The 52,445-nt window shown below is 36.6% G+C and carries 45 protein-coding genes and 1 pseudogene; 16 read left to right on the top strand and 30 right to left on the bottom strand.

Features of this window, described 5'->3' with window-relative positions; genetic code table 11:
* Positions 1-155: 155 nt before the first annotated feature.
* Positions 156-3,293, bottom strand: a complete 3,138-nt coding sequence (locus tag CD118_RS08330; protein WP_103356560.1) for a DEAD/DEAH box helicase — start codon at positions 3,291-3,293, stop codon at positions 156-158.
* A 369-nt stretch (positions 3,294-3,662) separates the two neighbouring features.
* Here CD118_RS08330 and CD118_RS08325 point away from each other — a divergent pair, with 369 nt between their 5' ends.
* From CD118_RS08325 to CD118_RS08310, 4 genes are read left to right on the top strand one after another with little or no spacing between them, the layout of a single operon-like run.
* Complete coding sequence (locus tag CD118_RS08325; RefSeq protein ID WP_060829198.1) at positions 3,663-4,529, top strand: ABC transporter ATP-binding protein; 867 nt, start codon at positions 3,663-3,665, stop codon at positions 4,527-4,529.
* Positions 4,526-5,263, top strand: coding sequence for an ABC transporter permease (locus tag CD118_RS08320; protein ID WP_103356559.1), 738 nt, complete (start codon positions 4,526-4,528; stop codon positions 5,261-5,263). Before CD118_RS08325 ends, CD118_RS08320 begins: the two co-directional genes overlap by 4 nt.
* Positions 5,260-6,360, top strand: a complete 1,101-nt coding sequence (locus CD118_RS08315; protein WP_060829197.1) for a sensor histidine kinase — start codon at positions 5,260-5,262, stop codon at positions 6,358-6,360. Before CD118_RS08320 ends, CD118_RS08315 begins: the two co-directional genes overlap by 4 nt.
* Positions 6,357-6,959: a response regulator transcription factor gene (locus tag CD118_RS08310; RefSeq protein ID WP_060829196.1), complete on the top strand. Its 603-nt coding sequence runs from the start codon at positions 6,357-6,359 to the stop codon at positions 6,957-6,959. Before CD118_RS08315 ends, CD118_RS08310 begins: the two co-directional genes overlap by 4 nt.
* 73 nt (positions 6,960-7,032) lie before the next feature.
* Here the strand turns inward: CD118_RS08310 and CD118_RS08305 are convergent, their stop codons facing one another.
* Positions 7,033-7,518 carry a peptide-methionine (S)-S-oxide reductase gene (locus tag CD118_RS08305; RefSeq protein ID WP_060829195.1) on the bottom strand — a complete coding sequence of 162 codons (486 nt, stop codon included), beginning with the start codon at positions 7,516-7,518 and terminating at the stop codon, positions 7,033-7,035.
* Between the two features lie 209 nt (positions 7,519-7,727).
* Between CD118_RS08305 and CD118_RS08300 the strand changes: the two genes are divergently transcribed.
* The 4 genes from CD118_RS08300 (at position 7,728) to CD118_RS08285 (ending at position 10,485) form a co-directional block, all read left to right on the top strand.
* Complete coding sequence (locus CD118_RS08300; protein WP_060829194.1) at positions 7,728-8,906, top strand: PrsW family intramembrane metalloprotease; 1,179 nt, start codon at positions 7,728-7,730, stop codon at positions 8,904-8,906.
* Between the two features lie 294 nt (positions 8,907-9,200).
* A complete protein-coding gene (locus CD118_RS08295) occupies positions 9,201-9,563 on the top strand; it encodes a DUF3147 family protein (protein WP_060829193.1) in 363 nt (120 codons plus the stop codon).
* Positions 9,564-9,578: 15 nt separating this feature from the next.
* Positions 9,579-9,974 carry a DUF3147 family protein gene (locus tag CD118_RS08290; protein WP_050329680.1) on the top strand — a complete coding sequence of 132 codons (396 nt, stop codon included), beginning with the start codon at positions 9,579-9,581 and terminating at the stop codon, positions 9,972-9,974.
* A complete protein-coding gene (locus tag CD118_RS08285) occupies positions 9,943-10,485 on the top strand; it encodes a TetR/AcrR family transcriptional regulator (RefSeq protein ID WP_060829192.1) in 543 nt (180 codons plus the stop codon). The genes CD118_RS08290 and CD118_RS08285 overlap by 32 nt, the downstream gene beginning before the upstream one ends.
* 380 nt (positions 10,486-10,865) lie before the next feature.
* Here the strand turns inward: CD118_RS08285 and CD118_RS08280 are convergent, their stop codons facing one another.
* Entirely contained in the window at positions 10,866-11,738 is an 873-nt protein-coding gene (locus CD118_RS08280) for an alpha/beta hydrolase (RefSeq protein ID WP_060829191.1), read from the bottom strand.
* A gap of 213 nt (positions 11,739-11,951) precedes the next feature.
* On the opposite strand from CD118_RS08280, the gene CD118_RS08275 reads away from it, so the two are divergent.
* Entirely contained in the window at positions 11,952-12,686 is a 735-nt protein-coding gene (locus CD118_RS08275; protein ID WP_060829190.1) for an NAD-dependent protein deacylase, read from the top strand.
* Positions 12,687-12,809: 123 nt separating this feature from the next.
* Here CD118_RS08275 and CD118_RS08270 read toward each other — a convergent pair whose 3' ends face one another.
* From CD118_RS08270 to sbnA, 15 genes are all read right to left on the bottom strand, one after another.
* Positions 12,810-14,384, bottom strand: coding sequence for a YfcC family protein (locus CD118_RS08270; protein ID WP_060830484.1), 1,575 nt, complete (start codon positions 14,382-14,384; stop codon positions 12,810-12,812).
* A 548-nt stretch (positions 14,385-14,932) separates the two neighbouring features.
* The gene (arcC, locus tag CD118_RS08265) at positions 14,933-15,865 is read right to left on the bottom strand and encodes a carbamate kinase (RefSeq protein ID WP_060829189.1); all 933 of its coding nucleotides are present in this window, start codon (positions 15,863-15,865) and stop codon (positions 14,933-14,935) included.
* A gap of 15 nt (positions 15,866-15,880) precedes the next feature.
* Complete coding sequence (argF, locus tag CD118_RS08260; RefSeq protein ID WP_050329675.1) at positions 15,881-16,885, bottom strand: ornithine carbamoyltransferase; 1,005 nt, start codon at positions 16,883-16,885, stop codon at positions 15,881-15,883.
* A gap of 241 nt (positions 16,886-17,126) precedes the next feature.
* Positions 17,127-17,531 (bottom strand): D-ribose pyranase, encoded by a 405-nt coding sequence (gene rbsD / locus CD118_RS08255; RefSeq protein WP_060829188.1) that lies wholly within the window; start codon positions 17,529-17,531, stop codon positions 17,127-17,129.
* Between the two features lie 18 nt (positions 17,532-17,549).
* Positions 17,550-18,431, bottom strand: a complete 882-nt coding sequence (gene rbsU, locus CD118_RS08250; RefSeq protein ID WP_060829187.1) for a ribose/proton symporter RbsU — start codon at positions 18,429-18,431, stop codon at positions 17,550-17,552.
* Between the two features lie 295 nt (positions 18,432-18,726).
* Complete coding sequence (gene yidC, locus CD118_RS08245; protein WP_060830483.1) at positions 18,727-19,584, bottom strand: membrane protein insertase YidC; 858 nt, start codon at positions 19,582-19,584, stop codon at positions 18,727-18,729.
* A gap of 255 nt (positions 19,585-19,839) precedes the next feature.
* Complete coding sequence (sbnI, locus tag CD118_RS08240) at positions 19,840-20,604, bottom strand: bifunctional transcriptional regulator/O-phospho-L-serine synthase SbnI (protein ID WP_060829186.1); 765 nt, start codon at positions 20,602-20,604, stop codon at positions 19,840-19,842.
* Positions 20,605-20,617: 13 nt separating this feature from the next.
* Complete coding sequence (locus tag CD118_RS08235) at positions 20,618-21,805, bottom strand: type III PLP-dependent enzyme (protein WP_060829185.1); 1,188 nt, start codon at positions 21,803-21,805, stop codon at positions 20,618-20,620.
* On the bottom strand, positions 21,792-22,574 hold the full coding sequence (locus CD118_RS08230) for an HpcH/HpaI aldolase family protein (protein ID WP_060829184.1): 783 nt from the start codon (positions 22,572-22,574) through the stop codon (positions 21,792-21,794). The genes CD118_RS08235 and CD118_RS08230 overlap by 14 nt, the downstream gene beginning before the upstream one ends.
* 1 nt (position 22,575) lies before the next feature.
* The gene (sbnF, locus tag CD118_RS08225) at positions 22,576-24,318 is read right to left on the bottom strand and encodes a staphyloferrin B biosynthesis protein SbnF (RefSeq protein ID WP_103356558.1); all 1,743 of its coding nucleotides are present in this window, start codon (positions 24,316-24,318) and stop codon (positions 22,576-22,578) included.
* Positions 24,311-26,017 carry an IucA/IucC family protein gene (locus CD118_RS08220; RefSeq protein WP_060829183.1) on the bottom strand — a complete coding sequence of 569 codons (1,707 nt, stop codon included), beginning with the start codon at positions 26,015-26,017 and terminating at the stop codon, positions 24,311-24,313. Before CD118_RS08220 ends, sbnF begins: the two co-directional genes overlap by 8 nt.
* The gene (locus tag CD118_RS08215; protein WP_103356557.1) at positions 26,004-27,263 is read right to left on the bottom strand and encodes an MFS transporter; all 1,260 of its coding nucleotides are present in this window, start codon (positions 27,261-27,263) and stop codon (positions 26,004-26,006) included. Before CD118_RS08215 ends, CD118_RS08220 begins: the two co-directional genes overlap by 14 nt.
* A complete protein-coding gene (gene sbnC / locus CD118_RS08210) occupies positions 27,256-29,007 on the bottom strand; it encodes a staphyloferrin B biosynthesis protein SbnC (RefSeq protein WP_240621923.1) in 1,752 nt (583 codons plus the stop codon). Before sbnC ends, CD118_RS08215 begins: the two co-directional genes overlap by 8 nt.
* Positions 29,008-29,035: 28 nt before the next feature.
* Complete coding sequence (gene sbnB / locus CD118_RS08205; RefSeq protein WP_060829180.1) at positions 29,036-30,046, bottom strand: 2,3-diaminopropionate biosynthesis protein SbnB; 1,011 nt, start codon at positions 30,044-30,046, stop codon at positions 29,036-29,038.
* Entirely contained in the window at positions 30,039-31,028 is a 990-nt protein-coding gene (gene sbnA / locus CD118_RS08200; RefSeq protein WP_037559398.1) for a 2,3-diaminopropionate biosynthesis protein SbnA, read from the bottom strand. Before sbnA ends, sbnB begins: the two co-directional genes overlap by 8 nt.
* A 207-nt stretch (positions 31,029-31,235) precedes the next feature.
* On the opposite strand from sbnA, the gene CD118_RS08195 reads away from it, so the two are divergent.
* The 4 genes from CD118_RS08195 to CD118_RS08180 all read left to right on the top strand — a co-directional run bounded on the left by CD118_RS08195 (position 31,236) and on the right by CD118_RS08180 (position 36,445).
* Positions 31,236-32,216: an ABC transporter substrate-binding protein gene (locus tag CD118_RS08195; RefSeq protein WP_060829179.1), complete on the top strand. Its 981-nt coding sequence runs from the start codon at positions 31,236-31,238 to the stop codon at positions 32,214-32,216.
* Positions 32,217-32,240: 24 nt separating this feature from the next.
* Complete coding sequence (locus CD118_RS08190) at positions 32,241-33,236, top strand: FecCD family ABC transporter permease (protein ID WP_050344960.1); 996 nt, start codon at positions 32,241-32,243, stop codon at positions 33,234-33,236.
* Positions 33,233-34,231: a FecCD family ABC transporter permease gene (locus CD118_RS08185; protein WP_060829178.1), complete on the top strand. Its 999-nt coding sequence runs from the start codon at positions 33,233-33,235 to the stop codon at positions 34,229-34,231. The genes CD118_RS08190 and CD118_RS08185 overlap by 4 nt, the downstream gene beginning before the upstream one ends.
* A 222-nt stretch (positions 34,232-34,453) precedes the next feature.
* Complete coding sequence (locus CD118_RS08180) at positions 34,454-36,445, top strand: catalase (RefSeq protein ID WP_060829177.1); 1,992 nt, start codon at positions 34,454-34,456, stop codon at positions 36,443-36,445.
* A 237-nt stretch (positions 36,446-36,682) separates the two neighbouring features.
* On the opposite strand, the gene CD118_RS08175 is transcribed toward CD118_RS08180, so the two are convergent.
* On the bottom strand, positions 36,683-37,348 hold the full coding sequence (locus tag CD118_RS08175) for a hypothetical protein (RefSeq protein WP_060829176.1): 666 nt from the start codon (positions 37,346-37,348) through the stop codon (positions 36,683-36,685).
* Between the two features lie 82 nt (positions 37,349-37,430).
* Positions 37,431-39,206 carry a purple acid phosphatase family protein gene (locus CD118_RS08170; protein WP_060829175.1) on the bottom strand — a complete coding sequence of 592 codons (1,776 nt, stop codon included), beginning with the start codon at positions 39,204-39,206 and terminating at the stop codon, positions 37,431-37,433.
* Between the two features lie 85 nt (positions 39,207-39,291).
* Between CD118_RS08170 and CD118_RS12340 the strand changes: the two genes are divergently transcribed.
* On the top strand, positions 39,292-39,465 hold the full coding sequence (locus CD118_RS12340) for an FtsX-like permease family protein (RefSeq protein WP_342587135.1): 174 nt from the start codon (positions 39,292-39,294) through the stop codon (positions 39,463-39,465).
* Between the two features lie 231 nt (positions 39,466-39,696).
* On the opposite strand, the gene CD118_RS08160 is transcribed toward CD118_RS12340, so the two are convergent.
* From CD118_RS08160 to CD118_RS12230, 6 genes and pseudogenes are all read right to left on the bottom strand, one after another.
* Positions 39,697-40,035 carry a DUF1722 domain-containing protein gene (locus tag CD118_RS08160; protein ID WP_082704433.1) on the bottom strand — a complete coding sequence of 113 codons (339 nt, stop codon included), beginning with the start codon at positions 40,033-40,035 and terminating at the stop codon, positions 39,697-39,699.
* A gap of 282 nt (positions 40,036-40,317) precedes the next feature.
* Entirely contained in the window at positions 40,318-40,686 is a 369-nt protein-coding gene (gene dhaM, locus CD118_RS08155) for a dihydroxyacetone kinase phosphoryl donor subunit DhaM (RefSeq protein WP_016425786.1), read from the bottom strand.
* The gene (gene dhaL, locus CD118_RS08150; protein ID WP_060829163.1) at positions 40,683-41,264 is read right to left on the bottom strand and encodes a dihydroxyacetone kinase subunit DhaL; all 582 of its coding nucleotides are present in this window, start codon (positions 41,262-41,264) and stop codon (positions 40,683-40,685) included. The genes dhaM and dhaL overlap by 4 nt, the downstream gene beginning before the upstream one ends.
* Before the next feature lie 38 nt (positions 41,265-41,302).
* Entirely contained in the window at positions 41,303-42,265 is a 963-nt protein-coding gene (gene dhaK, locus CD118_RS08145; RefSeq protein ID WP_060829162.1) for a dihydroxyacetone kinase subunit DhaK, read from the bottom strand.
* 7 nt (positions 42,266-42,272) lie between these two features.
* Positions 42,273-43,385 (bottom strand): glycerol dehydrogenase, encoded by a 1,113-nt coding sequence (locus tag CD118_RS08140; protein ID WP_060829161.1) that lies wholly within the window; start codon positions 43,383-43,385, stop codon positions 42,273-42,275.
* Between the two features lie 609 nt (positions 43,386-43,994).
* Positions 43,995-44,171: pseudogene (locus CD118_RS12230) on the bottom strand (elongation factor G-binding protein); the annotation flags it as partial.
* A gap of 134 nt (positions 44,172-44,305) precedes the next feature.
* Here CD118_RS12230 and CD118_RS08130 point away from each other — a divergent pair.
* Positions 44,306-46,261: an acyltransferase family protein gene (locus CD118_RS08130; protein WP_060829160.1), complete on the top strand. Its 1,956-nt coding sequence runs from the start codon at positions 44,306-44,308 to the stop codon at positions 46,259-46,261.
* A 633-nt stretch (positions 46,262-46,894) separates the two neighbouring features.
* Positions 46,895-47,479 carry an NUDIX hydrolase gene (locus tag CD118_RS08125; RefSeq protein WP_060829159.1) on the top strand — a complete coding sequence of 195 codons (585 nt, stop codon included), beginning with the start codon at positions 46,895-46,897 and terminating at the stop codon, positions 47,477-47,479.
* 110 nt (positions 47,480-47,589) lie between these two features.
* Here CD118_RS08125 and CD118_RS08120 read toward each other — a convergent pair whose 3' ends face one another.
* From CD118_RS08120 to CD118_RS08105, 4 genes are all read right to left on the bottom strand, one after another.
* Positions 47,590-48,975, bottom strand: a complete 1,386-nt coding sequence (locus CD118_RS08120) for a cryptochrome/photolyase family protein (RefSeq protein ID WP_103356555.1) — start codon at positions 48,973-48,975, stop codon at positions 47,590-47,592.
* A 406-nt stretch (positions 48,976-49,381) separates the two neighbouring features.
* The gene (locus CD118_RS08115) at positions 49,382-50,272 is read right to left on the bottom strand and encodes a 3-hydroxyacyl-CoA dehydrogenase (protein ID WP_103356554.1); all 891 of its coding nucleotides are present in this window, start codon (positions 50,270-50,272) and stop codon (positions 49,382-49,384) included.
* Positions 50,273-50,411: 139 nt separating this feature from the next.
* Positions 50,412-51,098, bottom strand: a complete 687-nt coding sequence (locus tag CD118_RS08110; protein WP_103356553.1) for an ABC transporter ATP-binding protein — start codon at positions 51,096-51,098, stop codon at positions 50,412-50,414.
* A 15-nt stretch (positions 51,099-51,113) separates the two neighbouring features.
* On the bottom strand, positions 51,114-52,163 hold the full coding sequence (locus CD118_RS08105; protein WP_103356552.1) for an ABC transporter permease: 1,050 nt from the start codon (positions 52,161-52,163) through the stop codon (positions 51,114-51,116).
* Positions 52,164-52,445: the final 282 nt, after the last annotated feature.

Genomic DNA, 52,445 nt, shown 5'->3' with positions numbered 1-52,445 from the left:
TGTGAGAAAGAACGCCCATAAACTCCTCCTTTAATCATTACTATTATTTTAGATACAATAGATTTTTATAAACATCTAGAAATAAATAACGATTACTTTTTCACTTCATTTCAACTATTTGTTCTCCAGTTGTTTTTTTGGAATTATTACACAAATCATATATTTATTTCTTTATCTATCGCTTGATAATATCTACATTGACTAATACGTTTCTTATCACCAACAACAATAAATTCTTTTTTAGCTCTTGTTACAGCAACATTAATTAGATTAGGCTTCTGACATGACCATTGAATAGCAGTATTTTGCGTATCATCCGTACCAGTGACAAAATAAACTTTATCTGCTTCTTTCCCTTGGAATGTATGAACTGTACCTATAGATTCATGTAACCACTTTCTAACATTTATGTTTTGGTTAACTAATGGTTTCAACTCTTTTTTGGCAAAAGCAATAATTTCACTCTTGACTCTAGAAAACGGCGTGATAATAAACACATTTGGCTCCTGTTTGCCACTTTTCAAAGCTTTAACCCAGTCTTTTTTCAGTTCTTCTACTACGACTATACCTTGTTCTTTCACAAATTGTTTTGGATTAGCTTTTCCTTTAACATCTATCCATGAAACCCTGCCAACTTTTCCTTCTAACTCGTTACTTTTAATATATTCTGGTAACACCATCTTTTGTTCGTATGCAATTTTATTGCTAATAGTAAACATTGGATTTAGACATCTTCTATGCACCCAAAGAGGTACACCAATCCACTGCTTTTCACCCTCTTCACCTTTCCAATAACCGTAGATATTTGCTCCATCACTTAGTGTTTGAACTGAAGATTCAATGCTCACCAATCGCTCAGGCACATTAAATGCTTTCCTTACAGAGTCAATCAAATTACGATCTATAGTTACCACTGGTTCAATTTGGACGGGATCTCCAACTGCCACCAGGTGTTGCGCACGTTGTATCGCTCCTACTGCAGCTTGAGGAATAGCTTGCCCTGCTTCATCAATATATAAGTAGTCTATAAAATCTTTAGGCATTGTTTGATACATTGACCTAAAGCTTGCAAAAGTAGTGCTAATGACGGGAAAAACAAGGTGAATTACGTTCCATGCATTTTCTACTTTCTCAGGTGCTGCATCTAAATATTCAAAACGTCGCTGAAAATCATATAACCCTGATTGAATAGATTTAGCATTCCCTATTAAAATCAATTTGTGCAATACTATCGCCTTTAAAAATAATAATCCTCTTTCAAATTGTAATTCATCTGAAGTCCACAATACTTTCTCTTGACGCATATTATATGCTTCATTTCCACTTCTCCAAAATTCACTATCCGGCACCACGACATCTGGATGATCTTTTATAAAATTTAAATAGCCCTGTTGATTTTTGCGAAGCAGCATTAAATTTTGTTCTATCCGCTTGATGTGACTTTCTCTTTCATTTATTTCATTCACTGCCATAGTTATCTCAGTATCTATTCTTATTTTATCTTCATTAAATTGAATCTTTCTTCTCAGTAAATCTGCATGTCTTTGCTCATATTCTGTGTCTTTATCATCACTAGAATTGCTTCCTAAAAATTGTTTTAACTTATCTTTGAATGAATTTTTACTTTTTGTCAATTGAATATATTCTTTTAAATCGTTAATTTGTATATCAACGTTTATTATTTGGTTTTCTAAATTCTTTTTCCGTTGTTTTAAGGAATCAATATTATTATTTTTGTTTTTATCATTCAGTTCTACTAATTCTTGTTGATACTTTATAAACTGTTCTTCGCTTTTTCTAAAATCATCAAAGTGTTTTATACCTTGGTTAATTTCTTTTTTTAACACTTTAACTTTACTTAAAGTTTTTTGAAATGATTGTTTAGCATCTTTCCACTCTTTATTAATATCTATAGAATTATACGCATCAATTAAAACTTTATTTAACGTTTTTGATTCACAGCTAGTAAGAACTTGCGTCATTACACTATCAATATTTGCTTTCCTGCCAAAAACGCCTGAGAATAACCCCCATGCTTTTTCACCAATTAACTTTTCAGCAATTTCACTAAATATATCAAGTTCTTTCGCAACATTTTGATAAGCCTCTTCATACTTTGGAAAGTTTGAAGAAATATCACTTCTAACCACTTCAGATATTTTAGGCAAATCTTTGGATATATTTTCAACAGCACCATTATTACTTGATGCAACTACCATTTTATAGTGTGTATGGACATCGTTTAGAAAAGCAGTTGAGAATTGGTCTGTTTCGTGAATCTTCTGGAATTTAAAAGCTTGACTCGGTTTATTAAGTTTAGCAAAAGTCTTGGCCCTTTCAACTATGTTATGCGCAAATATATCTTTCAATAACGTTGTCTTACCCGTACCTGGAGGACCGTTTACAGAACTTATTTTCATTTGATCATGTGTTATTTGATTTACAGCAACTTGTTGCATCAATGATAAACGGTGTTCTACTAGAGAAGGCCAACGTCCATCAGGATAAAATTCTGGTTTTAGATAATGCTCTATATATTCTTTATTCTCATCAATGACTTTCTTATCTTTATCATTAACGCCATGAATGTATTGGCTCAATGTTTTATTAGGATCCTTTTTTGCAAATTCCATATCACTAATATAAAAACTATTAAGTTCATTGCTCTGTTCATTTGAAGTGACATATTTTATACCTATCGCTTGCTTAAAAAAACCTTGATAATTGGTTTCAAACAAAGCAAAATATTTAGAATATAATTGATCAAGCTTATGTAGTTTTTCTTTAGTTAACTTATTATTCCCTATAATTTCTTCACACTTATGCTTAAATTTTTCAAAATGATCTTGGTAGGTCTCTTCAATTAGGATATTTTTGTCATTTTTAAGAAACTTTAATGCACTCATTAACATTGGAACATGGAGCGTATCCATTAAAACGTATCCTTCATTATCAATCATGAAAGTATATCCATAACAGTTCCTATTATCTGGATTATAAATCTCTTCATCATTAAAAATACTTCGAATATATTGTTCTATTTCTCCAAACTTAAAGCAATGTCTATAAAGTTGAAATTGTATTTCACCTTTACTGCTACTTAACTGGTTAAGCTGAAAACGTTCGTCTTCCCATATAGGATAAAAAGACTCAAAATCATGTACTGCCTTTTGCTGTTCATTTAACAAAAAAAGATCTTTATTTAAATATGACTTTATATCCTCTAACTCGCCAGGTTGTAGCGTCTTTATTAGTATCCAAGCAGACAATGTATTATTAACTAATCTATCCATTAGCGCATCCCCCAAGAATCTATATATTTATAGTCATTTTAACAATAATTATCAGAATTTTACATGTAATTTTATTGTCTAATTAAGCAGCTCGCTACAAATAAATTTCATATCTACATTAGACTTTTAATTGCCTGTTCCCTTTATAGCCACCTATAAATGTATTTACATTCAAAAAAAGAATAAACTAACTCAACCCGAGGTATTTCCATGCCTCGGGTTTTCTTTTATACAAATATACATCTTCACATTATCCTTCCCAATATAAATGATGACAAATGTCATGGTGCAATTATGACAATCCTCACTAATAATAGCTCCCTTACTTTTTTACAATTAAATTAACTTATTCAAAGGATGTGCAGGGTTATGATTCATATCGAACATATCACGAAACAATATCAGCAACAAAAAGCGGTCAACGATGTTTCCTTTACGATAACAGAAGGCATTTGTACTGCATTAATTGGTCCGAATGGCTCAGGTAAATCCACACTGATTGATTTATTGATTGGTGATCGACACGCCGATAGTGGCATCATTAAAGATCCTTCACGATTATTACATCCCGAACGGTTAGGCGTGCTTTTTCAACGTACAACCTTCCCTGAACGTATGAAAGTCATAGAGCTTTATCAATTGTTTTCAAAATTATATCCTCAGTCGCTTTCTTTGGCAAAATTCCAAGACATCACGCGTTTTAACGATGCAGAGTTACAAAAATTTGCGACTGAACTATCAGGTGGACAACAACGTATTCTAGATTTCGCTTTAACTATGATAAGCAAACCACGCTGCCTTATTCTTGATGAGCCTACAAGTGCGATGGATGTCCAAATGAGACAACATTTTTGGAAAGTCATTTCGCAATTAAAAGCAGAAGGACTGACGCTCTTTTACACATCTCACTATATCGAAGAGGTAGAAAGAATGGCCGATCAAGTGATTGTACTCAACAAAGGCCAAATTGTATTCAATGATTCCCCGGAAAATATTAAACAGCAACAACATTTTTCGATGATTGATATTCCAGTACCCCAAACACCACTTGAACAGCAATTTCCATACGAAACAATCACGCGTACGCAACAACGCCTACATATTAAGACAAATCATGTCCAACAAGTTCTTGAAAAGTTACTTGCTTTAAATGTGAACCTTGATGATATCGAAATTCGTAAAAATTCATTGCTTGAGATTATTTTCAATGAGGACAAACAAGGAGAGGATCAATGATGCGTTTTGCATATTTATTATCAGAATTACGTTTACTATTCCGTTTTAAAACAAGATTGATACTATCGATTTTTATACCTTTAGCATTTTACTTATTATTTACATCGATCATCCAAGCACCTGAAGCTGAGATGGCTGAAATTAATAAAAATGCTATGTATAGCATGACGACATTCAGTTTAACGAGTTTCTGCTTATTCTCATTTCCGCTTGAACTCATCGATGAACGCAAAAAAGGTTGGTATAAAAACCTCATGACTACGCCACTCAAACCCTTTGACTATTTCAGCGTAAAAATTATTAAAACAATGTTTCAGTTTGTTTTAGCCATTTTTATTATATTCGGGACTGCTGCCTTTTATAAAGGCGTTCATTTATCCCTCAGTCAATGGATTTTATCAGGCGTCGTTCTATGGATTGGCGCAAGTTTGTTTCTATCACTTGGCGTGCTATTAGCACAAATCAACGATACCCAGAAAGCGAGTGGAATCGGTAATATTCTATATTTAGGTTTAGCTGTCTTAGGTGGTCTCTGGTTTCCGATTGACACCTTCCCATCTTTTATGAAACCGATTGCTCACCTAACACCTACATATCATTTAAAAAAATTAGCAACCGATTTAGGACAAAACGATTCTTTTGCGATTAGCGCTTTCATTATATTACTTCTATATAGTATGATTTTCTTAAGTATCGCTTTATATATTCAAAAAAGAAGAGATGTGTCTCAATGAAAAAACTAGATTTAGACGCGGGTCATTTATCCAGCTTAATCTATTTGTTATTTCCATTTCTTGCCTTATTTTTAAATCGTAATCAAGGGAATACCGTGTTCCTAATTGTTGTTTTCATCATCTTTAGTATTGTTTATACGACGTTGATTATCGGTCATCGCGCTTTAAAACCATGGATGTCTTATTTTTTACTTGTCCTACATTATTTAGGGATTATTTATTTTGTTTATGCAATTAATCCCACGTCGTCCTTATTCTTATTTTATAGTGTTTTTGCGCTTCCTTTAACTTTTCGCGTCAAGTTATGGTCTAAAGAATATTTCACCTTTTTAGCAACCATGCTCCTCTGTCTTATCGTGACGTTTCTCTATTATTCGGAGCCATTTTATATTGTGATGTTAATCATTTATTATTTTGTCATGAATTTAATTATGTTCTCAAATTTTAAACGTGTGACAGAGCAAGCGTACCAATCAGAGATTAACGCACAAAATGAGCATATCAACGTATTAATCGCTGATCAAGAGCGTAACCGTATTGGCCAAGATTTGCACGATACATTAGGTCATGTCTTTGCGAGTTTAAGCTTAAAATCAGAGCTCGCGCTTAAATTAATCGACCATGATATTAAAAAAGCAAAAACTGAAGTGGAAGCAATCAATCAAATTTCAAAAGAGGCATTAACTCAAATTAGAGCCATTATTAACGATTTAAAGTTGTTGTCATTTGAAGAAGAAGTCGCTTCGCTAGAGCAACTCTTAAAAAATGCAAATTTGACATTTCATTTTGAGAATGCGGCATATTCTCATGCTTTATCGCCAACGAAACAAGCCTTGTTGTCCATGATTTTGCGAGAAGCCATTAACAACGTCATCAAACATGCAGAAGCAACAGAAGTTTCCGCTTCACTATCGCATCATGCAGAAGGAATCATCTTGACAATTTGTGACAATGGAAAAGGACTTAACGATGCAGACGTTCATTTACAAAGTATTGAAGATCGCATCGCTTTATTAAGAGGAACTCTAAAAATTGAAAATCATTCAGGTTTGCAGTTGACCATTTTTGTACCAAATGGAGGAGGAATCCAAGTATGATTAACGTGATTATCGCAGAAGATCAAACAATGTTAAGACAAGCCATGGTTCAACTCATCGAAATGCATAACAACATTCATGTCGTTGCTGATGTCGGAGATGGACAAAGTGTCCTCAAAATGGCTCAAGAAACGGAGGCAGATGTTCTGATTTTAGATGTTGAAATGCCAAAGTTGACAGGCTTGGAAGTTTTACAACAAATCCGAGAAGATAAAGTCGATATTAAAGTGATTATCGTGACCACGTTCAAACGGCCGGGCTACTTTGAAAAAGCGGTCGCCCTTGATGTTGACGCTTATGTGTTAAAAGAGCGTTCTATCGATGAGCTAGTTGATACGATTCATCGTGTGATGTCGGGTCAAAAAGAATATAGCGAAGCTTTAATGACTTCGATTTTTACAGAACGCAATCCCCTTACGCCCAAAGAACAACTCGTACTCAAAGAAATTGGCAAAGGCCTTTCAAGTCGTGAGATTGCAAATACTTTATTTCTATCAGATGGCACAATCCGTAATTATACGTCGACGGTTATCGATAAGCTTGAAGCTGACAATCGCTTCGATGCTTGGAAAAAAGCGCATGATAAAGGATGGTTATAAGGATGACTTACATATAATGCTTGTGACATTTTATCTTTTTGATACAAAGTCATCTTTACAGCCATCCCTTCACTTATTTCAAATCTTTATTTTGATACTTCGTCATTAATCCATATGGAATATGACAATAATCTTGCGGATACTTGTCTAGATGATCTTGATGAATCTCAGCACTGGCAATATAGTTTGACAATGACTTTACCTCTACTGCTATACGCGCACGGTCTGAACGACGAGCGATAAATTGACGTGCCCGTTCTAAATGTTTTTCTTCCTCACTATATACACCCGTCCGATATTTGGGTCCCGTATCTTCACCTTGATGATTAATGCTATATGGGTCTATGATTTCAAATAAATATGTCATCAACTGCGTGACATCGACCTTATCAGGATTAAAGGTCGTTTTCACACACTCAGCATAACCATCGTACGGACCATCAAGTGTTTGCGTCGTCCCATTTGCACGCCCAGCTTCCGTTGCCACAACGCCGGGTAATGTTTTAATAAAAGCTTGGACGCCCCATAAACAGCCTCCTGCTAAATATATCGTTTCCATTGTACCCCTCTACATCCTCACTATATATTCTATAACATACGCCACTCATCTCGTGAGTGCCTAGATTTTAATGATTTCTAAAATTTTTATATTAAAGTAAATCTCTATTTGAATACTGTCATATTTAATAATCTATTAATAGACTCTCTTTTAAATTTCACATATAATGCTTGTGATATAATAAATTTATTTGAAAGGAGTCGATACTTTTGAAAGATCATCCTGAAAATCAAGAGGTTCACGCACAAAAAGACGCAAGTCAACAAAGTGAACAACCACTTGATGCGCCTCAATCGCATACCAAAGAACAACACCATCAAGATACAGAAACCATTGAACAAAAAACGATTGATAATATTAGCTTAACACAAGAATTCAAAAATTTATTTAATAACACAACGCGCTCTATCGGTAAACTTGCGGGAAATGATGAAGTTTTAAAAATCAACCTCGCCGATATGTTTTCAGAAGTATTCAAACCCCACACAAAACAAGAAATGGACGAGGTTTTCATTGCGGGTACTGAATATACGACACCACAACTCGATGAAGTATCAAAAGAATGGGCGAAACCTTTCCTGTTTTCAAGAATATTTCTTGGCCTTGCCACTGTTTTTGCATTGTTATGGATAATGGTCGCTTTTTTTGGAAATCCTAACGGCATAGGTGGTTTAATTTTTATCGGTGCACTTACTGTGCCTCTTCCTGTATTAATTTTCTTTTTTGAATCTAATGCATTTAAAAATATCAGTATCGCCATTGTCTTTAAAATCTTTTTCATTGGTGGCGTATTGTCACTTATCAGCACTTTAACGTTATACGAATTTGTGCCAGTTTCTGATGATATTACTATTTTTAGTGCCATTCTTATCGGTATTGTCGAAGAGATGGGTAAAGCGATCGTGACGATTTATTTCATTCAACGCATGAATACATACAAAATTTTAAATGGGTTATTAATTGGTGCTGCTGTTGGAACAGGATTTGAAGTATTTGAATCAGCGGGTTACATTTTTAGATTCATTCCTGAAGGATTTGACGTCATGACTCAAGTGATTTGGTTACGCGCTTGGACAGGTATTGGTTCACACAATGTTTGGACCGCTATTGTTGGCGCTGCCGTCGTCATTACGAAAGGGAGTCAAAAATTCAATTGGGCACATCTCGCAGATAAACGCTTCCTCTTTTTCTTTGGCGCAGCTGTGACCTTGCATGCAGTATGGGACATGCCTATTGCGGAAGACGGTATCCTCAAGTCAATCTTACTCATTACATTAGGTTGGTTACTGACTTTTATCTTAATGAAAGCCGGTCTAAGCCAAGTGACCCAACTTCAAATGGAAGCCATGAAAATGAACGAAGCCCATCAGACACAAGCGCAAGAATAATTTGGGTCACACAACAATAAAAATGAGCGATACCGTTAACTTTCATAATAAGCTCTTTTCATAGCAAGTAAAAAAGACTGAAGTATACGTTTTCAGTCTTTTTTTATTTGCCCGCTTCATTTTGACAAAAGCTTTTTCTAAATTTGAAACAAGCCCTAAGAATGGATTACGAAATCAAATATGCCTATTCCGTGTCACTTCTCTTAAACCCTTTACATTAAAAATAATGCGCGTTACGATATTATTAAACGAAACGTTTCGTTTAATAATGACGTCTTAAGGAGGCGCACGTTCATGTTTGGGATTTCTTTAACAAGTGTCCTACTACGCTTTTTAATTGGGGGCTTTGCTGTTGCTTCAGCCTCCATTATTGCTGGAAAAGCAGGTGGAAAAATTGGTGGTGTCATTGCGACAATGCCAGCCGTCTTTTTAGCTGCAATCATTGCGCTAGCGATTGATCATCGTGGTGAAACACTAGTGCAAATGTCGATTCATCTAAGTACCGGAGCCATTTTAGGTATTTTATCTTGTATCGTAACTGTTGGCCTCACTGCCCTTTATATTCATAAGCATGGCTTTCAAAAAGGCACTGTTTTTTCAGTTTTGTGTTGGCTCGTCATCTCTTGTGCATTGTTCGGTCTACAACATCTCATTTAAGGAGCGCGAAGAATAGTGAAATCGGCATTAATTAAGTTTATCGTAGGTGGCTTTACAGTCGTATTAAGTTATATCGTTTCACAAGTCTTACCTTGGAAAGAGTTTGGTGGCATTTTTGCTACATTCCCAGCCGTTTTTCTTGTATCTATGTATTTATCTGGAATGGAATTTGGCGACACTGTTGCCGTACATGTCAGTCGGGGTGCAATTTTTGGTATGATGGGCGTCCTGGTTGATATTGTTGTAACTTGGGAAATGTTAAAAGTGACACATCTCTGGTTGATAAGTATCGCAGTAGGATTTGTTGCGTGGTTTATCAGTGCAATGATAATATTAGAAATTGTAGAATGGATAGGACATAGAAGCAGAGGAGGTCATTATGGCCGGAAGACCCAAAGATCCCACGGTTAATCAAAAAATTTATGCAGAAATTGAACGGTTACTCGTCGACTATAATTTAAACCAAATCACAGTCGATCAAATAGCAGAAAATACAGGCGTCTCCAAAGCAACGATTTACCGTCGTTGGTCTGACAAATCATTTATCATTATGGATTTATTTTTAGAACGTGCTGAAACATTTCATCCAGCGTATTTAAATTTATATGATGATTTGTATCGCTTTCTCGTGACAATGATGAACATATATAAGACACCTATTGGCACTGCTGTAATTGAAATTTTAGTCAGTCATCACGATACAGATGCGAAAGCGCGCTTTATGGAAGAATATTTTTTGAAAAAGCGTGCCATCTTAAAATCAATCATTGAACCACACATTCATAGTGAAGATGAAGATATGTTAATTGACCTTATTTTCTCACCCATTTACTTTAACATTCTAATTAAGCCAGATGTACTTAACGAATCGTACATCGAAACGATACTTACGAAAGTATTGCAAGCCTATGATTTAATATAAAACGGAGCTAGGACATCCGGTTTTAGTTTTTAAAGAAAAGCATCCCAAAAATCTTTAGAACAGATTTTGGAGTGCTTTTCTTGTTTTTGAACGGGATACGTCTCAGCTACTATATGTTTTAATTGTTTAAGAATAAGTGACCGATCATTAATTGAAAGTATATTACGTATGATTGCCACAATGAACGAGACGCTTGAGGGGATGAGTGAAAAAACCAAAATTTGGCTTCTGCAGGCTTCTGTATCAATTAAGCCAAATTTAGTTGAGACTTTAGCCCCTAAGCAAGCGAGTTCATGGAGGCAAGTTCATCAATGATTTTTATATGATACCTCTTTTAGAACGCTATCTCATTTCATTATTCGTTGAGAGCAAATGACATACTACACTTCACCCCATAAAAATTGGATGATTTGATCGGCAACATCACTATTTTCATGTAATTCACTGTGCTCTGCTTCTTTCCCTTTGAATTGTAGCTCTTTGTATGTTTTCGGGCTATCGCCTAATAGGTATTTTAAAGATTTTGCAGAGCTTACAGACACACTGCCGTCAGAGTGCGTGCCGTCTTCCAAGTCACCATAAATATTTAATACACCAATATCTTTGCCTTTATAAATCGATTTCAATTTAAGTAACTTTTGATAAGGTGGATTCATTCGACTTGGTTTACCATCTTTGTCTACACTAATTTCATTAATCTTCTCGTTGATATTAATGATGCCATTAAATGTTCCAGCTATGTTGACTTGTTTATTCAATTGCGGTAACGATTGGTCCTCACTATATAACAACATATAATGCGCAAACGACATATTCGCCATTGAATGACCTACAAAGTTGAATTTTTTAATATGATATTCACCTTGTAGCTTTTCTAGCACATTTTTAAACCATTTTGCATTTTGTTCAGGATTTTCATTTTTATTATCAGCAAATTCAACTTGTACAATGGGGTTTATTGCGTCTTTTGACCATTTCCCTTTTAACAAGACATCACCTTTGGTAGAGACCTGTGCTGTAATCACATCATCTGTGACGCCTTGATTTTTTGCCTCTTTAACCATAAATTTTTCAGAATTCACGCTACCGCCATAGCCATGTAAAAATAATGTGGGTGTATGACTTTTTACAAGCTTCATGTTGTCGTGATTTTTAGAATTAGCTTGATGGCGATTAAAAGAAACTGCAACAAACAATCCAACAATTAAGACAACGATTAAAACAGCGGTGCCCCAGATCCATTTCTTTTTCATTGCATGACCTCTATTCTCTCTTTTTTATTAGTATAAAGGAACTGGCTCAAAAAAGCCTCAGATTGGCTTTACACCTTTTTATTCCCTTTTTAATTTCATCCTATTCTACGCTTTTCGCTTAAAAATTACATATTTGTTAAAATGAATATATTATTACCGTAATGTATTAAAAACAAATCTACGGAAGACTTTAATGAATTGGAGTGAAAAGGTATGGATGAAAATATTGCGCAATTAAAAACGATCATTAATCAGTCTCATAAAATTGTTTTTTTCACTGGGGCTGGTGTCTCTGTAGCAAGCGGTATTCCTGATTTCCGCTCTATTGGAGGTTTATATGATGAAATTTCTAAAAAAGGATATTCTCCTGAATATTTGTTGAGTGCGGATTATTTACACAGTGATCCAATTGGATTTATGGATTTCTGTCATCAATATTTATTATTTGCGGATAAAGCGCCTAATCCTGTCCATCAGTGGATTGCACAATTAGAAAAAAAGAAACGTTCACTCGGTGTGATCACTCAAAATATCGATGGATTGCATACAGATGCAGGTAGTCACCATGTAGATGAACTGCATGGGACGTTAAATCGTTTTTATACTGTAGAAGGCAATGAAACTTATACGAAAGAAGAGGTCATCGCACAAAATTTATATCGGAGTAACAGTAATGGTAGTCCGATTCGTCCTGATATCGTGCTTTATGGCGAAGCACTAGATCAGTCTACCTTATTAAATGCGATTTTTAAAATCAAAGCAGCGGACACACTCGTCGTGTTAGGGTCATCACTTGTTGTCCAACCTGCAGCAGGTTTAATTTCCGAATTTGAAGGAGAAAACCTTGTGATTATCAACAGAGATTCTACCCCTTATGACAGTCGTGCTAACTTAGTCATTCACGATGATATGGTAGGTGTCATTGAAGCGCTACAACAGTTGGACTAAGTGGCAAATAACCATTTTAGACATGGCTGCGTTATGATGATTAAAGCGATGATAACGTGTATGCCTAAAATAAATCATTAAACCGATGAAGGCACTCGATCTCGGCCTTCACCGGTTTATTTTTTATGAATAAACGAGAACTTGTGTGATTAACATCGCGCCTCCAAATACGAGTACGAATAAGACAACCGGCCAAACAAAACGTAACCAGTGTGAATATTTCATATCAAGCATTTGTAGTGTTGCCATAACCAGTCCTGTTGGTGCTAAAAACAGCATCGCATACTGACCAAACTGATACGCTGTCACCATTACAAATCGTGGTATACCGACAGTATCCGCAAGTGGCGCAAAAATTGGCATTGAAAGTACAGCAAGGCCAGATGATGACGGCACAATAAATCCTAAGAAAAAGAAGATGAATAACATAATGATAATAAATAATGGACCATTCACATGTTGCACGAGCGTCGATGAGAAATGGAGTATCGTATCTGAAATGAGTCCTTTATTCATGACTAAGTTTATCCCACGTGCGAGACCGATAATGAGTGAAACACCCACTAAGCTTGATGCCCCGTTCACAAAGGCGTCGACGGTTCCTTTTTCTCCTAATCCGTGCTTACCTGTACCCGCAATAAACATAATAATAATCGTCACTGCAAGGAACATAGAAGCCATAACAGGGAACCACCAACCTTGTGTCATGACACCCCAAACCATTAATGGGAACGGAATCACAAATAAGATTAAGATGATTTTTTTACGCCAAGTAAAATGATCAGCGTGTTCGTCTTTCCCCATAACAGACCATTGTTCATTAAACGCTTCTCGATCTTCGTATGCATAAGAAGCTTTTGGATCTTTTTTGATTTTTTTAGCATACCAATATAAATAACCGACAACAAAAATAGCCCCGACGATACAGCCAGCAACACGCCAATAGAGTCCCTCTGTAAAGGTAATCCCTGCTGCATTTGAAGCAATGACGACTGAGAATGGATTAATCGTAGAAAAGGTCGTCCCTATCGAACTGGCTAAAAAGATTGCTCCGACACTGACGATAGAGTCATAACCCATCGCAATAAATATTGGTACCAGTATTGGATAAAAAGCGACCGCCTCTTCTTCAATACCACAGAGTGTACCACCAAGTACCATCAAAATAGAAACCATGAAGATAAGTAAAAATTCATGCCCTTTTGTTTTTTTCGTTAATGCCAGCAATCCGGATTCAAAAGAGCCACTGGCACTGACAACGCCTATTAAGCCACCGAGCACAAAGATAAAGACCATAATATCGACCGCTTCAATCGTTCCTTCGACCATTGCATTTGTGATTTCACTCGGTCCTGCTGGTTTTTGTTTAAGGCGTTCATAAGTATTTGGAATGGAAACAGGTTTGTTAATCGAACCAGATTTAAACTGTTCGATTTTAATTTTTACGCCCATTTGATCTAATTGTTGTTGCGTTGCTGGCACTTTCTTAACTTCTTGATGTGGGTTTACAATTTTGAGTTCTTGTGAAGAAGGTTCATATGATAATTTTGAATAAGCCCCCGCTGGAATCATCCACGTCGCAAGTACAGCCACAACGGTTAAGATAAATAAAATCACAAATGCACCTGGCATTTTGAGTTTAAATTTCTTTTTATGTGGCGTTGCATCATGATCATGTGGTTGATTTTTGTCTTTCATGTTCACAGGTGGATTCGTATCCTCCATGATGGTCATCTCCTTTTGACAAGATGCCGCAATGCGGCGATAAAAATAGAATTCAAACACTATAAAATGATGAAGATTCTATGTTGTAGGAAGATGATAAAATAAGACAATCCGTAATGAATCGACGCTTTTGCCTATCTCAATATGAAAAATAGATACAGCAAAACGCATATACAGACCATTTCTTTATATTTACATTATGGCGCCGTTCAGAAATGGGAAGTAGACGATGCGTTGATTCGAGTCATCTTTGAACGATAGACGTGTCGGTGTGATCACCTATTCTACGCCTTTGCATATAGCGCTTGAATCATTTGACTGCATACATTTAAAGTCCTATCTACTTATACCCTAACATGTCATTTTTCAATAAATTAGATTATCCTCACGTTAGGCTTTTAAACAACTCCTATGTTTTGACACTTAAAAAAGCCTGAACACGTTGTGACAATGACGGTATTGTACAAACGGTTCAGACTTGTGCGGTTGTGCATTCCATCGCGCATCTTACGGTCACAAATTTATTTTTTTATGACTGTGCCTACTTGCCCGTTTAATGCGTCATCTAATCGTTCTAATGACGTAACAATCACTTCACCTTTAGGGTTATTTTTAATAAAAGCTAACGAAGCTTCTACTTTTGGAAGCATACTTCCTTGCGCAAAATGTCCTTCGTTAATATGATATTCCATTTCAGAAACAGTCACATTTTTCAATGCCTCTTGGTTCGCTTTGCCATAGTTCAAATAAATATAATCGACTGTCGTTAAAATGATGAGCTGATCAGATTGTAACTCGGCTCCTAATAAGGCACTTGATTTATCTTTATCAATGACAGCATCCACCCCGTGAAGTGTGCCATCTTGATCTTTTACGACAGGGATGCCCCCGCCACCACTTGAAATGACGAGATTGCCTTGATCAATTAAAGCAGCAATACTTTGTAGTTCGACAATTTCAATTGGTTCAGGTGACGGCACAACGCGACGATAGCCTCGCCCAGAATCTTCAACAAAAGTATAGTGCCGTTCTTTAGCAATGGTCTCTGCAAGGGCTTTATCATAAAACATGCCAATCGGTTTTGTTGGATGGCTGAATGCTACATCATCTTTGTTAACCAATGTCTGTGTCACCCCCGTAACGACAGGTTTGTGAATCCCCAGTTGGTGTAGTTCATTTTGAAGACTTTGTTGAAGTTGATAACCAATATAAGCTTGGCTCATAGCGCCACATTCTGGAAATGGGAAAGGGGGCCCTTGTTCATGTTCTGCTGCATAATTCAATCCGAGATTAATACTGCCTACTTGTGGTCCATTGCCATGACTAATCACAACTTCATTGCCTTTTTCAATCAAAGCAACCAATGATTTCGCAGTATTTTTGACCAATTCCAATTGTGCTGCTGGGGAGTTTCCCAAAGCGTTACCCCCTAGTGCGACTACGATTTTAGCCATACCGTTAGACCTCCCTTATCCAATATTTCCTAAAGTTGCAACCATCACTGCTTTGATCGTATGCATACGGTTTTCGGCTTGTTGGAACACAACTGAATGTTTGCTTTCAAATACTTCGTCTGTGACTTCCATTTCTTTGAGACCGTATTTTTCATAGATTTCTTTACCAATTTTCGTGTCCGTATTATGGAATGATGGCAAGCAATGTTCAAAAATGACATGTTTATTGCGCGTTTTTTCAATAAGTTGTTGGTTAACTTGGTAAGGTTGTAATAGTTCAATACGCTCTTTCCAAACTTCGTCAGGTTCACCCATAGACACCCAAACGTCTGTATAAATCACATCTGAACCTTTTACGCCTTCATCGATATCATCTGTCACTACAATTTCGCCACCATTTTCTTTAGCGAGTGCTTTACAACGATTTAATAATACATCTGTTGGATTTAATGCTTTCGGACATACTAAATGGAAACGCATGCCCATAATCGCTGCACCTGCCATTAAAGCATTGGCTACATTGTTGCGTCCGTCTCCTACATAAGTAAAATGCATGTCATGATAAGGCTTTTTCAAAACTTCTTTAGCCGTTAAAAAGTCGGCTAATACTTGTGTTGGATGATCTTCATCTGTAAGTCCATTCCAAACAGGAACACCTGATTTGTCTGCTAACGTTTCAACCGTACGTTGTGAAAATCCTCGGTATTCAATGCCATCATACATACCACCTAATACGCGTGCTGTATCCGCGACTGTTTCTTTTTTGCCCATTTGACTACCTGTAGGACCAAGATATGTGACACGTGCCCCTTGGTCATAGGCAGCTGTTTCAAATGCACAACGTGTGCGAGTTGAGTCCTTTTCAAAAATTAATGCAATATTTTTCCCTTTCAATGTTTGTTGCTCAATACCTGCGTATTTCGCTCTTTTCAAATCTTCAGAAAGGTTCAATAAAAACTCAACTTCTTCCTTTGTAAAATCAAGTAAAGTGAGAAAGCTTCTATTTCTTAAATTTTGCATTATCCATACAACTCCTTTGTGATTGATTTCACACTAATTGTAACCGCTTTCTTTCCAATTCGTCAATACATTTTACACTATTATTTTACTTATTGTAGTATTTTGTATTTTAATATCTTAAAGCTGTGGAGATTGACGCAATGCCAAAACAGCCAACAATTGGACGCTCCAAGTGAACATAAAAAAGCCCCCCCAAGGTCATTCAAAACGAATGACTTGAAAGGACTTCAAAAAGTTTTAACTAAAATGTGACATTAGATTCCAAAATAATATTCGAAAACGGGGTAATCTCACCTGTACGGATATTGCCTTTATTCAACGGATGACTCAAATACGCTTTCATTTCCGAGTGCGGAATAAACGCAATTTCTACATCTTGATCGATAAGTGCTTTAATCTGTTTCAATTGTGTAGCATTATGCGTCTTAATTTCTTCCGCCAAATAGATTTTTTGAATCTTCAATTCATCTAAAACAGCTGCCAATACATCGATAAAAGAAGGCAATCCTTTTGTTACGGCTAAATCGATTCTTCTGTCATCATTTGGAATCGGCATCCCTGCATCATTGACTGTTAATAAGTCAAAGTGCCCCATCGTTGCGATGGCTTGAGAAACATGGCTATTGAGCATAGTTGATTTTTTCATTATCCTCACCTCTGGCTATTATTTAATAAACACCGTTACCGTTGCGGCTACTAAAATTAATACTAAACCAATAATAGTGACCAACATTTCTTTTTGAGTTTTGCGTTGATTTAAGAAATAAATACCTGTTAATGTTGCTAAAACCACAGATGTTTGAGACAATACGAAACCTGTTGCTAAACCATTCATGTCCGGTTGTGCAGAGATTAAATATGTCAACGCGGCAAAAGCGAAGAAGAAACCTGAAATGATTTGTAGCCAAGTGACCTTCTTGTTGAAAGGATTATCTTTTTTCATTGTCATCAAACCATAAATGACAGCAGCAAGCACCATTCCCATTGCTTGCGGTAAAAATGCGGCTTTACCTCCAATATCTGTCGCTTGCGGTGCTGCTGAATAAAGCCAGTATCCAATTTCACCAATTAATAAGATAACCACAGCTTTTTTCAAGTCATTATTTCTTGCTTCTTTAGAGTCTTCACTCCAAACAGTCATGCGGGCACCGATTAAAATAACAACTAAAGCGGCAAACCCAATCAATTTGTTTGTCAAACCTGGCCAGTTCCCTAATGCAAATACACCCCAAAGTGAGGCACCTAACAATTGGAAAGCTGTCGTTACAGGCATTGCACGTGATGAACCCACATATTCAAATGCTTTGAATGTCATGATTTGACCGAAACACCATCCGGCACCTGAAAGTAATGCAAAAAATAAATCCATCCCAGTAGGAAAATCTCTACCTGTAAATATGAAAAAGGCACCTGCGAAAATCAGCGTTCCGACTGTAGTACCGATAATCTGATTGACTGGTTTACCTCCAAATTTTGATGCGATGGTAGGAAAAAGACCCCAACCTATGAGTGGTCCTAATCCAATCAATAATGCGACCATGTTCATTAATTACACTCCTCTATCTCTATTAAACAATTTATTTTTTCTTTAACAAGTCTATGTATTAAAATATAACACTTATATATAAATACATAAACTTTCTTTTGTCAAAATTGAAAATGATTATTTTAAAATTTAAAAAAATGAAACAAACTTGTCACAGATTTATGAGAATTTCATTTATTCTCATTTTTATATAAACGATGTCTTCTACTTACATCCCCATCACGTCACACGAATCCATTTGAAAAAAGCTTAGCAACATTTGAATCTGCTACCAAGCTTTGCTTTCATCAATTTGTTATTTTTTCTTTTTAGAAACAACCTGAGTATTTTTACCTTTTTTACCGTTACCTGATGTTTTATCCAATTTCGCTTTAATTCTTTTAACTTCTTGTTCGGCATAGGCACCATAATATCGGTTTGCCAAAAACATTTGAACAATCATAAACAAGGCTGACACAGACCAATATAAACCTAACGCTGAGGCAGAAGTTAATGAAATATAAATGATAAAAATTGGTGAGATAATCATCATCATATATCCCATTTGTCGTTGTTCTTTTGGCATATTTTCTAAACTCACGAGTGATTGTAAAAAGTAAAGAACACCGGCAATAACAGTAATTAAAATGTCAGGCTGCGTGAGATGAAACCACAAAAAGTTCGGATGTTCCGTAATACCGCCGTGTGATGGCCATTTTAAAGAAACATATAAGCCAAATAAAATCGGCATTTGAATTAAAATTGGCAAGCAACCTAACATGCTTTTAAACGGATTAAATTCATATTTCTTATAGACTTCCATCATTTCTTGGTTGGCTGCCATTTTTTCTTCTTGTGTCCGCGCTCTTTTCACTTTTTCTTGTACAGCGTTCATTTCAGGCTTTGCTATTTCCATTACTCTACGCATCATTTGACCATTTTTAGTTTGGCTTAACATAAATGGCAACATTACAAAACGAATCACAAGGACGATAATGATAATCGCAAGCCCATAGTTATGGTTGAGATGGTTACCTAACCAATGTAATAAATGATCCATCGGTTGCGCAAAAGTATTATAGAAAAAGCCCGTTCTGTTTTCACTTTTTGAGTAGTCACAACCTGCTAATAAGACTGTAGTTAAACCTAATAACAGTATGTATTTGATTTTCATCATTCAATCTGCCTTTCCTAATTTGTCGACACATAATCTGTTGTATCCACTTAGCGTCAAAGATACCGCACGATTCATTTGACAGTTTTGCTTTATTGTGTCTATCTTTTGATAGTATCATAATCCATTCGCTTGTCAAATATACGCTGAGTGAACTAAAAAAGGCAGATTTTATTATTTTCTATACGTAAAGTGCCCTACAGCTTACTCAAATTTTGACCTTCAGCTCACTGTCGTCAACTTTACTTATACAGATTAAGACTCTATCAAATAAACTTTTTCGTTATAGCAACGCATATGTGTGACTTTATCATGTAAAAACTGTTGCCACGCTTTCAGTTGTGACGCACTGTATTTTTCTTTAAGTAACTTCAAAGGGACTTGTAGATTCAAACATCGTCCCGCAATGTTAAAACGTGTGACGCCTGCAGGGACTGTTTTACCTTTACGGACAATGGCTTCAATTTCACTAAACTGTAGCGGCTGATATTTCATCAAGATTTCCCGAGGTGTGATACATGTACATGCATCCTGTAAAACACGCTCTACTTGGCATGTCGAACTATAACTCTCTACAACCTTTTCCCAGACATTCATTTTATTCGTGCTCAAATCTTCAGGATATAAGTATTGCTCGATATCTTCATAACACATAGTAATAAATGGTGTCGTATAACGAATTTCGGTTGTCCAAGGCAAATCGGATTCCGCACTTAGAATGGACGTGAGTTGATCACATGGTACTTTGTGACACCACGCTTCTATAGAATATTGAGCTTGGTGAATCACTTGAACGGGAATCACTTTACAGCCTAATGCTTTCAAACTTGTAAAGCGATGAACACCATCAATCACCATATAACGTCCTTGATTCATTGGAACGACTAAAATGGGATGACGGATAAACTGATCCGTTTCAATACTCTCTTTTGTTTTCTCTAAGCGCGAAGGTTCATACGTCTCATGAATGTCAATTTGATCGACATCTATTAATTTGAGTGATTCATGTAAGTCTTTCAATATGATCCCCCCTTTAATGTTGAGATAAATATATAAATTCAGGATGTGGATGACTCAGAAAATCATGATGTGAGATGGACCAACCATATGCGCCGGCATATTGGAAAACGACGACATCTCCAGTCGCGATTTCTGCGATGTCCACTTGTTTCGCAAAAACATCTTTAGGTGTGCACAGTTGACCGACTAATGTCGCAGCATCATTTATTAGATTCACCTTTTCAAAAGCGTAACGTTCCAATGGAGAGGTATAGACCTCAAAAGGATGGTTATGTTGCCATGAAACGGGAAGTCGAAACTGCTGTGTGCCACCTTTTAAAATGACAAACCATTCTTGATGGACCTTCTTAATATCTAAAACTTCTGTCGCATAATAACCGATATGTGCGACCAGATAGCGACCACATTCAAAATTCAATGTGACATCTTGCATCTCATAAGCTTCTATAACCGCTTTAAATCCTGCGACAAAATGAGGCCAATCGAATTGGGCGTTTAAATCCTTATAGTTGACACCAATGCCACCACCCAAGTTGAGATGTTGGAGTTCAAACTGATGTTTCTCTGCCCAAGATTTCGCTTTTTGGAAATAGAGTGCCATCACACGCAAGTGTAATTCGGCATCTAAATTATTCGAGATAGAATGAAAATGAAAGCCCTCTAAATGAATATGCGGTAAAGCGAGTGCTTTTTGGATAACCGTATCCATGTCCTCTTCTGAAATACCGAACTGTGTCGGGCGCCCAGCCATATGTAATGTCGCTTCTGGGAAAGGTCCAGACAAGTTGGCTCTTAATAGAATAGACTGTTGACGATTTTCTTCTTCTAATATGGCATTAAGTCGTTGGAGTTCATAGAGGCTCTCAACATGAATACGACGCACACCAGATTGGACAGCATACCGTAATTCGGCATCTGTTTTTCCAGGGCCACCAAAAATGATATGGTTGGATGCTACGTGAGCTTGTGCCTTTTCAATCTCACCTTGAGAAGCCACTTCAAAACCAGCAACATATTGAGACATCGCACTTAAAATCGGTGCTTCACTATTCGCTTTCATTGCATAGTACATCTCACAATTTTCAGGTAAAGACTGCACGCAAGCTTGGACATGTGCTGCTAAAGCATCCATATCATAAATATAATGACAAACCGGAGCATCCAGCTGTATCGTCGCAATCGTCTCGTTAATTTTCTCCATCTATGTTCACCTCTTTGATTTCTCCAACAGTCTGTTTAAAATGACGATAAATTTTACCGCGGTCGTCACCTAAAACAAACATTTTCACGCCTTTTTGTTGCCATTCTTTAATATGTGCTTGCGTTCTTGGCAATGCACAAAATAGCTTATCGTGGGCTTGTGTCGCTTCAAATACACGCGTAATATGATTCCGTACTGTTGGATGCGTTGTTTGCCAAGGCAATCCTACAGATTGAGATAAATCAGCAGCGCCTTCGATAATCATATCGATACCGTCGACTTGTACGATGTCTTCAATCGCTTCTACACCTTCGATATCTTCAATCATGACTATGACCATAATATGTGCATTCGCTTGCTTCATGGCTTCATCAAGTGGAATCTCGCCGAATTGTGCTATGCGCCCGCCATTCAAACTTCTCATACCTTGCGGGTAATAACGACTCAACTTCACCACTTGTTCAGCAGTTTGCTTATCTTTAACATGAGGCACAATGATACCTCTTGCGCCCATATCTAATACTTTAATAATGTCACGCTCAATCGCTTGTGTGACTCGCACAATTGGAATGATATGCGCCGCTTCAGCTGTCCGTATCAAATGCGCTAATGTCTCATCATTAATCGCGACATGTTCCGTATCAATAATGACAAAGTCAAAGCCACTCGCCGCCATGATTTCAATCATTAACGGGTCAGGAATGGAATTAAACAAGCCATACAATGCCTCTGTTTGGGCCAATCTTGTCTTCACTGATAAACGTTGCACTTTATACGCCTCCTAACGGATTATTCACGTGATGAATACGCATTTCCGAATCATCTCTCAAACGCCGTGTCGTCAATTTTTCAACTTGAATGGTCGGTTCAAACAAATCAAAATGCGCATAATTTTGAAGATTTGGAAAATGATTTTGATACGTTTTGATGACTTGTGCAATCATCTCCCATTGTTTGCGTTCCTCTAACTGATATTGGGCATTGATAAACCGTACGATTTCAGCGATATTGATAAAGAAAAAGGCATCATGCAAAAAGTCTCTGACTAATGCTTCATCTTCTGTTTCAATAAATGAATTACTATTAATCTTTTTATGCGACTCTGGCATCTCTTTTAACTTTGGATCTTGTGCAATATCACTAAGTAACGCACGTTTAAAGCGAATACCATCATGAAAGTCTTTTAATGCAATGCGTGTTGGCCATCCATCTTCATGAATAAGCATCATGTTTTGCGCATGCGATTCAAAGGCGATGCCGTGATAGTAAAGCATGTGAATCATCGGCTCAATCGCAACTTTGAAAAATTGCTCTAACCATGCTTCTAAGCCATATTGCGCAATCCAAGTTTGGATGAGCGGTTGCTGTTGTGCGTCTAAAATATAAAGCGCGTTAAAGGGTATCGCAGACTCTTTTGGTTCAAGGTAGTTGTGAATATTTTCTCTCCATATCACCCCAAGCGCGCCGTATACGTGCGCTTGCTTGGTCTCTGTTGTCTGTTTATTCAAATAGGCTTGACCCAATACTTCGCCTAAAAAGACCGTTTTTAAAGTTTCTGCTAAATAAACATCGTGCGCTTGAATTTTTTTAATCCAATCCGTAATCTGTGCTGCATTTTCAATCGTATGTGGTGCTAAGATACGTTTTGTCGATGTATTCGTCAAACTCATCGGTACTTTTAAGTAGTAACGCTCCGGTTGTTGTGGCGTTAATGTACGAATAGATTGTTGCGGCGTGTACTTTTCTTCTGACATTCCTAAGTACAACAATTCGCCTTGCCATTTCGCCTCCGCAAATTCGACTTCTATGACACGCTCAAACTGCCATGGATGAACAGGTATGATGGCGACATTGTCAACGTCTTTGCCATGAGATTGAATCGTCTCTACAAATTGCGCATAAGTGTCAGACCCCAGTTGTGTTTGCAACAGCTGGATCACTTCTATCGACTGTGAAATAGTTTCTTCTATATTATGTTTATCTACAGCCACCCAATGCAGTTGAAATGCAGGTCGAAAATCTGGGCCATATGCCGCGTTATCTTTTAAGCTAAAACCTAAACGTGATTTGTAGCTCGGATGATACATGTGTCCATCCATCGCATAAGCTTCATAGTCATCATAAGTGACGAGCTTTTCAACTGGATGTTTCATGCGATAGCGCCAAGCTTGTATGTCTTTAAGCTCTGTTTGTAGCAATTCAATGATAAAGTGCTCTAATTTTGCTTCATCTTTTTCGAATGTAAATTCAACTGTTCTTAACAGTGTCACATAATCTAGCGTTTTCGCTTGACCTTCTGCATGACGCAACCATACAGGAGAAACAACCGTTAAGCGCCCAAAACTCAATGAAGCTTGAATATCAACTTGATAGCTGACATCCGTTCCTTTAAGGGTGTAACGATCGTAGTCTTTAAACGATGCAACGTCATACTGTACGACATCTTCATAAATTAATGACGTTATCAGTTGGTTCATAATGCGTGTTCTTACTTTTTGTACGATACTATCCAACGAGGTGATCCTCCTTTTCCATAAAAATCGGATTCGGTATTTCAATGTAAATTGGATTTTCGCCACAATCTTTCAATTTACTTGTTAAGTTCGCTTTCGCTTCAAAAAATGGTGTGTCACATAAATCTTGAATACACGCTTGCATCACTTCATTACCACTAGCTTGCCACTGGACTAACTGTTGGCGTACTACAGACCAAAGTTGTGATTCATTACGGTATCCTTTTCCTATCGTTGAAATGAGATGTCCAAGCTGATTGACAATAATATAATATTTAAAGCGATGCCATGCTTCTTGATGTGGTAAGACTACTGGACTCTCTTCGTGAACAATATTAGGAATAATATTCGCTTGTTGTGCAAGTTCACGTGATACACAAATACCTTCTAAGTCTCTGACATAACACGTATGCGGACTCCCCTGTTTTAATGCAATCAGTGTATTTTGAACATGCGCTTCTAAACTAATCCCTGTTTCTGAGAACAGTTTCAGCATTGGTCGTAACGTCATATTTAAGTAATCAGCAAGCCACACTTCACTCGTAAATCCACTCTGTTTAATACGCTGACTTAATAACGATGTCGCATTATCTGGTAACGTTTCTACTAAACTCGCAAGCACATGAATATCTTGCTCGGTTTGATAACTTTCAATACCTTCTCTTACAATCATGGCGCTATTTTCTAAAAGATGACTGTCGGCTTGCGAATCTACTTTAAAAGCGCGATAACCTTCTTCAAACATAAGCTTAAAGGCTGCAGTTTCATAAGAGCGTTTAACTGTTGCGATGATTTCTGCGGCATCTAATGTACGTTCAATTTGTTCGAAGTCATTGGTTCTTACAAAATTAGTAATTTTCACTTGAATCGGTAGCTTCAAATAAAAGTTCAAATGTTTCGCAAAAACTGTGCGCACAGAGGAAGTCGGATAAACTTCATCACCACATGGTCCATAAACACGGACTAACCCTTTTGCACACCATACTTTGAACAGTCCACTTTGTTTCAAAATATCAATTTGGAAAGGGTGCACAGCAAGTAATTTGAAGTCTTTGCCGATGTCTGATTTAGGAATTTTAGACAACTGATGTAATTTCGTATCCACCCCTGACTGATGTCCTGTTACATAACGTTCAAGTAGCAATGATTGGTGGACTGCAATATAAAATAATCGGAATGACACATGACACTCTGGCGCATATGCTTGAATGTCTGCTTGTGAAAATCCTGTCGCACTTTTAGGCGTAGGATGAAAAGGATGACCTAAATAGAGCGACTGTTCTGATTGAATGTAACGCGTTTCATGATGTTGAGACTCACGAAAGGCTAAATAGCAAGCTGTCCGTTCAATACTATTATCAATATCAGTTTGCACTGCTTCCAAACGCTGTTTGATTTCACTTTGGTCTTCATCCGTCTCATCCACCATTTTTTCTAAAATAAGATGGATCCCTTCCACTGGTGTCAGTTGCGATACTGTATCACCTTCGTGTAAGGTGATGTGATTGTCATACATATGATGTCCCATCGGTGACCAGTAACTGAATTGGCCCATCAATTTACGCGCCTCATTCAGTTGAATTGTCCATTGATAAGAAGGGGCAGACTTCCGATACTGCCCATTTTCTCGAAAATAGACATTCAATATTCTTTCTAATGCAGCATGCGTTGCGATGTTTTTTGTATTATGCTTTTGCACGTTTTTCCTTTGCCTCCCATAGTTTCATTAAAGTCAAATCGACTTTCTGATTTTTAATATGTGATGAGCATAAAACTAAACTGCTCATTATAAAAACACAGCCCATGACAATAAAGGTCATACTTGGTTGCGTATAACTTGTAATCGCGGCGCCCCCTAAACTACCTAACACCTGTCCTAACACGAGCAAACTATTCGTCGAACCTACAAAAGTCCCTTTCAAACGTTGATCACTCGCATTAACGACGACAAACATTACACTTTGAATGAGTGCGCTATATGTGAGGCCCTGCAAAATACGCGTGATTCCGAGTATCCATACGTTTGGTGAAATGCCTTGTAAGACAACACTCAAACCGCATAAAACACTCGCAGTGATATAAACACTTTTGACATAGGAACGATCATTAAAATAACCCCATAACGGTGCACTCATCATTGAAGCCGTCCAAAAAGCAGACTGCAAGAAACCGACGACGGCGCGATGATCGACAGCTGTTTGATTCACTTCTGATGTTAAAGGTGCTAATGCTGTCAACATGCCGTACATCGCAAAGTTTGCTAAAATGCCTACAACGATGAAACGAGACGTCACTTTGGATGACAATAAACATTGAATGGAACGGCGTACACTCGTCTGAACCTTTTGCGCTGACGTTATAGCGATGTGTGCAGTTTCTTTGAGTAAGAAGACACCTAACACACAAATAATAAAAGTGAATATGGCGATACCTATTAATAACACTTGGAATCCGAGAAGCGTCGCAAGCACACCCCCGATGAGGGGCCCTATCAATGATCCTGCACTGACAGAGCTTTGCAATTTGCCTAACACGGCGCCCCGCTTCTCCGGTGGTGCTTCACTACTTGCGAAAGCACTTGATGCATCAACGACACCACCAAAAATGCCTTGCAACAATCTCACAATGACAAATTGTAAAGGGGTTTGACAGAATCCCATTAATAATAAGCACATACCTAAACCGAAAAGCGCACGTAAAACCATCCATTTTCGACTGATTTTGTCACCGAGCTTGCCCCATAAAGGAGAGGAAATCATTGTTGTAATGGCCGGTGCAGCAATGGCAATACCACTCCAAAACTGAATCTCTACGACACTCAAATCTTGCAGTGACGCCATATAAATAGGTAATAAAGGCACTAATACCGTTAACCCTGCTATGGAAATAAACTGGCTCATCCACAACATTCTAAAGTTGGTTTTCCAAATTTTCTCACTATTCATGTTTCATCATAGGATTCGGCACACGACCTAAACTGGAAGGCATACTCCCTCCACCCGATTCTTTTTGCAATAACAGCGGCAATATAATGCGTTTAAACGGCCATGTCTGTTGCTCGAGTAAAATAGCTTCGACTTTCTCTTTATCTTCAGGCAACCATTCTATCGTAGAAACCCAATATGTTAATTGATTGCGTAAAATAGTCATTAAGTCATGTTCTGCAATATCAAAGACTTGGACTAATGCATCAATAATGGCGTACAAATTAACACTTACCGCTAACGTTTGGAAATAAGCAAAGAAATCTTCTAGCGTTTCATTGATGAGCGTGTTCGGTGTATCTTTACGTACGGTATACTGAGGCACCTCAATGTGCTGCTGTTTTAACCATTTCGGATAGATTCGTACCGTATCGTGATCACGTAAAACGAAGCTTGAAACTTTGCCATCTTTAAATGCAATCAGTACATTTTGTCCATGAAGTTCAGGTAAGGCGCCCGACTTCATAAATGAACATGTCATCTCTAAAAATGACGACGTAATAGCTTCAAATAAATCCGTGATTTGTGCCTGTGTGAGTGACCCATGAGGCTGACTTAAAATCATGCGGTACAGTGAATCATCGTGTGATGCAAGAGCTGCCATTGAAACCAACTGTTGCCCGACATCTTTTTTAATCGCTTCAGGATATTGTCTGAATTGCATCGTCAAATGTCCTAACTGATCTTTGAAAATATCACCGTCTGCCGATAAATAGGACCACCATGCCGTCTCATCACATGGCCATACATGACCTTTGAGTCGCTCATCTTGTTGAATCAACGTGTGTAATAATTGTTCAGCTACTTCGCCATTCTTCATATAACGTGTCGGTGTTAATCGAAGTGCCCCTAAAGATTGAATGGATAGTGGCACTTTCAAATGTTCAAACGGTTGTTCCAGATTAATGAGCGTTCTCATAGAAGAAGAGGATAAATAACGTCCAAACGTATGCTTTAAGCGCACCACTTGTTGTGCTTCTATTTCAGCTTCGAATTCAACAGGAAGCACATGTTCATACTGCCATGGATGAACTGGAAAGATCATATACGCTGTCTCTAATAGACCTCTCTCTTGAAGTTCTGCTTTGCATGGGTCTAACGTTGCACCAAAATAATCCTGATAACGTTGGGCATCTGCTTTTTGACCATTTAATACGAAGTCTTTATGAACCGCTACCGTATTCAGTGCGATCGGTTGATGAAATTCTGACTGATACTTTTCATAGTCACTGACGCGAAATCCACGCTTTTCCTTCGCGATAGGATGAAACGGGCGATCTTTAAAACTCGCTAATTGCTCGGCTCTAATAAATGGATGGTCAGACAAGTTCATGCCCTTCAGTTGTCCTGTTAATTGTTGTACGGCGTCTTGTAATCCTTGTCTAAAACGTCGCCATTCCCACGCTTCTGCTTCTGATGGATTCATTTCGACGATTTGCTCCCATAATTCAACAGCATGCAATGTTTTTTCTTGACCATGCTGACAGAGTAGGACAGCACTCGGCGCATAACGAAACAAATTTAACCCACTCATATAAACAGGAATGCTTATGTACCTTTCCGTTGTGCCATAATGTAAAAACAATTGATGATCATGCATCACAACCTCACTCTTAGACGCTAATCCACCGATATCTTCGAATAAAAGCGCATCTACCAAATCTTTTAAAATCGTTTGTTGCGCAAGCGCTTCGTCATTTCGTATTTTTTGCACATTCATGAGTGAACACCCCTTAATATAAACTCAATGATGTTCCAACATTTTGTGCTTTTGCTTCTCGATAAATGAAATACGCACTTGCAATATCTTCAATCGCCATACCCATTGGATTTAATAAAATGATTTCTTCATCATTTTCTCTTCCTACAACTTCACCTGTCACAAGCTGTCCTAATTCAGCATGAAGTTTATCTTTACTAAATTTACCTTCTAAAACAAGTTGATTGATTGTTTTCTTCTCGCGATTACATTGTGACCAGTCATCGACAACGACTTTATCTGCTTTAACAAATACGTCTTTTTGTACATCCATAATCGAAATATTACTAATAAATGCACCTTTTTGAAGCCATTCATATTCAATGTAAGGTTGATCCGTCACTGTACATGGAATAATCACTTCACCTTGCATGACCGCTTCTTTAGCTGTTTCAGCTTTAATAAATGTAACATCCGGACGCAATGCTTCCCATTTCTCGATAAATTGAATCGCTGCTTTGTCAAAATGATCATAAATGTATACATTGCGAATACTTTCAAATTGTTCAAGCATCGTTTGAAGCTGCTTATCTCCAATTAAGCCACATCCAATGATTGTTAAATCTTTAAAACCAGGCTTAGCTAAATATTTTGCGGCAATAGCGGAAACGGCAGCCGTACGCATACTACTAATCAAACTTGCTTCCATCACTGCGATAGGATAGTTCGTTTCAGGGTCATTAAGAATAATAACCGCACTTGCACGTTCTTTTTGACGTTTTGACGGATTGTCATGCTTACTACCAATCCATTTAATCCCAGAAATTGAAAGGTCGCCGCCAATATGACTTGGCATCGCGATAATACGGTCAGCAATATGGCCATTCTCTGTATTTTGTCTTAAGTAAGGCTTTAAAGGCTGGACAAAATCTTCATGGGCATGCGCAGTGAGTGCTTCTGTCAATGCATCAACATAGATTTGTGAGTGGTCACCTCCTAAGTTTTGGATATCTGTACGATTTAAATATAATAATTCGTCATTCATGTGTGATGTGCTCCTTTTTATGTTTTAATTGTTCTAACCATTGTTCTGAATAAACTAAATCTAAATAACGATCGCCTCTATCTGGAAAAATCGTCACAATTGTTTTGCGCGGTTCTATGCGTTGCGTCAGCTGTGCAATCGCAGAAACGACTGAACCTGTCGAGCCTCCTGCAAAAATGCCTTCTTCATTGACTAACTGCTGGCACCCGAGCGCTGAATCATAGTCATCAACATGAATGACATCATCAATCTCTGCGTGATTAAGAATTTCAGGCACACGACTGGCACCGATACCCGGTAGCTCTCGATGACATGGCGTGTCCCCAAAAATAACAGAGCCTTTCGCATCGACTGCGATAATTTGCGCATTCGGATGATGGGCTTTAATTTTTCGACTCATCCCCATAATGCTTCCCGTCGTACTGACAGGCGCCACAAAGTAATCAATAGGTCTATCCATAGCCGCAACTATTTCACTGCCTGCCCCATGATAGTGCGCTTTCCAATTCAACTCATTCGCATATTGATTGATCCAGTAGGCATTGTCATCTTGTTGCAACAGCGCCTTTACTCTCTTAATACGCGTGATTAAATAACCGCCGTGTTCATCTGGTTCATCAACCATATCTATATTTGCACCATAACTTTGGATAATTTTTAAATTAATGGGTGAAATTTTAGGATCAACGACACACGTTAACTTTAAGCCTTTAATCTTGGCAATCATGGCTAAAGCAATGCCGAGATTTCCAGAAGTGCTTTCGATTAAGTGTGTGGACGAATCAATGCGTCCTGTTTCTAATCCATGTTCAATAATGTATTTGGCCGGTCTATCTTTCATACTTCCACCAGGATTCATATACTCCAATTTGGCAAACACATCATGTTCTGGAAACATTTTTTGAAGTTGTACCATCGGTGTATTGCCAATACAAGACAGTAATGTATCTTGGTGCGGTTCAGCTTTATTAAACAAAAACATTCCTCCTAAAATTATATTGTGTGATTCAATTGATAATGATTATCATTATCGATAGGCTGTATTATATTTTCTCAAAATATTCATGTCAAACATTTATATATTTTCTTTTTTTTAAAAAATTGTATTGACTTAAAGATAACTTTCATACATACTACAATTGATAATGATTCTCATTGTCATAATATAGGAGGAGGATTCCGACAACTTATGAAGAATACATTTAAGGTCTTTATGATGGCGCTTGCTTTCATTCTTGTATTAGCCGCATGTGGCAATGATTCTCAAAAAGAGACAGAGAAAAAAGAGAACGATGCGGTGACAATTAAACATGCTTTAGGTACGACTGAAATTAAAGGTGAACCTAAAAGAGTCGTTACGTTATACCAAGGTGCAACTGATGTTGCCGTTGCTTTAGGTGTTAAACCCGTTGGTGCTGTAGAATCATGGGCACAACAACCTAAATATGATTATTTGAAAGATGATTTAAAAGATACAAAGATTGTAGGTCAAGAACCTGCACCGAATTTAGAAGAAATTGCGAAGTTAAAACCTGATTTGATTGTTGCTTCAAAAGTGCGTAATGAAAAAGTTTACGACCAACTTTCAAAAATCGCCCCTACAATTTCTCAAGACACTGTTTATAAATTTAAAGACACGACAGAAATGATGGGTAAAGCTTTAGGTAAAGAAAAAGAAGCAGATGCATTACTGAAAAAATATGATGATAAAGTAGCGAAGTTTAAGAAAGATGCAGAAGCGAAATATGGTGACAAATGGCCACTTTCTGCTTCAGTTGTGAACTTCCGTGCTGACCATACTCGTATTTATGCAAGTGGTTATGCAGGCGATATTTTACACGACTTAGGTTTCAAACGCCCAGAAGCGCAACAAAAAGAAGTTGATAAAGGAAAAGATATTATTCAATTAACATCTAAAGAGAGTATTCCTTTAATGGATGCAGATCAAATTTTCGTTTTCAAATCTGATCCTACTGCAAAAGATGCTAAACTCGTTAAACAAACAGAAGACGAGTGGACTTCAAGCAATGAATGGAAAAACCTAGACGCTGTTAAAAAAGGACACGTTGCTAAAAACGTCGACGAAATCACTTGGAATTTAGCAGGTGGTTATCAATCATCATTAAAATTAATCGATGACTTATACGAAAAATTAGACATTAAAAAATAATGTCATGAAATAAGGAGTTACACTATGTCACTTAAACCTCCGCAACATCTTTTGATTGCAGGTTTATGTCTTATCGTTGTAACCGTGCTGAGTTTAATGCTTGGGAATACGCTTGTATCACTACCACAGTTGATACAGGCGTTCTTCCACTTTGATAGAAACAACGATATACATACACTGATTACAGGCGCTCGTGCCTCTCGCACACTCATTGCACTACTGACAGGCGCTGCTTTATCCGTCTCAGGACTTTTAATGCAAGTCCTCACACGAAATCCAGTTGCATCTCCAGGACTTTTTGGTGTTAATGCAGGTGCTGTTTTTTTTATCGTATTTAGTATTACATTTATTCAAGTAAGCTCATTTGAAGCATTAATTGTGATTGCATTTATTGGCGCAATGCTTGTCACGTTTTTAGTCGTTGCTCTAGGAATGTTTCGACAAACACAATTTTCACCACAACGTGTGATTTTAGCAGGTGCCTCTATCGCAATGCTTTTTACCGCCTTTACACAAGGCATATTAATCATGAGTGAAACCCATTTACAAGGCTTTCTATTTTGGCTTGCAGGTTCCGTTTCACTGCGTAATATTTGGGAGATTAAATGGATTATCCCCTTCCTTATCGTTCTCATATGTATTGCTTATTGTATGTCTTCACGCATTAATATCTTGATGACAAGTGATGAGATTGCGACTGGATTAGGTCAAAACATAAAAGCGACAAAGTGGCTATTGATACTTTTAATCAGTTCCCTTGCTGGCCTATCTGTAGCCTTAGCGGGTTCTATCGCATTTATCGGATTGATTGTCCCAAATATTAGTAAAGCGCTATTACCACCAAACTATAAATATTTAATACCTCACTCGGCTATCGTCGGTGCTTGTTTAATGATGATTTCTGACATTGTTGCGAGAATGATTATTCGCCCGTTAGAACTGCCGGTCGGTGTTGTCACAGCTGTCATTGGCGCAAGTGTATTGATTTATCTTATGCGGAAAGGAATCTATCGCCTATGAATCCAACATTAAAACTAAAAGAAACCTTTCTTCTGATTGGCATTACCGTTGCGCTGATTGTTCTTGTACTTTTAAGTATGATGATTGGGCCGACATATATTCCGTTATCAGAGGTCATCGCATATTTGATTCATCCATCAGAAAGTGCTAACCAATTTACACTAGAAGTACTTCGGTTACCTCGTATTACATTAGCGATTTTAGCCGGAACTGCATTTGGTATCAGTGGTTTATTACTACAAAATGTCTTAAAAAACCCAATCGCCTCTCCTGACATTATCGGGGTCACAGGGGGTGCAAGTTTAAGTGCTGTCTTTTTTATTACATTTTTCAGTAGCTTGAGTATTCACTGGTTACCCGTATTTGCTGTCAGTGGTGGTGCCATTGGTATGTTAATATTGTTGTCTTTTCAGCTTAAGCATACGATTCGCCCTTCCACATTGATTATTATTGGTATCGCGCTTCAAACACTCTTTATTGCACTCGTACAAGGTTTAATGCTGACAGCCAAGCAATTGTCAGCATCTAAAGCCTATACATGGCTCGTTGGGAGTCTTTACGGTGGGACTTTCCAAGACGCTACCGTTTTATTCATCGTTCTATTATGTATGGTGCCATTACTGGCTCTCATTATTCCAAGAATGAAAGTGGCCGCATTAGACGATGCTATTAGCATTGGCTTAGGCCTTAACTTAACCCAAACACGTCTTATCCAAATTATCATCTCTACCGTGCTTGTTTCTGTGACGATAAGTTTTGTTGGTAATATTGGTTTTGTTGGTTTGATTGCCCCACACATTGCCAAAACACTGATTAAACAAAGTACGTTTAAACAAGTACTGATGTCTGCACTGATTGGTGCTATTTCAATATTAGTTGCAGATTTCGTCGGGCGAACACTCTTTTTACCAAAAGAAATACCGGCAGGTGTCTTCATCGCCAGCTTCGGCGCACCGTTTTTCATTTACCTATTACTAACCGTAAAAAAATTTTAATTGACCTAATTCATTGCTTCATCCGATGGGAGTGGAACATGAAATCGAATTGATTTCTTCATTTCATTCCCTTTTTATTTTCAATCTTCTCTACTCGCTTAAAATTATTCGTATACAATCTTTTATGTTATCCATTTTTATTCAAACAAAATGTTTCATATTTCACTAAAAATGGAAAAGAGAGTAAGTGTAAGTTAATTTTAATATGTGAGGAGAGTTGAAATGGAAAACAAAAAGACAGATCAACTAAAACATGTAGAAAAGCACAATGAAGGAAAAGCCATGACGACGAATAATGGGGTTAAAATAAGTGAGGATGAAAATACGTTAACCGTGGGGGAACGTGGTCCAAGCTTACTCGAAGACTTCCATTTCAGAGAAAAAATAATGCATTTTGATCATGAGCGTATTCCAGAAAGAATTGTCCACGCCCGTGGTTTCGGTGCTCACGGTGAATTCAAAGTTTATAAAGACTTATCTGAATACACTTCTGCAGACTTTTTAACTCATCCTGAAAAAACAACACCAGTGTTTGTAAGATTTTCAACTGTTCAAGGTTCGAAAGGTTCCCCTGACACTGTCAGAGATGTTCGTGGTTTTGCGACGAAATTTTACACTGATGAAGGCATTTTCGATCTCGTTGGAAACGACATCCCTGTCTTCTTCATTCAAGACGCAATTAAATTCCCAGACTTAATCCATGCGGTAAAACCTGAACCCCACAACGAAGTCCCTCAAGGTGGCTCAGCACATGATACATTCTGGGACTTCTTCGCTCAAAATCCCGAATCCACACATACAGCAGTTTGGGCAATGAGTGACCGTGGTATACCTAAAAACTTTAGACAAATTGAAGGATTCGGCGTACACACTTTCCGTTTAGTCAATCGTGAAGGCCAATCCTACTTTGTTAAATTCCACTGGAAACCTACACATGGTTTAGAGTCATTAGTATGGGACGAAGCCCAAATTTTATCAGGTAAAGATATCGACTTTCATCGTAAAGATTTATATGAATCAATCGAAAAAGGCGACTACCCTGAATGGGAATTAGGTCTTCAGATTATTAAACCAGAGCAAGAATTTGACTTTGATTTTGATATTCTTGACCCAACTAAAATATGGCCAGAAGATCAAGTTCCTGTCGAAATCGTCGGAAAAATGACTCTCAATCGAAATGTATCGAATGTATTTGATGAGACGGAACAAGCTGCCTTCCATCCTGGACACATTGTACCGGGTATAGATTTTTCAAACGACCCTCTTTTACAAGGCCGTTTATTCTCATATACCGATACACAAATTTCAAGACTAGGGGGTCCTAACTTCAACCAAATTCCAATCAACCGCCCTGTCAATGAAGTGACGAACAATCAAAGAGATGCAATGCATCAAATGAATGTTCATGTTGGTCAAACGGCTTATCACAAAAATGCTTTGAACAATAACGATCCCCATACGACACCTAGAGAAGAAGGTGGCTATGAACACTATCAAGAAAAAGTTGAAGGCCGTAAAATTCAAAAACGTAGTGAAAGTTTCAAAGACTACTACAGCCAAGCTAAACTTTACTTAAATAGTTTGACGCAACCTGAATATGACCATACGGTAGATGGTTTTTCATTTGAAATTGGTAAATGTAAGTCAGTGATGGTAAAACAAAACGCTGTTAACCAATTGAATAAAGTTGACCGTACTTTAGCAGAGCGTGTCGCTGCGAATGTAGGCGTCGAAGTGCCTGAAGAAAATGAAGAAGTACAATCAGACGCGAAAGATAGTAAACTCACAATGGAAAAATTCGATATTCCATTACCTGGTCATTCTGTAGCTGTTCTTATTAATGGTGACATTAGCGAAGAGACACTGAAAGCCTTTGCGAAAACATTTACTGAAAATAAACTCAACTATGCTTTTGTAGGAAAACAGCCTAAAAACATTAGCGAAGAGTTCGGTATCACTGAAACATTTGATACCGCTCACCCAACACTTTTTGATAGTGTCTTTGTGTTGTCAGATGACTCAGATTTATTACCTGAAGTTGAAGAATTTGTTGAACTCACATATAAACATCATAAACCTGTCATTGTCGACCGCTCAGCATCAGAAAAACTAGGTCATTCAAAAATAAATATTCATGCGTCAGGTGTCTTTATCTCTAATGATCCTGAAGTTATTGTTGAAGCTTTCGCCAGAGCAAGATACTGGGACAGATAAACTAAAATAAAGTACTTTTAAACTGTGTATGTCGCCGCATCACGCACCGACTGCACAGTTTTTTGTTGTTTTTTAACAATAAAGAAGGCTGAGGATGCTCCTCGGAAAGCAAAGTCATACAATACGAAGTTTAATCATAAAAAAGATAGCGCTCAGGCGATTTTCTAATTAAAACCATCTGAGCGCTATTTATTTCGGATTGATATCTCAGTCGCTTCATCAATCGAACATATTGAATTATTTCTGAAGACAGCGTTGATAAAACGAACTTAATGCTTTATTTTGCGTACGCTTAAACTGTTCATTCGGTGCCAAGTTTGGATCTTTATCATTATGATCTTTTGGGGCAAAACCTGAAGAAAGCGTCACGTCCTTCCCATTTTTAAAGGTATATTCATAAACTTGACCTTCTTCAGTGAAAATATATTTAGTGATGGGTTGATTTAAATCTGCCACCTTGCCATAACCTTCAATATTCGATAAGTCAGAAGCGGATGAATCAAATCCAGTCTTTTTATCTTTAGAAGTATAAACCACCGCACCAGTTACCGCATGAAAATCAAAATGCTGACGTCCCGGCTTCCCATTATCATTAATTTGAATTGCACCTTGATCTGTCATCGCATACCAGTCACCAGTTGAAATACTACTTGTACTGAAATAACGATTTGAGACTGCCCTTCCGTCTTCTTTTGCCATTTTGGACAGCTTTTGAATGACTTCCGCTTTGATTTTCTTTTTCTTTTCATCTGAAAATTTGGACGCTTGCGGTTGATTTTGTTGAACCGCTGTTGTAGCTTTATCCTTTGCGCCACTTTTTGAGTCTACTTGGCTATGACTACAACCCATGAGCAAGACCATACAACACAACGGCATCCACAACACTTTCATACGTACTCCCATACAGACTTCGGCTCCTTTTCCAAGGCAATCATTGTGCCTCATCGCATCAACAAGCGACATTTAAATACAGATAGATTTCTACTTAGTCTTTACTAATTCCAAATTCATCTACCAATTGAATATGACGTTGTTCGCCTTTGCTAATGTCACCGCTTAATTGATAAATTTTCACTTTGAGTTGATTTCCTTTCACTTCATAAACGGAGAAGTTTTGGTTAGAAGAATCTCTATTATTTTCATGCTTATCATTAAATGCATCTGTTTTTTGTGGTTGCTTTCCTATTTTAAATAAACTATTGTAATGAGCTAATTTCTTTTGATCTAACCATGATAGCTCAGGTCTTACTTTTTTAATATGTGTCAACGAGCGATCATAGATACTATCATATTCTTTTGTTCCGCCCGTATTTGGTAACACATAGACAGCGCCTTTAGGATGATCGTAATAAGTCACATGGTCTTGACCTACAAATTGTTTTGCGTCCTCTTTTTTCGCATTCACAAAACTATTTTTAGTCGACGTGTGTTCCAAAGGATACGTACGCGACAATACGTGGTCGTGACCTTGTAACACAAGATCCACATCTAAATCATCTATCGTTTTTGTTAATTCGTCTCTTACTTTCTTCACATCTTTATCTGAAAGTGCATGATAAGATTTAGAATACATTGGCTTGTGTAAATTCAAAATAATCCATTTCGCGCCATTTTGTCGGGCTTTTTTAATATCCTTTTTAATCCATTTCATTTGCGTTTTACCAATTGCTTTTTCATCTGGATTATCTTTTGATTTTTTATTGTCATTTGTATTCGCAATCACCATATGCGCCCCATTATAATCAAATGAGTAGTATGAGCCACCATTCACAGCATGGTTTGCTTCAGGCACATTCACATGCTCATTAAAAGCACCTAACAATTTATCGTCATCTTCATTCAATGCATATTCGTCATGGTTACCCGCTGCCGCAACGACAGGTAATGACATAAATGAAGGACGTGACTTTTCATATAAATCTTTCCATTCGTCTTCTACTTGCGCTGTTTCAACAAAATCACCTGTATGTAACGCAAAATTAGGATTTCCAGCTGTTTTTATCGCATTTTTCAGTGTATCTGCACCAAATGCCGCTTCATTTCTAACGTGTTCATTCCAAAATGCGTTTTGGGTATCCGTATATTGAATGAAGCTGAATGCATCGCCTTTGTCTCCACCCGTTTTAAATGTACCGACTTGACTCTTCTTTCCTTTTTCGCTACCCACTTTATAATAATATTGTGTATTCGGTTTTAAATTTTTCGCCTTTGCTTTATACGTATATTCTGGTTCACTGATTAAATCGGTTTCCCCATGTTGATCACCACTCGTCCAAGCTGGCCCTCCTACATTTTTGTCTGTGTAATAACCGTTCACTTTAGGTTTACCATCTTTCTTAACGGGCTCACCTTCATCATCCTTTTCAATATCCTTGAAAATAATGTTACCTGCTTTATCTCTTTCAAGATATTTAGAGTTTACCTTTTTAGATTTTGCTTTGAAAGTTTTGGCATGTTTAAAATCTTTCGATTGAGAAACCCAAACTTTGGCATCTTTAAATTCATCCGTCGTATACCAACTAAATCCCATTTCAGATTTTGTTTTCCCATTAATGTTCGTAATGATACGATTCGGGTGATTATTCGTCGGGACGTCAGCGACTTTAGGTTTCTGATGTTGTAACTGTATTTTCTTCTCTTGTGACTGTCCTTCCCCGCTATTCGCGCTCGCATCTACATGACTTGGTGCGACCGTCGTTACAATAATACTTGCACTCATCACAGCACTCAATACGAATGACTTTCTTTTAAACCCTTTCATAAAGAACCTCCCACAGTCTTTTTATTATGTACAATATCATCTTAGCAATTACATTTTAATTTAAAGTAAATTTTATTAAGACAATATAAGAATTGCATTACTGTTTGTATTTATAATTTTTTCAATTGGCTATTTCTTAAAACAACGGGGTAAACAGTTTGCTATATTAAATATTATCGGCGCCAATAGAAAACAGTTTTTCAAACTTATATTCTATGAAAATAGGATTATTTCCGGTTTTCCCTTATTTTTGGAATGATTCTCGGTTTAATTTAGCAATTGAAGGTATTTTATATTTAATCATTAAGAAAAAATACCAACGTAAAATTTTAAAAGATGTTTTTGAAAATAATTAAAATTTATGTTTCATCCTACTAATGATGAAAGTGCCTGCCATATTATCAACGCATGAATAACCCCTCTCCATTAAAAAAGTCTTGGAGAGGGGTTATTCATGCATCATTAGTATCGCTACATCGTGCTAGAGTACTTATTCATCATCCGTTTTTGGAAAATTTTTGATAATGCTAGACGATTTAATATACTGTACGTCATAAATCATTGCCATACAATAAAGAAAAAGAATGAGCGTTCTTTCGTCAACTTGACCTGATAAATAATGTGTTTTTAACGATTCATATAAATGTTTTTCTGAAGGTCTACACACTTTTTTGAAATAGCCCCACATATGGCTCAATGCATTGATAACAGACCCTTTCGTCGGCTCAATCGCCAAGGCTTGATCAATCAACGCTTTTACTTCGTCATAATTGCAGTCGCCTTTTAACGTGATTCTAATACGGTTGTAACTATTTTGATGATGCCACATGACCTCATACTTATACGTTTTCCACAGCACTTCAATTTCATGTCTACGTGAAATGACAACCCCTCCTCATTTGTTCTTATCTCGTTTATCCTATTGTAGCGATTTCGTACTGATTGATACACTTTCACGCTTGTTTCAATCGATACCGTGACCTCTGTGGCTCAATTTTTATATAAAAAAGCGTGAGGCAGAAATTCAATTTCTCTCATTTCCGTCTCACTGCTCTGTATATAGTGTGTAAATATGTCTTAATATTTTATATAAAACCGTTAAATATTCGCATTATTTATACTGTGTCTTAACTTCTGCAATCGCATCATCCATACTCATGTTTGATTTAATTGCGACACTTGCGATAAAACTACCTTCTACAATAGGTGCTTCAATTTTTTCAATTCGATGTGGACCTTCATACATTTCTAAAACTGTATCAAGGTTCATACCTGCTGAACCAATATCATAGAAACATAACGCATCATCTTTTAAATTGTTAATTGCTGAAAAAATACGATTAAAGTCTGTTCCTATTTCTTGATTTTCTAAGCCACCTACTGCGACGATGTTGACGCTATTGTCTGTCATTTGGCCATTTAATTCTTTTACACCTTCTGCAATTTTGTAACTATGACTGACAATGACGATAGATGTCATAATGATTCGCCCCCTATAATTGCGTTTAAGATATAAACGCTACTTTGAGCGCCGGGATCAATGTAGCCTTTTGATGCTTCATTGAAATAAGAAGCGCGTCCTTTGGTTGCTATCATGTCTTTTGTTTCATTTGCATAAGATTGTAACTTTTCAAAATCAACGTTTTCGTTATTTTCTAATGCTTGTCTTGTGCGTTCAATGACATCATACATTGTTTTTTCGTTTAATTTAACTTTACCACGTTGTTGGATGCCCTCAGCGAATGCAGTAATGACTTGTTTTAAATTTTCACTGTCCATTTCATCTTGCACTTCATTCGCCATTTTAATAAAACCAAATCCGTATAAAGGTCCAGACGCACCACCGATATTAGACATTAATGTCATTCCTGTAGATTTAAATAATGATTTCATGTCTTTATCATCGATTTTATCTTTTAAATGTTCAAAACCTCTTAGCATGTTCACGCCGTGATCACCATCACCGATTGCTCTATCTAAATCAGTTAATTCTTCTTCTTTTTCTTTAAACTGATCTGCTAAATCCAGTAATCTTACTTTCATTTCTTGCACATTCATTTAAGTCACCTCAAAAATTTAAAACAATGATTATTCGCTTAAAAGTATCGACTTGCTGTAGGTGCAACTAAAGCTTCACCTAGATCTTCACTATATGGAACAATTGTAATTGAGAAGCCTTGCATATCTAAAGAAGTCATGTAATCGCCTACGAACCATTGTTTAACGTCAAAGTTGTGGTCTTTCAATTGTGCATCTAAATATTTAGCCACAATATTCAATTCTGATAACGGTGTACCACCCATACCATTGACCATTACAATGATATCTTTCTCTTTGACTTCTTTTAGTAATGCATCTAATAATCGTTCAATAATAACATCTATCGGTTGAACTGCTTCTCGATGTAATCCTTTTTCACCATGAATACCAATACCGATTTCCATTTCTTGATCGTCGATATCAAAGCTGTATTTACCAGTTGTTGGTACCATAGGTGAAGTTAAAGCCATACCAATACTTTTAATTTTCGGAATGACTGTTTCAACTTTTGCTTTAATGTCAGCTAATGAAAAACCATTTTCAGCTAAATAACCTGCATATTTATGAACCCAAACTGTACCAGCGACACCACGGCGTTTTTCTGTGTCAGAGACCGCAACATCATCACGAATAATGACACTTTCAACTTGAATGTCTTCCATTTGTGCCATTTCTTGAGCCATTTCAAAGTTCATTACGTCGCCAGCATAGTTTTTGATGATGAGTAAAACACCATCTCCCGTGTCTACGGCTTTAATGGCATCAAGAATTTTATCTGGTGTTGGAGAAGTAAAGATTTCACCGCAAACTGCAGCGTCTAACATTCCTCGTGCAACAAAGCCTGCATGTGCAGGTTCGTGACCACTACCACCGCCAGATACGAGGGCCACACCTGATTGCTTTTTATCTTTTCTCACAACAACCGTATCTGATATTAATTCCACATCCGGATTCGTTGTGATAAGTCCATCTAGCATATCAGCTAAGATTTGGTTTTTGTCTTTGATTAATTTTTTCATACTCAAATTACTCCTTTGAATAGAAATGACTTCTAGACAGTTCATCGACTGTTAAAATGGCATCTGCAATTTCATCTGCTGTAATTTTATCGCTAAGGTTAGCAAATGTATCATCTGGTGACAATGCACGTTCACCTACACTTACTAAATCTTCATAGCTTTTATCGTCGATGTGAAGGCCTTCTAAAGTTGTTGGCATGTTAATGCTACTTAAGAATCTTTGATATTTTAAGAATTTTTCTGTTGGTGCATTTTCTAATACTAATTGGACTAAAATACCATATGCGACTTTTTCACCATGTGTTAAGTGATGAATATCGCCTTGGAGTGCCGTAAAACCATTATGAATGGCATGTGCCGCTGCAAGACCCCCATTTTCAAACCCTAGACCTGAAAGTAAAGTGTTCGCCTCTATGACTGCATCAACTTGAGGGGATACAACATGTTTTTCAACAGCTTCATAAGCACTGAGTCCATATTCAAAAATAGTTTCTTCACATTTTTGAGCAATTGCTAAGCTTGCCAATGAAGGGCGACCATGAAACATATTCTTACCTTGACGACGTAATGTAGATTCAACTTCTAACAATGTCGCTAAACCATCACTCATCCCTGAAGCAAATAGTCTTACTGGGGCTTGTGCAACAATTTCAGAGTCAACCATAACTGTGTCAGGGTTTTTTGGATAAAATTGGTAACCGCTGAACACACCGTCTTCTCTGTAGATAACTGAAACAGCAGCAGTAGGTGCATCCATTGAAGCTGTTGAAGCGAAGTCAATGACACTTGCTTTTAATGCGTAACCTACAGCTTTACCTGTATCTAATGCTTTACCGCCACCTAAACCGATGACAACGTCAACACCTGATTTTTTATAAGATTCGACAATACGATTAATTTCATCTTCTGAAGATTCACCTTTGAATACTTCATAATCATATTTCACATTTTTGTTGTTGGAAAAACTTTGCTCAATTTGATTTTTCGTAATATCCCAAACAAGACTATCTGAAATAATCAATGCGTGTGTACCTAAACGTTGTGTCTCTTCAGCAATTGAATTAATAACGCCTTTCCCTTGTACATATCTTCCTGGTGATTGAAAAATTAATTTTGACATACGAATCCCTCCAAAATAGTTATAATTAATAATCTGATTTGAAACCAAATTATCACTAACAACAGATAGAATGAGTGTGAATGGAATCATACCCCTTTTTTTCGCCCTAATATGTTTACCCGTTTTTTCGTAAGAATACATTAATTTTTTAATTTAATTGTTAACATTTTGTTAACGAACCACAAGATATTGGTGTTTATTATTTAAAATGTACTTTACATAAACAGTTCAAAATAAAGATTTTCTTTTTTTGAATAAACGCGCACTAACTTTAGCTTTCAAGGGCAAATAATACAGATGAAAAAATAATTCTCATCATTAATTTGCTTTCAAAATAACATTATCTATTATATGAAAGCGTTTTAAATCGAATAACAAGTATATTATCTCACTTTAATAATAAATTTCACTACCATTTATTGACGAATTTCAAAACTTTTTAAAAAATATAACATGATTAAGATAAATATATATTTTATAATATGGAGAAAGGGCTTGGTTCCGCTATATTGTCGGAAGCAAACTCTTATATTAATACGTGGCAAACAAAAATTGATTCTGTTCCACTTCATATAAAACTGCTTGATTGTCTAATTTGAAAAATATTTATTAATCAAGTTTTTCTAAAAACTCACTGAAATGTTTTAAATCCGTTAACTGAAAATTACATTTTTCGCTATTATGACAAATATAATTGCCTCTTGTCGTGTAACGTCCGTCACTAGAACTATGTGTCTTTTTCATAAATAGAGACACGTTGGACTCGGTATTACAAATCGAACAAAATACTTGTTGTTTTAATTGCGTTAATCCAATGTTAATCTAAAGTAAAATTAATTAAGAATTTATATTATCATAAAAACAAAATCTAATATTTGATAAGATGTTTACACATAGGAAATTGTAAGGGAAGTGCAAAAATGGACGGACAATTTTTACAAATTGAGAAGAGATTTCGAACAGAAATTGAAGGATTACGTTTTATTGCTGCATTATTAGTGGCAATTTATCATATCTGGTTAGGCAGAGTGTCAGGCGGTGTTGATGTATTTTTTATTATTTCAGGTTACTTAATCACTGCATCGATCATTTCTAAAATCAACAAACAAGGTTACCTTTCTTTTTCCAAGTATTTCGGTGGATTACTGAAGAGATTACTTCCTAACGTACTTGTTATCTTAACTGTTGTTGCTATCGTTACCTTTTGGATTATTCCAAGTTCAATCTATGGTAAAACGATAAAAGAATTAATCGCATCATTGTTTTATTATCAAAATCTACAGCTTGCCTTTTCACATACGGACTACTTAAATTCAGAACAAGCGAAAACACCTTTAGAACATTTTTGGGCAATGTCTATTCAAGGTCAATTTTATGTTATATGGTTTATATTATTTTCATTTATCGTTTTATTATGGAAGAAGCTTAAAACGATACATATTCACACAACAATCAACATCATACTTATTATCCTTTTTTTAGGTTCACTCACATTTTCTATATTTCAAACGAGTACAAATCAACAGTTTGCTTATTTTAATCCAGTCGCACGTGTTTGGCAATTTGCATTAGGGGGTTTAGTCTACCTTAACCTTTTCAAAATAAAAATTCCTGTCATGTTCTCGAATATACTGGGTTGGATAGGTTTAGTGGGCTTAATACTCACCGGTATCATTTTTGATGTCTCAACGATGTTTCCTGGTTATGTTGCATTGTGGCCAATGACATGTGCAATACTCATCTTATTATCTGGCAATGATCCATCACATTTTGGGGTTGAAGCTTTATTAAGTCGCCCAATCCTCATGAAGCTAGGTGGCATTTCTTTCGGAATTTATTTATGGCATTGGGTGTTATTATCGTTTTATAAATATACCATTGATACACATATTTCTACCCTTATCGGTATGGGTATCATTTTATTAAGTATAGCGCTGAGTGCTATCACAACAAATTTAGTTGAAAAGCCTATACGACATAGTTTCGGTAAGCCTGTGTTTATGAGGTTAGGTGCTTTTTTTGCTGTTGTATTATGCTTGATTGGAACCCTTGGATTTAACTACAAATTGAATGATCCTACGCATTTAAAAGACCTTCCGCCAAATCATGCTTTTCCAGGTGCAACAGCCAAAGCAGATTACCAAAATAAAAAGAACATCTTGCCTCGTATTAAATATATTACTAATGATAAATCTGATGCTTATGATGATGGAGGCATGATTTACCAAGGTGCAAAGGTCAAACCATTAACATATGGTCAAAAAGACGGTTATCAATATCATATATTGCTTGTCGGCGGTTCCCATTCGAGTCATTGGCTGGGAGCACTTCAACAAATTGCTGAAAAAGATAAAATCAAAATCACGCACCTTTGCAAAGCGAATGCTCGTTTTACAATGGGTGAACAAGATGCATTGTCCCAAAAATGGATGGAAAACACGAAAGACTACATAAAAAAACATAAAGATGACTATGATTTAGTATTTACTACAGCTGATGTCGGAAATGACGAAGAAACCGATGTCCCACAAGGCTTCATTGATGCATTTCGTTATTTAGAATCACTTGATTTACCTGTCTTTGCAGTACGTGATACACCAAGATTAGATATCAATGCAATTGAAGCTTATGAAAAAAATAAAAATGTGACCATTGATGTTTCTAAACAACTTCCGGACAAAAACTTTCAACCAATGGAAGATACAGGTGCAAAAGTCTATGATTATAACAATTATATTGCGCCTAATCACACTTTCAAGCCTGTAAGAGGAAATATATTTGTTTTCTTTGACTCCAGTCATATGACGAATACATTTTCAAGAACGCTCGGCCCAGTTATTAAAGATGACCTTATGCGTGAACTTCAAAGTGCTTAGTATGTTTTCAGAACAGAGGCCTTACCTTAACTGTAAAAAAATCATGGGAACGGTACATCATCATATTCATGCAATGCTTAGACACGCTTGCCTGCCGCCTCGTCTCAACTCACCTACGCTTGATTGTACGGTTACACATTTGAAGTGTTGGGGTATTTTCGACTTCGGCTGATCTCACTGCCTTCTCGCTTAAATTGACAATTATGAGACTAAGCCTATGTCGCTTGAGTAGTTGATAGTCATTGAATACGATATCAATACCATTTTTATAAATGATTAAAAGTCATAGTCACTGATTTTTTTACCGATTTTCAGGCGATTTCAAACTGTATCACAATGGATTAAGGAGGCAGACTTAACCGTCCTGTCTCCTTATTTTAATAAGTTATAAACCAATGTCCGATCCCCATGATTGATGTGATGATAATAAAACTCTATGTTAATGTTACAGTATAATGTTTTACATTCTAAATTTTTTATTCGTGTCCTTCGTCTTTATTTCCAATTAATGCACCGCTTCATTTCCTTTGAAATAACAAATATAATAATAAAGGGACAATAATAAAATCAGGTACTCATCTCATTACTCCCAACCCAAAGAGAGGTGTTTATCCTTAATATAGAGGCTTCATTTTGGCAGAAATTTTGAATACTTTTTATCACAATTATCAATACAAAGGAAAAATGGAGAGAGCATTAGTTCACAAAAATTCGGAATGGCACGAAACGTTTCAATGCATTTTTACGTCAAAAGATTCTATATTATTTCAACAAAGGAATGTCGCCTTACATGACTATCCTGGGTTGCTCGACGTCACTGTCGGTGGCCACATCACATATGATGAGAAGATGTCAGATGGTATTCGAGAAATAAAAGAAGAAATGGGATTAGATATTTCTTTTGAAAGACTTCAGTTTTTATGTACACTTCCCGAAAGTCTTGAAGGGCTCTTCACCGATAAAGAATTCATCCATATTTACACGGTAGAAATCACGGATGATGAAATCAGCGCGATTGCGTTTCAAGATGATGAGGTACAATCATTATACCGAATTAATAAAGATGAATTTAGCAAATTTTCGAAAGGTCAAATTGAGACGATCAATGGCATTGCACTGGATAATCAAACATCTCGATTTTTCACTCAATCTGACTTTCTCCCATACTCTTCAGCATATTTCACTTGTGTATCGGCTTTAATTGAACGTAATTTGTAATAAGATTAAAGGAAACTAGAAATCAAAACATAAGAATAGATAAAAAGCGGGACAGCCATCGTATAGATAGCTGTCCCGCTTTTTATATTGCTAAATATCATACATTACATTCAGTTACTTGATCCTATATTTTTAAATTGTTGCATGACATAATCCCTACTTTTTTTATGTTCTACAATTACTTCGGGATAGTCTTTACCAATTTCAATGTGATGATTTTCTTTTAATTGCGCTTTGTATCGCGTTGGATGGTGAAGATATTGAGGACGTACATCATCGAAAACCTCTAATTCGGACTTTATAAAATAACCATTCGGGTCAAAACGTTCACTTTGACGTATGGGATTAAACATTCTGAAATAAGGCACGGCGTCTGTACCCGTTGACGCTGACCATTGCCAACCGTGTACATTCGAAGCATTATCATAGTCTAAGAGATATTGTCTAAAGTATACTTCACCCCAAGTCCAATCAATAAATAAATGTTTCGTTAAAAACTGAGAGACAACCATTCTCAAACGATTGTGCATCAGGCCTGTACGGTTGAGCTTCTTCATTGCAGCGTCTACAATCGGATAGCCCGTTTGTCCACTTTTCCACGATTCAAAGTGAGATGGATTGTTCGACCATTGCATCCCTCGGTATTTTTCAGAAAAAGATTGAGTCGCCGTTTGTGGATATTTTGTCATTAATACATAATAAAATTCACGAAACATCACTTCTCTTATAAACGCTTCGTAATTAACTTCATCACTGTCGTAACCCGCTAATAAATCATTCATAACCTCACGAATATCGAGTAAGCCATACGCTAAAAATCGACTTAAACCACTTACATAATCTTGTGAAATGTCATCTGTGCGCCTTTTATAATCAGATATATCTGTATTTAAAAATGTTGCCCAATCTTGACGTGCGCTTTTTTCCATATCTTCACTATCATTTATCTGCAAATGCGCCTGATTTGTACCTTTTTCTGCAATTTTGGCGACCTGCTTGTATGCATCCGTTTTATAATGCCTATGTACTAAATTTTTACGATTCACTTTATAAAAACTCGTAAACACTTTATACGGTTGCTGTTGCTGATTCAACGTTTGTGAGGGTTGAAAATAGTGATTAACACGTTGCCCGACAACTTTAACTTGATGATTCTCAAAAGCACGTTTCATATGAGGATAGTCATAAATCGATTGATGATAGCTCATGATATCTTGTGGCATTAATACATGAGATAACGCTAAATTATCCACAAATACACCTAATTGGTCATAATTGAGAATGTAGGGGTATATCTCATGTTGATTTAAAGTATGTACAAAACCTTTAACCACTTTTTCATAATCATCACGCTTCACATTTGCTGCATCAGATAAATCTTCTATCAGTAAAATCAAATAAAGCTGATCTATCTCATTTTGATGCTTAATCACATATTCAAATAATGGATTGTGTTTTATTCTAAAAACTCTGTTAAGTATCACACCTAGACGCATACAAAGCCCCCTTTATCTTTTCGAATTTCCTTATTGACACATCTTTAAGCATCCAATAAGTTGATAGCCTTCTTATCAACTCATTTCCCGGGAAAAGGTCCAACTCAGGCATCGCTTTCAGATTAACCATCTTTGTCAAAGATTAATCTTGTATATCGTATCATAAATCCTCTCTATTCTCAGACAGACAATCCCTGTAAGGCACCCCATCCTGTTCGGTCATCTCAGCACAATTTATTATTGCCGTTACCATCATGCTATTAAAAATTTTCACCATCAAAAAAGAGTAGTACAACGAAATCACATCGATTTCAGTTGTTCTACTCCCTAATCGTTTAATGACACGCTTTATGTCGTAACTCAATTATGCAAGTTTCCCACTGGTTTGTTATAACGCTTTGGCTTATTAGTCATTCGCGTTTTTAAAAAATTCTTTATATGTCGGATTAGGATATTTATAGAAACCTTCACCTGTTGAAGTCCCTAATTTACCTGCATCTACATATTTTTTCAACATTGCAGCGGCACTTTCCATTTGTGAATTATCTACTGAAGCCATTTTAGCAATGTTATACGCTGTTGAAAGGCCCACGACATCTAACATTGCAAACGGACCTGCTGGTGAACCTGTTGCTGCCATCCAAGCACGATCAATGTCTTCGATTTCTCCAATGTCATTTGCATACAAAAGTTCAGCTGCATGAAGTAATGGCACTAATAAAGCGTTAACAATGTAACCCGGTTGCTCTTTTTTTACGTGAATGGGTAACATTCCAATTTTTTCTGCAAAATCAAGTAATTCTTCTTCATATTTTCTATCTGTTTCAGAGTGACCCATCACTTCAGCCGTATTGTTTTTCCACACTTCATTAGCAAAATGAAGCGCTAGGAATTTTTCTGGACGACCTGTATATGCTCTAAAATCACTGGGTAACATCGTAGAAGAGTTGGTCGCAAAAATTGTTTTTTCAGGCGCAATCTTCGCTACTTTTTGATAAAAATCAATTTTGATTTCTTTAACTTCAGGAACTGATTCGATCATGAGATCGGCATCAGCTACTGCTTTATTAAGATCTGATGTTAATGTTAAGCGATTGATAGATTGCTCAGCTTGTTCAACATTGTTAAAGTAATCACCATAAATGCCAACTAATTTATCAAGCTTAGCTCTCCCTGCAGAAACCGCTTCTTCATTAATATCATATAGAATGACATTATAACCATGAAAGGCTACTTGAAACGCTATTTGACTCCCTAATACACCCGCACCGATAATTGTTACGTTTTTAATATCCATTAAACCATCCCCAAATATATTTTGTGTAAAGCTATTTTAAACTTATCATCTAATTTTTATTTTTAAAAGAAATAAGCTCTTAAAAGATGGTTTGAAATATAATAAAATTATAACTTAAATGCACTTAATTTAAGTGAGACTAAAAAATATCCGTTTTACTACTATTTTTTGTTGATAAAACCCCATCTTCCATATGGAAAACTTTATCGCAATATGTTGTAAGTCGTTCGTCATGCGTCACGACAATGCATGTTTTATTTTTTTCTTGTGTCTGCTCTTTTAAAATTTTCATCACTTCCATAGCGTTTTGCGTATCGAGAGAAGCTGTTGGTTCATCGGCTAATATAATTGAAGGCTTAGTGTACAATGCTTTGGCTATTGCAACACGCTGTTTTTGACCTCCAGATATTTCACTAGGCAATTGATTTTCAATGTCTTCTAGATTTAATTGAGCCATCAATTGTTGATATGCTTGTGTGCTTAACACCTCTTTTTTCTGTTTCTTTAATAATTGAAATTGTTGCTTCACTGTTAAAAATGGCACAAGATTTGTCGCTTGCAAAATGAAGCCAATCTCCTGCATCCGTGTATGCGCCAAGGCTTTTTGAGACATCCCTGAGACTTCCTTACCATTAATAAGAATCTCTCCAGAAGAGGGCGTTTGGAGTGCGCCTGCCATCGTTAAAAATGTGCTTTTCCCAGAGCCTGAGGGTCCAATAATCGCAATAAGTTCATTTTGTTCGAACTTAAGAGATGTCGGTTTGACAGCTTCTATTTTTTTATTACCATCTTGAAAGTATTTCATCATATTTTTGAATTCTAACATTTCCTACACACTCCTTTAGCCAATAGCTTTTAGTGGATCCACTTTTCTAATCGTAAAGATTGAAAATAAACTTCCTAATAACGATACAATGATAAGCACAGCACCGTATATCAGTAGTGTGACCATATTAAATTTTATAGGCACGACACTTGGTAAAAATGCACTTGTGATTAAAGTTAAAATAAGCCCTATCACTGTTCCAATCACTGCAATAATCAAGGTTTGTGATAATACCACTTTGGCTAAGTAACCATTTGTAAATCCTTGTGCCTTTAAAACACCGAACAAGTTTGTTTTTTGTAAAGTGATGACATATAAAAATATACCTATCACAGTTGCTGAAATCATAAATAAAAATGAAATCATAAAGTTTAACGTCAAATTCTGAGCTGTATAGCCGGGTAAGTTTTTAATAAAATTATCAATCCCAATCGCTTCTAAATGCGCATTTAAATCTTTTTGATGCCAATTTTGATCACGCACTACAACTGCATTAACTTTAGATTCATCTAAAGTCGGATTAATCTTCTGTATCGTTTTTTGGTTAGAAAATAGCACTGGAGAAGCATTATATTTTGCGCTTTCACTAAATCCCACTATTTTTAACTTCTCATCAGATTTTGAAAGTGATAACTGATCGCCTACTTTAAATCCTTTTTCTTTTAAAGTTTGATCAGCAACGACTTCATCATTAGATTTAAACTTTTTACCTTCAATGATTTTGGGTATTAAAAAAGAATTTTCAGCCACACCGAACAGCAATGCATTTTCTTTATGACTATCATTTGAAATAATCACACCTGACTGTTTTAAGGTTGCTTGTTTTTTGTACGTTTCTGGAACATCCTTTTTATTAAACACAGATTGTTCCACAGTTTGGTTGGCATCTTTATTTAAAATAATCGCATCTGCATGCCACTTATCAATACCTTCTCTATTCATATTCATTAAGCCACTCGCTAAACCCGACAGTAAAAAAAGCAAATAACTAATCATCATTAGCACACCAATAATCAAGCTGAATTTCAGCTTATTTCGTTTAATTTCATTCCATGCGAGAAACATAAGTGCCCCCTTTCGATTCATACCAGCCTATGTATTTTAAGCACATGAAGGAAATGGCTTAAAATCATTATGTATCAGATTATACCCTTCGACATTGAAAAATATCTATGATGTATCTTTTTCATTAAAAGAAAACACTATATTAGGGATTTGTAGTTTTTCAAATACATTCTGTTTTGACTATAAATCAAAACCACCCGTGTGAACGGGTGGTTTGTTCTTCGGCTGAAAGCCTCTGTTACTGACCAGCCCTTATAAGGGCACTGAGAAAATCAACCAACC

The sequence above is a fragment of the Staphylococcus coagulans genome, from assembly GCF_002901995.1.
Lineage (GTDB): Bacteria > Bacillota > Bacilli > Staphylococcales > Staphylococcaceae > Staphylococcus > Staphylococcus coagulans.
This window is presented reverse-complemented; position numbering and strand designations above follow the sequence as displayed.

Bases quoted from the DNA above. Each gene is read 5' to 3' on its own strand.
- CD118_RS08330 (WP_103356560.1), bottom strand. From the start codon at position 3,293: ATGGATAGATTAGTTAATAATACATTGTCTGCTTGGATACTAATAAAG.
- CD118_RS08325 (WP_060829198.1), top strand. From the start codon at position 3,663: ATGATTCATATCGAACATATCACGAAACAATATCAGCAACAAAAAGCG.
- CD118_RS08320 (WP_103356559.1), top strand. From the start codon at position 4,526: ATGATGCGTTTTGCATATTTATTATCAGAATTACGTTTACTATTCCGT.
- CD118_RS08315 (WP_060829197.1), top strand. From the start codon at position 5,260: ATGAAAAAACTAGATTTAGACGCGGGTCATTTATCCAGCTTAATCTAT.
- CD118_RS08310 (WP_060829196.1), top strand. From the start codon at position 6,357: ATGATTAACGTGATTATCGCAGAAGATCAAACAATGTTAAGACAAGCC.
- CD118_RS08305 (WP_060829195.1), bottom strand. From the start codon at position 7,518: ATGGAAACGATATATTTAGCAGGAGGCTGTTTATGGGGCGTCCAAGCT.
- CD118_RS08295 (WP_060829193.1), top strand. From the start codon at position 9,201: ATGTTTGGGATTTCTTTAACAAGTGTCCTACTACGCTTTTTAATTGGG.
- CD118_RS08285 (WP_060829192.1), top strand. From the start codon at position 9,943: ATGGCCGGAAGACCCAAAGATCCCACGGTTAATCAAAAAATTTATGCA.
- CD118_RS08280 (WP_060829191.1), bottom strand. From the start codon at position 11,738: ATGAAAAAGAAATGGATCTGGGGCACCGCTGTTTTAATCGTTGTCTTA.
- CD118_RS08275 (WP_060829190.1), top strand. From the start codon at position 11,952: ATGGATGAAAATATTGCGCAATTAAAAACGATCATTAATCAGTCTCAT.
- CD118_RS08270 (WP_060830484.1), bottom strand. From the start codon at position 14,384: ATGAAAGACAAAAATCAACCACATGATCATGATGCAACGCCACATAAA.
- arcC (WP_060829189.1), bottom strand. From the start codon at position 15,865: ATGGCTAAAATCGTAGTCGCACTAGGGGGTAACGCTTTGGGAAACTCC.
- argF (WP_050329675.1), bottom strand. From the start codon at position 16,885: ATGCAAAATTTAAGAAATAGAAGCTTTCTCACTTTACTTGATTTTACA.
- rbsD (WP_060829188.1), bottom strand. From the start codon at position 17,531: ATGAAAAAATCAACTATGCTCAATAGCCATGTTTCTCAAGCCATCGCA.
- rbsU (WP_060829187.1), bottom strand. From the start codon at position 18,431: ATGAACATGGTCGCATTATTGATTGGATTAGGACCACTCATAGGTTGG.
- yidC (WP_060830483.1), bottom strand. From the start codon at position 19,584: ATGAAAATCAAATACATACTGTTATTAGGTTTAACTACAGTCTTATTA.
- CD118_RS08235 (WP_060829185.1), bottom strand. From the start codon at position 21,805: ATGGAGAAAATTAACGAGACGATTGCGACGATACAGCTGGATGCTCCG.
- CD118_RS08215 (WP_103356557.1), bottom strand. From the start codon at position 27,263: ATGAATAGTGAGAAAATTTGGAAAACCAACTTTAGAATGTTGTGGATG.
- sbnB (WP_060829180.1), bottom strand. From the start codon at position 30,046: ATGAATGACGAATTATTATATTTAAATCGTACAGATATCCAAAACTTA.
- sbnA (WP_037559398.1), bottom strand. From the start codon at position 31,028: ATGTTTTTGTTTAATAAAGCTGAACCGCACCAAGATACATTACTGTCT.
- CD118_RS08195 (WP_060829179.1), top strand. From the start codon at position 31,236: ATGAAGAATACATTTAAGGTCTTTATGATGGCGCTTGCTTTCATTCTT.
- CD118_RS08190 (WP_050344960.1), top strand. From the start codon at position 32,241: ATGTCACTTAAACCTCCGCAACATCTTTTGATTGCAGGTTTATGTCTT.
- CD118_RS08185 (WP_060829178.1), top strand. From the start codon at position 33,233: ATGAATCCAACATTAAAACTAAAAGAAACCTTTCTTCTGATTGGCATT.
- CD118_RS08180 (WP_060829177.1), top strand. From the start codon at position 34,454: ATGGAAAACAAAAAGACAGATCAACTAAAACATGTAGAAAAGCACAAT.
- CD118_RS08175 (WP_060829176.1), bottom strand. From the start codon at position 37,348: ATGGGAGTACGTATGAAAGTGTTGTGGATGCCGTTGTGTTGTATGGTC.
- CD118_RS08170 (WP_060829175.1), bottom strand. From the start codon at position 39,206: ATGAAAGGGTTTAAAAGAAAGTCATTCGTATTGAGTGCTGTGATGAGT.
- CD118_RS08160 (WP_082704433.1), bottom strand. From the start codon at position 40,035: ATGTGGCATCATCAAAATAGTTACAACCGTATTAGAATCACGTTAAAA.
- dhaM (WP_016425786.1), bottom strand. From the start codon at position 40,686: ATGACATCTATCGTCATTGTCAGTCATAGTTACAAAATTGCAGAAGGT.
- dhaL (WP_060829163.1), bottom strand. From the start codon at position 41,264: ATGAATGTGCAAGAAATGAAAGTAAGATTACTGGATTTAGCAGATCAG.
- dhaK (WP_060829162.1), bottom strand. From the start codon at position 42,265: ATGAAAAAATTAATCAAAGACAAAAACCAAATCTTAGCTGATATGCTA.
- CD118_RS08140 (WP_060829161.1), bottom strand. From the start codon at position 43,385: ATGTCAAAATTAATTTTTCAATCACCAGGAAGATATGTACAAGGGAAA.
- CD118_RS08130 (WP_060829160.1), top strand. From the start codon at position 44,306: ATGGACGGACAATTTTTACAAATTGAGAAGAGATTTCGAACAGAAATT.
- CD118_RS08120 (WP_103356555.1), bottom strand. From the start codon at position 48,975: ATGCGTCTAGGTGTGATACTTAACAGAGTTTTTAGAATAAAACACAAT.
- CD118_RS08115 (WP_103356554.1), bottom strand. From the start codon at position 50,272: ATGGATATTAAAAACGTAACAATTATCGGTGCGGGTGTATTAGGGAGT.
- CD118_RS08110 (WP_103356553.1), bottom strand. From the start codon at position 51,098: ATGTTAGAATTCAAAAATATGATGAAATACTTTCAAGATGGTAATAAA.
- CD118_RS08105 (WP_103356552.1), bottom strand. From the start codon at position 52,163: ATGTTTCTCGCATGGAATGAAATTAAACGAAATAAGCTGAAATTCAGC.